At 69.7% G+C, this 56,435-nt stretch carries 50 protein-coding genes, 1 pseudogene and 1 riboswitch (2 of these 52 only partly in view); of the genes and pseudogenes, 24 read left to right on the top strand and 27 right to left on the bottom strand.

Features of this window, described 5'->3' with window-relative positions; genetic code table 11:
- Window positions 1–532, bottom strand: the 5' portion of a protein-coding gene (locus tag ACWEOO_RS16100; RefSeq protein WP_452143769.1) for an aldo/keto reductase. Its footprint begins 290 nt before the window's first position; the window shows 532 of its 822 coding nt (coding positions 1–532); its start codon is at window positions 530–532; its stop codon lies off the left edge, out of view.
- A complete protein-coding gene (locus ACWEOO_RS16105; RefSeq protein WP_452143615.1) occupies window positions 529–1,704 on the bottom strand; it encodes an MFS transporter in 1,176 nt (391 codons plus the stop codon). Before ACWEOO_RS16105 ends, ACWEOO_RS16100 begins: the two co-directional genes overlap by 4 nt.
- A 125-nt stretch (window positions 1,705–1,829) precedes the next feature.
- On the opposite strand from ACWEOO_RS16105, the gene ACWEOO_RS16110 reads away from it, so the two are divergent.
- Window positions 1,830–2,279: a MarR family winged helix-turn-helix transcriptional regulator gene (locus ACWEOO_RS16110; RefSeq protein WP_452143616.1), complete on the top strand. Its 450-nt coding sequence runs from the start codon at window positions 1,830–1,832 to the stop codon at window positions 2,277–2,279.
- Between the two features lies 1 nt (window position 2,280).
- Window positions 2,281–2,469 carry a DUF3099 domain-containing protein gene (locus tag ACWEOO_RS16115; RefSeq protein WP_359931615.1) on the top strand — a complete coding sequence of 63 codons (189 nt, stop codon included), beginning with the start codon at window positions 2,281–2,283 and terminating at the stop codon, window positions 2,467–2,469.
- On the opposite strand, the gene ACWEOO_RS16120 is transcribed toward ACWEOO_RS16115, so the two are convergent.
- Complete coding sequence (locus ACWEOO_RS16120) at window positions 2,454–3,386, bottom strand: cation diffusion facilitator family transporter (RefSeq protein ID WP_452143617.1); 933 nt, start codon at window positions 3,384–3,386, stop codon at window positions 2,454–2,456. The two genes, ACWEOO_RS16115 and ACWEOO_RS16120, sit on opposite strands and share 16 nt — an antisense overlap.
- The gene (locus ACWEOO_RS16125; protein ID WP_452143618.1) at window positions 3,379–4,272 is read right to left on the bottom strand and encodes a LysR family transcriptional regulator; all 894 of its coding nucleotides are present in this window, start codon (window positions 4,270–4,272) and stop codon (window positions 3,379–3,381) included. The genes ACWEOO_RS16120 and ACWEOO_RS16125 overlap by 8 nt, the downstream gene beginning before the upstream one ends.
- 71 nt (window positions 4,273–4,343) lie before the next feature.
- Here ACWEOO_RS16125 and ACWEOO_RS16130 point away from each other — a divergent pair, with 71 nt between their 5' ends.
- From ACWEOO_RS16130 to ACWEOO_RS16160, 7 genes and pseudogenes are all read left to right on the top strand, one after another.
- On the top strand, window positions 4,344–5,396 hold the full coding sequence (locus tag ACWEOO_RS16130; RefSeq protein ID WP_452143619.1) for an SDR family oxidoreductase: 1,053 nt from the start codon (window positions 4,344–4,346) through the stop codon (window positions 5,394–5,396).
- A gap of 58 nt (window positions 5,397–5,454) precedes the next feature.
- Window positions 5,455–6,060, top strand: a complete 606-nt coding sequence (locus tag ACWEOO_RS16135; protein ID WP_359931627.1) for a helix-turn-helix domain-containing protein — start codon at window positions 5,455–5,457, stop codon at window positions 6,058–6,060.
- Between the two features lie 122 nt (window positions 6,061–6,182).
- On the top strand, window positions 6,183–7,343 hold the full coding sequence (locus ACWEOO_RS16140) for an NAD(P)/FAD-dependent oxidoreductase (RefSeq protein WP_452143620.1): 1,161 nt from the start codon (window positions 6,183–6,185) through the stop codon (window positions 7,341–7,343).
- Between the two features lie 193 nt (window positions 7,344–7,536).
- Window positions 7,537–7,821: pseudogene (locus ACWEOO_RS16145) on the top strand ((2Fe-2S)-binding protein); the annotation flags it as partial.
- 135 nt (window positions 7,822–7,956) lie between these two features.
- Entirely contained in the window at window positions 7,957–9,378 is a 1,422-nt protein-coding gene (locus ACWEOO_RS16150) for an FAD-dependent oxidoreductase (RefSeq protein ID WP_452143770.1), read from the top strand.
- The gene (locus tag ACWEOO_RS16155) at window positions 9,375–10,277 is read left to right on the top strand and encodes a dihydrodipicolinate synthase family protein (protein ID WP_363717459.1); all 903 of its coding nucleotides are present in this window, start codon (window positions 9,375–9,377) and stop codon (window positions 10,275–10,277) included. The genes ACWEOO_RS16150 and ACWEOO_RS16155 overlap by 4 nt, the downstream gene beginning before the upstream one ends.
- Window positions 10,274–11,275 carry a proline racemase family protein gene (locus tag ACWEOO_RS16160; RefSeq protein WP_452143621.1) on the top strand — a complete coding sequence of 334 codons (1,002 nt, stop codon included), beginning with the start codon at window positions 10,274–10,276 and terminating at the stop codon, window positions 11,273–11,275. The genes ACWEOO_RS16155 and ACWEOO_RS16160 overlap by 4 nt, the downstream gene beginning before the upstream one ends.
- A gap of 29 nt (window positions 11,276–11,304) precedes the next feature.
- Here the strand turns inward: ACWEOO_RS16160 and ACWEOO_RS16165 are convergent, their stop codons facing one another.
- Window positions 11,305–11,934 carry a TetR/AcrR family transcriptional regulator gene (locus ACWEOO_RS16165; RefSeq protein ID WP_452143622.1) on the bottom strand — a complete coding sequence of 210 codons (630 nt, stop codon included), beginning with the start codon at window positions 11,932–11,934 and terminating at the stop codon, window positions 11,305–11,307.
- Between the two features lie 94 nt (window positions 11,935–12,028).
- Between ACWEOO_RS16165 and ACWEOO_RS16170 the strand changes: the two genes are divergently transcribed.
- Both ACWEOO_RS16170 and ACWEOO_RS16175 read left to right on the top strand, forming a co-directional pair.
- A complete protein-coding gene (locus ACWEOO_RS16170) occupies window positions 12,029–12,508 on the top strand; it encodes a peroxiredoxin family protein (RefSeq protein WP_452143623.1) in 480 nt (159 codons plus the stop codon).
- A gap of 1 nt (window position 12,509) precedes the next feature.
- Window positions 12,510–13,715: an MFS transporter gene (locus ACWEOO_RS16175; protein WP_452143624.1), complete on the top strand. Its 1,206-nt coding sequence runs from the start codon at window positions 12,510–12,512 to the stop codon at window positions 13,713–13,715.
- 13 nt (window positions 13,716–13,728) lie between these two features.
- Here ACWEOO_RS16175 and ACWEOO_RS16180 read toward each other — a convergent pair whose 3' ends face one another.
- Together ACWEOO_RS16180 and ACWEOO_RS16185 are read right to left on the bottom strand one after the other, a co-directional pair.
- Complete coding sequence (locus ACWEOO_RS16180) at window positions 13,729–14,082, bottom strand: UBP-type zinc finger domain-containing protein (RefSeq protein WP_359931651.1); 354 nt, start codon at window positions 14,080–14,082, stop codon at window positions 13,729–13,731.
- A 49-nt stretch (window positions 14,083–14,131) separates the two neighbouring features.
- A complete protein-coding gene (locus ACWEOO_RS16185; protein ID WP_452143625.1) occupies window positions 14,132–14,770 on the bottom strand; it encodes an HD domain-containing protein in 639 nt (212 codons plus the stop codon).
- Window positions 14,771–14,805: 35 nt separating this feature from the next.
- Here ACWEOO_RS16185 and ACWEOO_RS16190 point away from each other — a divergent pair, with 35 nt between their 5' ends.
- Window positions 14,806–15,873, top strand: a complete 1,068-nt coding sequence (locus tag ACWEOO_RS16190) for a GlxA family transcriptional regulator (RefSeq protein ID WP_452143626.1) — start codon at window positions 14,806–14,808, stop codon at window positions 15,871–15,873.
- Window positions 15,854–16,345: a VOC family protein gene (locus tag ACWEOO_RS16195; protein ID WP_452143627.1), complete on the top strand. Its 492-nt coding sequence runs from the start codon at window positions 15,854–15,856 to the stop codon at window positions 16,343–16,345. The genes ACWEOO_RS16190 and ACWEOO_RS16195 overlap by 20 nt, the downstream gene beginning before the upstream one ends.
- A gap of 24 nt (window positions 16,346–16,369) precedes the next feature.
- On the opposite strand, the gene ACWEOO_RS16200 is transcribed toward ACWEOO_RS16195, so the two are convergent.
- The gene (locus tag ACWEOO_RS16200) at window positions 16,370–19,963 is read right to left on the bottom strand and encodes a hydantoinase B/oxoprolinase family protein (protein WP_452143628.1); all 3,594 of its coding nucleotides are present in this window, start codon (window positions 19,961–19,963) and stop codon (window positions 16,370–16,372) included.
- A 119-nt stretch (window positions 19,964–20,082) separates the two neighbouring features.
- On the opposite strand from ACWEOO_RS16200, the gene ACWEOO_RS16205 reads away from it, so the two are divergent.
- The 3 genes from ACWEOO_RS16205 (at window position 20,083) to ACWEOO_RS16215 (ending at window position 22,716) form a co-directional block, all read left to right on the top strand.
- Window positions 20,083–20,832 carry a GntR family transcriptional regulator gene (locus ACWEOO_RS16205; protein WP_452143629.1) on the top strand — a complete coding sequence of 250 codons (750 nt, stop codon included), beginning with the start codon at window positions 20,083–20,085 and terminating at the stop codon, window positions 20,830–20,832.
- A gap of 43 nt (window positions 20,833–20,875) precedes the next feature.
- Window positions 20,876–22,306 (top strand): aminopeptidase P family protein, encoded by a 1,431-nt coding sequence (locus ACWEOO_RS16210; RefSeq protein ID WP_363712392.1) that lies wholly within the window; start codon window positions 20,876–20,878, stop codon window positions 22,304–22,306.
- 182 nt (window positions 22,307–22,488) lie between these two features.
- The gene (locus ACWEOO_RS16215) at window positions 22,489–22,716 is read left to right on the top strand and encodes a hypothetical protein (protein WP_452143630.1); all 228 of its coding nucleotides are present in this window, start codon (window positions 22,489–22,491) and stop codon (window positions 22,714–22,716) included.
- Between the two features lie 4 nt (window positions 22,717–22,720).
- Here the strand turns inward: ACWEOO_RS16215 and ACWEOO_RS16220 are convergent, their stop codons facing one another.
- Complete coding sequence (locus tag ACWEOO_RS16220; RefSeq protein WP_452143631.1) at window positions 22,721–24,127, bottom strand: alpha/beta fold hydrolase; 1,407 nt, start codon at window positions 24,125–24,127, stop codon at window positions 22,721–22,723.
- A gap of 97 nt (window positions 24,128–24,224) precedes the next feature.
- On the opposite strand from ACWEOO_RS16220, the gene ACWEOO_RS16225 reads away from it, so the two are divergent.
- Together ACWEOO_RS16225 and ACWEOO_RS16230 are read left to right on the top strand one after the other, a co-directional pair.
- Window positions 24,225–24,578 (top strand): DUF3817 domain-containing protein, encoded by a 354-nt coding sequence (locus tag ACWEOO_RS16225; RefSeq protein WP_452143632.1) that lies wholly within the window; start codon window positions 24,225–24,227, stop codon window positions 24,576–24,578.
- A riboswitch (glycine riboswitch) is annotated at window positions 24,576–24,668 on the top strand. It overlaps the preceding gene by 3 nt.
- A gap of 79 nt (window positions 24,669–24,747) precedes the next feature.
- Window positions 24,748–26,121 (top strand): L-serine ammonia-lyase, encoded by a 1,374-nt coding sequence (locus ACWEOO_RS16230; RefSeq protein ID WP_359931679.1) that lies wholly within the window; start codon window positions 24,748–24,750, stop codon window positions 26,119–26,121.
- Window positions 26,122–26,140: 19 nt separating this feature from the next.
- Here ACWEOO_RS16230 and ACWEOO_RS16235 read toward each other — a convergent pair whose 3' ends face one another.
- Window positions 26,141–26,833: an SDR family NAD(P)-dependent oxidoreductase gene (locus ACWEOO_RS16235; protein ID WP_452143633.1), complete on the bottom strand. Its 693-nt coding sequence runs from the start codon at window positions 26,831–26,833 to the stop codon at window positions 26,141–26,143.
- 103 nt (window positions 26,834–26,936) lie between these two features.
- On the opposite strand from ACWEOO_RS16235, the gene ACWEOO_RS16240 reads away from it, so the two are divergent.
- On the top strand, window positions 26,937–27,767 hold the full coding sequence (locus tag ACWEOO_RS16240; RefSeq protein ID WP_452143634.1) for a helix-turn-helix transcriptional regulator: 831 nt from the start codon (window positions 26,937–26,939) through the stop codon (window positions 27,765–27,767).
- On the opposite strand, the gene ACWEOO_RS16245 is transcribed toward ACWEOO_RS16240, so the two are convergent.
- Window positions 27,760–28,437 (bottom strand): alpha/beta fold hydrolase, encoded by a 678-nt coding sequence (locus tag ACWEOO_RS16245; RefSeq protein ID WP_452143635.1) that lies wholly within the window; start codon window positions 28,435–28,437, stop codon window positions 27,760–27,762. The genes ACWEOO_RS16240 and ACWEOO_RS16245 overlap by 8 nt on opposite strands.
- A 179-nt stretch (window positions 28,438–28,616) precedes the next feature.
- Between ACWEOO_RS16245 and ACWEOO_RS16250 the strand changes: the two genes are divergently transcribed.
- Complete coding sequence (locus tag ACWEOO_RS16250; protein ID WP_452143636.1) at window positions 28,617–29,264, top strand: hypothetical protein; 648 nt, start codon at window positions 28,617–28,619, stop codon at window positions 29,262–29,264.
- On the opposite strand, the gene ACWEOO_RS16255 is transcribed toward ACWEOO_RS16250, so the two are convergent.
- On the bottom strand, window positions 29,261–30,034 hold the full coding sequence (locus ACWEOO_RS16255) for a hypothetical protein (protein WP_452143637.1): 774 nt from the start codon (window positions 30,032–30,034) through the stop codon (window positions 29,261–29,263). The two genes, ACWEOO_RS16250 and ACWEOO_RS16255, sit on opposite strands and share 4 nt — an antisense overlap.
- 192 nt (window positions 30,035–30,226) lie before the next feature.
- Complete coding sequence (gene lysX / locus ACWEOO_RS16260) at window positions 30,227–33,583, bottom strand: bifunctional lysylphosphatidylglycerol synthetase/lysine--tRNA ligase LysX (protein ID WP_452143638.1); 3,357 nt, start codon at window positions 33,581–33,583, stop codon at window positions 30,227–30,229.
- Between the two features lie 108 nt (window positions 33,584–33,691).
- Here lysX and ACWEOO_RS16265 point away from each other — a divergent pair, with 108 nt between their 5' ends.
- Window positions 33,692–34,366: a DUF998 domain-containing protein gene (locus ACWEOO_RS16265; RefSeq protein WP_452143639.1), complete on the top strand. Its 675-nt coding sequence runs from the start codon at window positions 33,692–33,694 to the stop codon at window positions 34,364–34,366.
- Window positions 34,363–35,133, top strand: coding sequence for an alpha/beta fold hydrolase (locus tag ACWEOO_RS16270; RefSeq protein WP_452143640.1), 771 nt, complete (start codon window positions 34,363–34,365; stop codon window positions 35,131–35,133). The genes ACWEOO_RS16265 and ACWEOO_RS16270 overlap by 4 nt, the downstream gene beginning before the upstream one ends.
- Here the strand turns inward: ACWEOO_RS16270 and ACWEOO_RS16275 are convergent.
- The 4 genes from ACWEOO_RS16275 to ACWEOO_RS16290 form a co-directional block, all read right to left on the bottom strand.
- Complete coding sequence (locus tag ACWEOO_RS16275; protein ID WP_452143641.1) at window positions 35,130–35,714, bottom strand: hypothetical protein; 585 nt, start codon at window positions 35,712–35,714, stop codon at window positions 35,130–35,132. The genes ACWEOO_RS16270 and ACWEOO_RS16275 overlap by 4 nt on opposite strands.
- Window positions 35,715–36,098: 384 nt before the next feature.
- Window positions 36,099–37,328, bottom strand: coding sequence for an ROK family transcriptional regulator (locus ACWEOO_RS16280; protein ID WP_452143642.1), 1,230 nt, complete (start codon window positions 37,326–37,328; stop codon window positions 36,099–36,101).
- Window positions 37,329–37,492: 164 nt separating this feature from the next.
- Window positions 37,493–40,414, bottom strand: a complete 2,922-nt coding sequence (locus ACWEOO_RS16285; protein ID WP_452143643.1) for an ATP-binding protein — start codon at window positions 40,412–40,414, stop codon at window positions 37,493–37,495.
- A gap of 50 nt (window positions 40,415–40,464) precedes the next feature.
- Window positions 40,465–40,743 (bottom strand): helix-turn-helix domain-containing protein, encoded by a 279-nt coding sequence (locus ACWEOO_RS16290; protein ID WP_359931713.1) that lies wholly within the window; start codon window positions 40,741–40,743, stop codon window positions 40,465–40,467.
- A 195-nt stretch (window positions 40,744–40,938) separates the two neighbouring features.
- On the opposite strand from ACWEOO_RS16290, the gene ACWEOO_RS16295 reads away from it, so the two are divergent.
- Entirely contained in the window at window positions 40,939–42,399 is a 1,461-nt protein-coding gene (locus tag ACWEOO_RS16295) for an NAD-dependent succinate-semialdehyde dehydrogenase (RefSeq protein WP_452143644.1), read from the top strand.
- Window positions 42,400–42,915: 516 nt separating this feature from the next.
- Here the strand turns inward: ACWEOO_RS16295 and ACWEOO_RS16300 are convergent.
- The 7 genes from ACWEOO_RS16300 to ACWEOO_RS16330 all read right to left on the bottom strand — a co-directional run bounded on the left by ACWEOO_RS16300 (window position 42,916) and on the right by ACWEOO_RS16330 (window position 51,840).
- Window positions 42,916–44,553: a DUF222 domain-containing protein gene (locus ACWEOO_RS16300; protein ID WP_452143645.1), complete on the bottom strand. Its 1,638-nt coding sequence runs from the start codon at window positions 44,551–44,553 to the stop codon at window positions 42,916–42,918.
- A 516-nt stretch (window positions 44,554–45,069) separates the two neighbouring features.
- On the bottom strand, window positions 45,070–45,807 hold the full coding sequence (locus tag ACWEOO_RS16305; RefSeq protein ID WP_452143646.1) for a polysaccharide deacetylase family protein: 738 nt from the start codon (window positions 45,805–45,807) through the stop codon (window positions 45,070–45,072).
- A gap of 129 nt (window positions 45,808–45,936) precedes the next feature.
- On the bottom strand, window positions 45,937–46,674 hold the full coding sequence (locus ACWEOO_RS16310) for a 3D domain-containing protein (RefSeq protein WP_452143647.1): 738 nt from the start codon (window positions 46,672–46,674) through the stop codon (window positions 45,937–45,939).
- A 91-nt stretch (window positions 46,675–46,765) separates the two neighbouring features.
- On the bottom strand, window positions 46,766–49,243 hold the full coding sequence (locus ACWEOO_RS16315; protein WP_452143648.1) for a glycoside hydrolase family 2 protein: 2,478 nt from the start codon (window positions 49,241–49,243) through the stop codon (window positions 46,766–46,768).
- 71 nt (window positions 49,244–49,314) lie between these two features.
- Window positions 49,315–49,920, bottom strand: coding sequence for an SGNH/GDSL hydrolase family protein (locus tag ACWEOO_RS16320; RefSeq protein ID WP_452143649.1), 606 nt, complete (start codon window positions 49,918–49,920; stop codon window positions 49,315–49,317).
- Complete coding sequence (locus ACWEOO_RS16325; protein ID WP_452143650.1) at window positions 49,917–51,014, bottom strand: Gfo/Idh/MocA family protein; 1,098 nt, start codon at window positions 51,012–51,014, stop codon at window positions 49,917–49,919. The genes ACWEOO_RS16320 and ACWEOO_RS16325 overlap by 4 nt, the downstream gene beginning before the upstream one ends.
- A 76-nt stretch (window positions 51,015–51,090) precedes the next feature.
- Window positions 51,091–51,840, bottom strand: a complete 750-nt coding sequence (locus ACWEOO_RS16330) for a sugar phosphate isomerase/epimerase family protein (RefSeq protein WP_452143651.1) — start codon at window positions 51,838–51,840, stop codon at window positions 51,091–51,093.
- Between the two features lie 279 nt (window positions 51,841–52,119).
- Here ACWEOO_RS16330 and ACWEOO_RS16335 point away from each other — a divergent pair, with 279 nt between their 5' ends.
- On the top strand, window positions 52,120–53,142 hold the full coding sequence (locus tag ACWEOO_RS16335; protein WP_452143652.1) for a LacI family DNA-binding transcriptional regulator: 1,023 nt from the start codon (window positions 52,120–52,122) through the stop codon (window positions 53,140–53,142).
- A gap of 83 nt (window positions 53,143–53,225) precedes the next feature.
- Here the strand turns inward: ACWEOO_RS16335 and ACWEOO_RS16340 are convergent, their stop codons facing one another.
- The 3 genes from ACWEOO_RS16340 to ACWEOO_RS16350 all read right to left on the bottom strand — a co-directional run.
- Window positions 53,226–55,313: a molybdopterin-dependent oxidoreductase gene (locus ACWEOO_RS16340; protein WP_452143653.1), complete on the bottom strand. Its 2,088-nt coding sequence runs from the start codon at window positions 55,311–55,313 to the stop codon at window positions 53,226–53,228.
- 34 nt (window positions 55,314–55,347) lie between these two features.
- Window positions 55,348–55,860: an AAA family ATPase gene (locus ACWEOO_RS16345; RefSeq protein ID WP_359931742.1), complete on the bottom strand. Its 513-nt coding sequence runs from the start codon at window positions 55,858–55,860 to the stop codon at window positions 55,348–55,350.
- A gap of 78 nt (window positions 55,861–55,938) precedes the next feature.
- Window positions 55,939–56,435, bottom strand: partial view of a TetR/AcrR family transcriptional regulator gene (locus ACWEOO_RS16350; RefSeq protein WP_452143654.1) — the 3' portion only. 109 nt of this gene lie beyond the right edge of the window; only the last 497 of its 606 coding nucleotides appear in the window; the start codon falls outside the window, past its right edge — the gene reads right to left on this strand; its stop codon occupies window positions 55,939–55,941.

Consider the following 56,435-nt stretch of genomic DNA (forward strand, 5'->3'; position numbering starts at 1 on the left):
CGAAGTCCCGGCCGTAGGCGCGTACGTCGGTCTGCTGCAGGTACGGGTGCAACTCGACCTGATTCACCGCCGGTGTGATCCCAGCCAGCCGGTCCAGGTGGTCAGGCTGAAAGTTGGAGACGCCGATCGCGCGGACGCGGCCGTCGGCGTACAGCTTCTCCAGCGCGCGCCAGGTGTCGGCGTACAGGTCACGGGCCGGCGTGGGCCAGTGGATGAGGTACAGGTCCAGGTACTCCAGGCCGAGCAGCGACAGGCTCTGGTCGAACGCCTTCAGCGTCGAGTCGTAGCCCTGGTCCGCATTCCACAGCTTGGTGGTGATGAACAGGTCGCCGCGGTCGATCCCGGACGCACTGATCGCCTGACCGACACCCGCCTCGTTCTGGTACGCCGCCGCGGTGTCGATGCTGCGGTACCCGGCGTCGAGCGCGTGCGTCACGGCGGTTGCTGTTTCGTCGTTCGGGACCTGGAAGACGCCGTACCCGAGCTGGGGCATCTCGACGCCGTTGTTGAGCTTCACGGTGGGGATCATCAGTGGCTTCCTTCAAGGGCTGGTGCGGAGACCCGGGTGCGGTCGAGCAGGCCCGAGATGAGTGCGACGAGCAGACCGGTGACGGCCAGCGCGGCGCCGACCCAGTTGGGCGCCGTGTAGCCGAGTCCGTGCTCGATGGTGAGTCCGCCGAGGTAAGCGCCGGCGGCGTTGCCGAGGTTGAACGCAGCGATGTTGGCCGCGGAGGCCAGCGCCGGAGCACCCGTTGCCTTGTCCATGACGCGCTTTTGCAGCGGTGCGACAGTGGCGAAGCCGGCAGCGCCGAAGAGCGCGATCGTCACGGCAGAAGGGAGCTTGGCGTGCGCAGTGAAGACGAAGACGACCAGTACGGTGGCCAGTAGCGTCAGGATGAGGTACAGACTCGGCATCAGCGACCGGTCCGCTGCCTTACCTCCCAGCAGGTTGCCGACGACGAGCCCACCGCCGAACAGCACCAGCAGCCAGGTCACAGCACCGGCAGAGAAGCCCGCGACCTCGGTCATCATCGGTGCGATGTAGGTGAACGACGCGAACACCCCGGCGAAGCCCAGTGCGGTCATGGCCAGTGCCAGCCACACCTGCAGGCTCTTGAACACGGCCAGCTCGCTACGCAGCCCCGGACCTTCCGCTGTGTCCTGCCGCGGCACCAGGACGACAATGCCGAGCAGTCCGATCACCCCGAGCGCAGTCACGGCCCAGAACGTCGACCGCCACCCGAACTGCTGCCCCAGCGCCGTCCCGCCCGGCACGCCGAGCACGTTGGCCACGGTCAGCCCGGTGAACATCAGGGCGATCGCACTTGCCTGCTTCGCCTTCGGGACGAGCGACGCAGCGACCACGGAGCCGACGCCGAAGAACGCTCCGTGTGACAGCGCCGCCACGATCCGGCCGGTCATCAGGACGCCGTACGACGGGGCGAGCGCGGACAGCAGGTTTCCGGCGATGAAGACGCCCATCAGCGCGATCAGCACGGTCTTGCGGGAGACCTTGGAGCCGATCGCGGTGAGCAGCGGGGCGCCGACCACGACGCCCAGCGCGTAGCCGGAGATGAGCAGTCCGGCGGACGGGATGCTGACGCCGAAGTCGGTGGCGACCTCGGGCAGCAGCCCCATGATGACGAACTCGGTCGTCCCGATCCCGAAGGCGCCGATGGCGAGCGCGAGCAAGGCCGCGGGCATGGGTTCTTCTCTCCCTCGAATGTAGTCTTATGACTGTTACCGGCGTGCGCGATAGTTGCACACGCGGGCTATTGCACAAGCGCTATGATTGCGCATGCAAGAACGAAGTTCAAGTGGAGGTTGTCGTGGGACTACCGGATGACGCCGCGGAGGCGCGGGCGCAGGGGTGGCGGACCCTGGCGGCGCTGCATGCCCGGATCGAGGACGAGCTGGAGCGCGCGCTGCAGAAGCAGCACGGGCTGTCGGTGAGTGAGTACAGCGTGCTGGATGTGCTGGCGCGGCAGGACGACTACTACCTGCGCATGAACCAGCTGTCGAACGCCGTCGTGCTGAGTCAGTCCGCCACAACCCGGCTGGTGAACCGGTTGGAGGACCGCAAGCTCCTGCAGCGCTACCTGTGCCCGACCGACCGCCGTGGCATCTACACCGAGGTCACCGAGGCCGGCCGCGACCTGCTGGACCAGGCCCAGCCCACCCATGACGCCGTCCTGACGTCGGCGCTGCAGCAGGCCTCTGAGCTACCCGAGCTCTCCCCGCTGGTCGAGGCGCTGGGGAAACTCCCGCTGACGGTGTGACATGGCTCGCCGCTACGACAACCGCAAGCTGTACGTCCTGCTGATGGGCAGCTGCCTGACGCTGATCATCCTGGCCTGGTTCGTGGTGCGGCTGTTCTCGATCCCGGTGGCGATCGGGATGAGCGCGGTCGCCGCCGTCCTGCCCCCGACCGCCGCGATCATCGCGAACTCGGGTCACGACAAACGCTGACGGGCGTCCGCCGGGGTCGGGTCGAGGTAGAGGTGCCGCACCATCGGGAACGCGTCGCGGACCTTCTTGTCGATCCGTTCCGCGAGCTGCTCGACGGCGGCCCCGGTGGTCTCGGAATCGTCCAGGTCGACGGTCGCGACCACCAGCACCTGCTCCGGCGCCAGCCGCAGGCTGAGCAGCTCGGGCACTTCGTCGATCCCGGGCTCGCCCGCGATGATCGCGCGGATCTCGCGCTGGGTGTCGGTCGGCAGCGCACGCCCGATCAGCATCGCCTTGTTGTCGCGACCGAGGACGAACGCGACGACGATCAGCAGCAGCCCGATCGCGATCGACGCGGCGCCGTCCCAGAGATGCTCGCCGGTGACGACCGCCAGCGTCACCCCGATCGCGGCGATCAGCAGGCCGACCAGCGCGGCGGAGTCCTCGAGCGCCACGGTCTTGACCGCGGGCTCGGCAGCACGGAGCTGGTGCAGCAGCGGTACACCGGCCGCCCGCGCCTCCTGCCGGAGCTGGAGCATCGCGCGCAGCCAGGAAGCGCCTTCGAACACGAACGAGATCCCGAGCACCGGATAGATGACCGCGAGCGCGGCGATCGGCTCGGGCGCGAGGATCGACCGCAGCCCCTCGGTGATCGAGAAGCCGGCGCCGAGCACCAGGATGCCGACGGCGGCGAGGAGCGCCCAGAAGTACCGCTCCATCCCGTAACCGAAGGGATGGCGCGCGTCGGCGGGCTTGCGGCTGCGGTGCAGCGCGGTCAGCAGGAACACCTGGTTCAGCGTGTCGGCGACGGAGTGCGCCGCCTCGGCGAGCAGGGCCGTGGATCCCGAGAGCAGGCCGGCGACGATCTTCGCGATCGCGATCGCGAGATTCGCCGTACCGGCCAAGAGGACTGTCGCGTCCGACTCTTCGTCAGGCATCACCTTCGCGTGCCCGCAGCCCGGCCGATCGAAACAGCACGTCGACGAACGCGGCCGCGAGCGGATCCGGTTCGCCGCGGGTGTACGCCGTCAGCGTCCGGCGTACGGCGGGCTCCAGGTGCAGCACGCGACCGTCGAAGTCCTTCGGGAGGATGTTGTCCGGAACGAGGGCGGGGCCCAGGCCGGCCGCGGCCAGCGCGGGCGCGGCAGCGGTCTGCTCGGTGCGTACGGCGATGCGCGGCTCGAAGCCCGCCTGTGCGCAGACGTTGTCGAGCACGTCCGCGAGGCCGTGCCCCGGTGCGTAGTGGACCCAGGCGCGGTCGGCCAGGTCGTGCAGCTTGACGGTGTCGCTGGACGCGACGGGATCGTCGGCGGCCACCACGACGACGAGTTCCTCGGTGCCGAGGACGCGGGTGACACCTGGCCAGTCCGCCGGTTCGGGGCCGACGGCGAGGTCGGCCTGCCCGGAGTGCATCGCGTCGACGAGCTCGTCGGTATGGCGGTGCTCGAACAGGCGGATGCCGACGTTCGGGCGGGTCTGCCGCCAGGCTCGGAGCGCGGCCGGCAGCACGCCGAGCGTGATCGAGTAGAGCGTCGCGATCTGCAGTTCGCCGACCTCGAGTCCGGCGGCCTGCCGCGCGGCGCAGCGCGCCCGCTCCGCGTCGGCCAGGGTCGCGCGGGCGTGCGGAAGCATCGCGCGCCCGGTCGGGGTCAGACGGATGCTGCGGGGGAGCCGCTCCAGTAACGGTCCGCCGGCGGAGCGCTCGAGGGTGCGGATCTGGTGGGAGAGGGCGGGCTGGGTGACGTGCAGCAGCTCGGCGGCCTTGGTGAACGAGCCCTGATCGACCACGGTGACGAGGTATTCGAGCTGCCGGAGCGTTGCCATGTCTTCAGTTTATGGGTTCGGTGAAAACTATGCCTTGGATTTATCCGCGCAGGTCGGCAAGGCTGTTCGGTATGGAGAACGTCGCGTTGGTGGTGGGTGCCCGAGGAGTCATCGGGACGAATCTGGTCGAGCATCTGGCGTCGCTGGCCGAGTGGCGGGTGATCGGGCTGTCGCGCCGCGGCGGTATCGACGTACCCGGCCGGGTGCGGCACGTCGCCGTCGACCTGCTGGACCCGGACGACACCCGGGACAAGCTGTCCGGGCTGACCGACGTGACGCACGTGTTCTACGTCGCGTACCAGGACCGCCCGACCTGGGCGGAGCTCGTGCCCCCGAACCTCGCGATGCTGGTGAACGTCGTCGACGCGATCGAACCGGTCGCCCGACAACTACAGCACGTCAGCCTGATGCAGGGCTACAAGGTGTACGGCGCGCATCTCGGGCCGTTCAAGACGCCGGCGCGGGAGGACGACCCGCCGCACCTGCCGCCGGAGTTCAACGTCGACCAGCAGCGCTTCCTCGAGGAACGCCAGCAGGGCAAGGCGTGGACCTGGTCGGCGCTGCGCCCGTCCGTGGTGGGCGGGTCCGCGCTCGGCAATCCGATGAACCTCGCGGTCGCGATCGCCGTGTACGCGTCGCTGTCCAAGGAACTCGGCGTACCGCTGCGGTTCCCGGGCAAGCCGGGCGCGTACCACTCGCTGCTGGAGCTGACCGACGCCGGATTGTTGGCCAAGGCAACGGTCTGGGCGGCGACCGCGCCGGCCGCGGCGAATCAGGCGTTCAACATCACGAACGGCGACCTGTTCCGCTGGAGCGAGCTGTGGCCCAAACTCGGCGCGTGGTTCGGGCTCGAGGTCGCGCCGCCGCTGCAACTGTCCCTGCAGGACGTGATGGCGGACAAGGAACCGGCCTGGAAACAGCTGCAGGCCGCCCACGGGCTGGAGGCCACGTCGTTCGCCGAGGTGTCGTCCTGGCCGTTCGCCGACTTCGTGTTCGGCTGGGACTACGACTTCTTCGCCGACGCGTCGAAGTCGCGGCGGGCCGGGTTCCACGAGTACGTCGACACCGAGCAGATGTTCTACGGCATCTTCGCGGATTTGCGGCGGCGCCGGATCATTCCGTGACGGTTCCCGGCCCGGCTCCTGGTAGCGCGACGGATCCGCGGTTGCCGCCGGATGTGGCATGCTCCGGGCTGTGACGGCGATGGGTGCGGGAAAGCTGCTCGGGACGAACCTGCGGGCGCGGCGGGACGAGCAAGGCATCTCGCTGTCCGAACTCGCCCGGCGGTCCGGGATCGCGAAAGGTACGTTGTCGCAACTGGAGTCCGGGGCGGGCAACCCGACGATCGAGACAGTGTTCAGTTTGTCGAACGCTCTCGGTGTTCCGGTCTCGGCCCTGCTGGCCGACTCGCCGGCCTCCGACGTGGTGCTCGTGCGGTCCGCCGACGTCGACGTCCTGTCCGGCGACGCGATCGACCTGCGGATGCTGCGGCGGCTCGAGCACCCGGGCGGGCTGTTCGAGATCTACAACCAGGAGATCCGGCCGGACGCGGTCCAGCACTCCGACGGGCATCCGGGGACCGAGCATCACATCGTCCTGACGGGATGCTTACGAATCAATGCTCACGGGCAGAGCGCGGACCTGGGGCCGGGCGACTACCTGGCGTTCCGGGCCGCCGGGCCGCACTCGTACGAGGCGGTGGACGGGCCGGTGCGGTCGGTGCTGCTGCTCGAGTACCCGCCGGACGTGTACCCGACGGCGGCCGGCGGACCGCATCTGCCGGTCTAGTTGCCGGCTGGGTTCCGGGAAAGGTCCGGGAGAGGTCCGGTTGGGTGCATTGACCGGTCGACGGAGGCGCGCGTAGTCTCGGTATCGTTCATTTTAGCGAACGCCTGCCGAGGAGGTCCGTCATGCACCGGTCCGCGACACCCGATGTGGTGGTGGTCGGCGCGGGCATGGTCGGGGCGGCGTGCGCGGAGGCGTTGTCGGCGGCCGGGGTGCGGGTCCTGGTCATCGACCGCGACGGCCCCGCGGCCGGGACTACGGCGTCCGGTGAGGGCAACGTGCTGGTCTCGGACAAGGAGCCGGGGCCGGAGCTGGAGCTCGCCGTCGCGTCACGCGCCGAGTGGGACGTGGTCCGCGCGCGGCTGCTCGAGCGGGTCGCCGACGTGGAGTGGGAGGCGAAGGGCGGCGTCGTGGTGGCGACCGGAGACCCGGAGCCGCTGACCGCGTTCGCGGCGAAGCAGCGTGAGGCCGGGGTCGCCGCGCAGGTGATCACGCCCGCGGAGGTCTTCGAGCTCGAGCCGCTGATCACGCCGCGGGTCACCGTCGGTGTGCACTATCCGGACGACGCCCAGGTGCAGCCGGTGCTGGCGGCGACGGCGTTACTGGCAACGGTTCGCGAGCGCGGCGGCGAGGTCAGATCGGGGGTCACCGCGCTCGGGATCCGGCAGTCACGAGGCCGGGTCGTCGGCGTCGACACGTCCGACGGCGACATCGCCTGCGGTGCGGTGCTCAACGCGTGCGGGCCGTGGGCCGGTGCGTTCGCCGCGGCGGCCGGCACGCCGATCGAGGTGCTGCCGCGGCGCGGGATGATCCTCGTGACGGCACCGCTCCCGGAGTGCGTGCGCCACAAGGTGTACGACGCGGACTACGTCGGCGCGGTCGGCAGCGGCGACGCCGAGCTGCAGACCTCCACCGTGGTCGAGTCGACGCGAGCCGGCACCGTGCTGATCGGGTCGAGCCGCGAGCGGATCGGATTCGACGACGCGATCCGGGTGCTGGTGCTGCGAGAGCTTGCGCGCAAGGCGATGCGACTGTTCCCGTTCCTCGGCGACGTCCCGGTGATGCGGACGTACGGCGGCTTCCGGCCGTACGCTCCGGATCACCTGCCGGTCATCGGCCCCGACCCCCGCGTCCACGGCCTGTGGCACGCGACCGGCCACGAGGGCGCCGGCATCGGACTCGCCCCCGCCACCGGCCGCCTCGTCACCGAACAGTTCCTCGGCCTGGCCCCCCACCTCGACCCGTCCCCGTTCCGCGTCGACCGCCCGGCGGTGATCGCCGCATGACCACGATCAAGCCGAGCCCGCGCTACGACGGTGCGCGGTACGACGGTGCGCGGTACGACGGTGCGCGGTGCGACGGTGCGCGGTGCGACGGTGCGCGCGGCACCGTCCCGCCTTCATCCGCTCCGCCACACCTCCACCGCACCCCACCCGGAGCCGACCGCAAGCCTTCCTCAGTCCGTCGCGTCGGTGCGTCATGACCGCCTACCTGCGCCCACAATCCGGCGACCCGGCCGAGGTCGGCACCCCACCGGCACTGGACGTCACCATCGACGGCAAGCCGGTCGAGGCGCGCGCCGGCCAAACGGTCGCCGCCGTACTCCTCGCCAACGGCCAGGACACCTGGCGAACCACCCGCCTCCACGACCGCCCTCGAGGAATCTTCTGCGGAATCGGCGCCTGCCAAGACTGCCTGATCACCATCAACGGCCTCCCCGACATCCGAGCCTGCCAACGCACAGTCGCCCCCGGCGACACCATCACCACCCAACAAGGCGCAGCACTTCCAGCGACAACACCATCGGGAACGGCGCCCTCGAACACACCGCCTTCCGGCACAAGGCCTTCGGGTGCCGCGTCTTCGGGGGTGGTGGGTTCTGGTGGTGGTGTGGCCCGGGTGGCTGAGGTTGTGGTGGTGGGGGCGGGGCCGGCTGGGGTCGCGGCTGCGCTTGCGGCGGGGGATGCCGGGGCTGAGGTGTTGCTGGTCGACAGCGGGCGAGCCGTCGGCGGACAGTACAACCGGCAGCTCCCGGCCGAGTTCGCAGCGCAGCGACCGGATCGCCTGCAGCACGAATGGAAGGCGTTCGCGCGCCAGCGGGACAGGCTGCAGGGACATCCACGGATCACCTACCTTCCGGAGACTTCGGTATGGGCGGTGGAAGGTCTCCGACTCTGGGCACAGACCGGACCGGCCGACGCGAGCGGCCGGCAGCCGTTCCCCATCGACGCCAAGTCCGTCGTGCTGGCAGCCGGTGCCTTCGATCGCGTGCTGCCCTTCCCCGGCTGGGATCTACCGGGCGTGTACACGGCCGGCGCCGCCCAAGCCCTGGCGAAGGGACAGCGGATCGCCGTCGGCCGTCGCGTCCTGGTCGCCGGCACAGGTCCATTCCTGCTGCCGGTCGCCGAGTCCTTGATCGGCGTCGGTGCCCACGTCGTCGAGCTCCTCGAAGCCAACACGCTGACGACGGTCCGCAAGGGCTGGTCCACCGACCCATTGGTTGCCCGCAGCAAGCTTCGCGAGGCCGTCGGGTACGGCGCCCTGCTCGCCCGTCACCGGATTCCGCTCCGCCACGGCTGGACGGTGATCGCCGCCCACGGCACGAACCGCGTTGACTCCGCGACGATCGCCCGCCTCAGCAGCGATTGGCGCCCGATCCGCGGCACCGAACGCCGGGTGGACGTCGACGCGATCTGCGTAGGCTTCGGCTTCACCGCGAACCTGGAGCTAGCGGTCTCCGCCGGCTGCACCATCACCACGGCCCCCGACGGCGGCCCAGCCGTAGCCGTCGACGCTGGTCAGCAAACGAGCACCCCTGGCGTCTTCGCAGCCGGCGAACTCACCGGCATCGGCGGCGCCGCCCTCTCCACCGCAGAAGGCACCCTCGCCGGCACCGCAGCGGCCCACTACACCCAAACCCTCGCCACCCCACCCCCCGCCACCGAGGCGTCCGCGGCTGTTGTGAAGGGGCGGCGGTTCGCGGCTGCCCTGGCCAAGGCTTATCCCGTGCGGGACGGGTGGAAGAGCTGGAGTGACGCGGACACGCTCGTCTGCCGGTGTGAGGAAGTGACCCGGGGACAGCTCGAAACCGCCGCCGGCGAGCGGGGGCTCGACGATGGGCGGGCGATGAAGCTGAGCAGTCGCGCGGGGCTCGGGATGTGTCAGGGGCGGGTGTGCTCGCGCACCGTCGCCGCCCTGCTGGCCAAGCCGGGCGACGCACCGCAACCAAGCATGAAAAGACCGATCGCCGTACCAGTGAGGCTGCGGGATCTGGCGGCGGCCGAGGTCGCGCCATCACCGGAAACCAGGGAGGAACCATGAGCGAGAAGTTGGACGGCGTGATCGTCGCGACCGCGTTGCCGTATGCCGAGGACGCGTCGGCGCCGGCGGGGCTGCGCCCCGACCTCGACAAGTACGCCGAGCACTGCCGCTGGCTGGTCGACAACGGCTGCCGCGGCGTCGGGCCGAACGGGTCGCTCGGTGAGTACTCGTCGCTCACCGACGACGAGCGCCGGGCCGTGGCGAAGACCGCGATCGAGGCTGTCGGCAATGACGGTGTCGTGGTCGTCGGCGTCCACGGCGTCGGTTCGCACCAGGCCCGCGCCTGGGCGGAGAAGGCGGCCGAGGACGGTGCGGACGGCGTGCTCTGCCTGCCGCCGACCATGTACCGCGCGAACCGCGGCGAGGTGATCGCGCACTTCACCGAGGTCGCGAAGGCCGGACTGCCGGTGATGGTCTACAACAACCCGCTGGACACCAAGGTCGACCTGACGCCGGACCTGCTCGCCGAGATCGCGCAGATCGAGAACATCGTCGCGGTCAAGGAGTTCTCCGGTGACGTCCGGCGGATCCTCGAGATCCGCGAGCTGGCCCCCGACCTGGCTGTGATCGCCGGTGCCGACGACCTCACCCTCGAGGCGCTGCTGATGGGCGCGACCGGCTGGTTCGCCGGTTTCCCGAACGTGTTCCCGAAGGAATCGGTCCGGTTGTTCGAGCTCGCCACGCAAGGCAAGCTGGAGGAGGCCCGCGCGTTGTACGAGCCGCTGGTCGCGGCGTTCCGGTGGGATTCGCGCACCGAGTTCGTCCAGGCGATCAAGTACGGCATGGACTACGTCGGGCGGTTCGGCGGTCCGTGCCGGCCGCCGCGCGGACCGCTCGTCCCCGAGCACATCGCGCAACTGGAGCAGGACATGAAGAAAGCAGTGGAGTCACTCGTATGAGGTCCGTCCGGACGATCACCGCCATCGACTCGCACACCGAGGGCATGCCGACCCGCGTCGTCACCGGCGGGGTCGGCGTGGTGCCGGGTGCGACGATGGCGGAGCGCCGCGAGTACTTCATCAAGCACCTCGACGACCTGCGGTTGTTCCTGATGAACGAGCCGCGAGGCCACGCCGCGATGAGCGGGGCGATCCTGCAGCCGCCGACCCGGTCCGACGCGGACTGGGGCGTGCTGTACATCGAGGTCTCCGGTCTGCTCCCGATGTGCGGTCACGGGACGATCGGCGTGGCCACGGTGCTGGTCGAGTCCGGCATGGTCGAGGTGACGGAACCACAGACGTTGGTCCGGCTGGACACGCCGGCCGGGCTGGTCGTCGTCGACGTTGCCGTGAGCAACGGCCGCGCGGAGCACGTGACGTTGCGCAACGTCGCGTCGTATGCGCATGCCCTCGACGCCTCGGTGGACGTGCCCGGGCTGGGCAAGGTCACGTACGACCTGGCGTACGGCGGGAACTTCTACGCGGTCCTGCCGATCGAGCAGCTCGGCATCCCGTTCGACCGGGCGGAGAAGGACCGCATCCTGAAGGCCGGGCTGGACATCATGGACGCGATCAACGCCACCGACCGTCCGGTGCATCCGCTCGACCCCGGCATCAACGGGTGCAAGCATGTGCAGTTCACGGCGCCGGGGCTCGACGGCGCCGACTCGCGGAACGCGATGGCGATCCACCCCGGCTGGTTCGACCGTTCGCCGTGTGGGACGGGGACCTCGGCGCGGATGGCCCAGCTCCACGCCCGCGGCGAGCTCGCCCTGGACACCGACTTCGTCAACGAGTCCTTCATCGGCACGCGCTTCACCGGCCGTCTCGTCGAGGAGACGACCGTCGGGCCGCGTCCTGCCGTCGTCCCCACGGTCACCGGCCGAGCCTGGATCACCGGCACCGCCAACTACCTCCTCGACCCCGACGACCCTTTCCCTACAGGCTTCGTGCTGTAGTCGGCGCGGCGAACGCACAGCCGCCGCTGTCAATCCTCGGGGCGACACTGGCCGACGTGGCCCAGTGCCATGTCGAGCGCCAGTTCCAGCGGTTGGACATCATGTGTGGCCTGAGACAGCAGCAGGCCACCTTGTAGCGCGGCCATCACCGCGGTCGCGAGCGCTTGCGGGTCGGCGTCCTGGGACAGTTGGCCGTCGTCGCGCATCGCGCGGAATCCGTCGAGCAGGTACTCCTCCCACTCGGCGAAGCATGCCGCCAGGACTCGACGGGCCGACTCCGAGCGGTCGGCGAGCTCGCTCGACAGCGAGCCCAGCGGGCAGCCCCCCACTCCGCCGGTGGCGCGAGTGGTCTCGACGACGTGATCGCGCCACCGCTGCAGACCGTCCCACGACCGCGCTGCACGCAACTCTGTTCCCTGCCCGGCGATGATCTTGGCGAGCTGGTTGCGGATGACCTCCAGGATGAGCGCGTCCTTGTCGGCGAAGTAGTGGTACAGCTGCGACTTGCTGGTGCCGGTCGCCGCCATGATGTCGTCGAGGCTGGTGCCTGCCACGCCTTGGTCGTACACGAGGTCGGTGGCGCCCGCGATGATCCGTGCGCGCGTCACGGAGCCGCGCGCGGTCAGACGCGCCGTGCCCCGATGGATCTTCGTTGCCATGATCGCAGCGTACGGCGGATTGGACTTGAGAGTCCAATTCTGTGGTACCAACATGGACCATTCAGTCCAATGTTGGGCATCAGAGAGGAATATCGTGTCTCGTCTGCGCAATGGCCAGCACTTCCCGTCCCTGTCGCTCCCCGCCGTCGGCGGTGGAACCGTCTCCCTGCCGGACGATCTCGCCGTCTCGTTCGGCGTCGTCCTGATCTACCGCGGCTCGTGGTGCCCGTACTGCAACGCGCAGCTCGCCGCGTTCTCACGTGCGTCCGAGACGCTCGCGGAGCTGAACGCCAAGGTTGTCGCGTTGTCGGTGGACGACGGGCCGACCAGCGCCGCCCTGGTCGAGAAGCACAAGTTGAAGTTCCCAGTGGCACACAGCGCGGACCCCGACACGGTGTCGAAGGCGACGGGTGCGTACGTCAGCGCCGATCACCGCTACCTGCAGTCGTCCGGCTTCGTCCTCGATCCCCAGGGGAACGTCATCACGGCCGTGTATTCGAGCGAGGCCATCGGTCGCCTGGTCGCGGACGATGTCATCGGCTTCCTCCGCTATCTGAAGGCCCACGAGGGCTGAGATGACGACCAAAGAGCAACGCCGTGCCCTCGGTCTCGTGGCTCTGGCAGCAGTACTGGCCAACGCCTCGTGGTTCAGTGCGACCGCGATCGTGCCGGCGCTCGAGGACCAGTGGCACCTGACCGCAGACGGTGCCGCCTGGCTGGTGGTCGTCGTTCAGATCGGTTTCGTGACCGGCAGCGTGGGCGCGGCGATGCTCAACCTTCCCGACCGCTTGCAGCCGCATTGGCTGATCGCCGGTTCGTCGGTTGCCGCCGGACTGTGCAACCTGGCATTGCTGCTGACACATGGGCTGGCTCTCGCCCTGCCGATCCGTCTGCTGGTCGGCATCGCGCTGGCAGGGGTCTATGCCCCTGCCGTGCGGCTGGTAGCTACCCATTTCGAGCGCGGGCGTGGCGTGGCGACCGGCGTGGTTGTCGGCGGGCTCACCCTGGGGTCGGGGACTCCGCACCTGGTGCGGGGCCTTGGTCACGTTCCCTGGCAGGTGACGATCGCCGTCACCTCCGTTCTCGCCGGCCTGGGCGCAGTAGCGATCTCGACGGTGCGCTCCGGGTCGGCGGCCGTATCGTCGCCTCCGCTCGATGTCGGCGCCGCGGTCCGGGCTCTCGCCAGTGAGCGACCGCTGCGGCTGGCCACGATGGGTTATCTCGGGCACATGTGGGAGCTCTATGCCTTGTGGAGCTGGCTGGCCGCGTTCTTCGTTGCCGCAAGGGCGGACTCACGACCTGGTCCTGCTCAGACCGGAGTCGTGACCTTCCTTGCGATCGGGGTGGCCGGGCTGCTCGGAGCTGTGGTGGCGGGACGGCTCGCCGACCGACTGGGGCGCACCACGATCACCAGCGCGGCGATGCTTCTCAGCGCCGCGTGCTGCCTCGCGAGCCCACTGATCTACGGCGCGGCGCTACCGGTGCTCGTGGTGGTTCTGCTCATCTGGGGTGCGGCTGTGATCGCCGACTCCGCACAGTTCTCTGCAGCCGTGACGGAGCTGGCTGAGCCGCGTTACGCGGGTTCGGTGCTCGCGCTGCAGCTCGCCCTCGGCTTCACGCTCACCATCGTGAGCATCCGGCTCGTGCCCCTCGCCGTCAGCCTTGCCGGCTGGCGTTACGCGTTGCTGCCATTGGCGATCGGGCCGCTGCTCGGAACGGTTGCCATGCTGCGGTTGCGTCGGCTGCCGGCGGCGCTGGCTCTCGCCAACGGACGACGCTGACTGGGTGCAGGCGTTACCGGTGGAGTTGGGACTGCCAGTTGGTGGGCACCTTGCCGCCGGGGACCGGCTGGTTTTCGGGGCGGGCGGCCGGTGGGGCGAGGTCTGGGCCGTCGTAGTACTGGGACTCGCCGTAGTGCCAGAACCAGTCCTCGCCGGGCTCGAAGCTGCGGACGATCGGGTGGCCGCTCTCGGCGGCGTGGGCGGAAGCGTGCTGGGCGGGGGAGGAGTCGCAGCAGCCGATGTGACCGCACTGCGCGCACCGGCGGAGGTGGAACCACCAGCCGCCGGCCTGCAGACACTCGACGCATCCGGTGCCGCTCGGGGGAACTGTGCTGTCGATGCCTGGCGTTCCAGAACTGTCCGTCATACCGGACATCCTCACCTGTCCCCGGCTCCCGGACAAGCAACGTCCGCGGTCACTCGGGCCAGGACGAGTTCTTGATGACGTCCACGAAATCGCCGCGGTGGAAGCCCGGTACGAAGTGCTCCAGTACGTCGGCCTTCACATTGCCGAAGGTGGTCGACGGGCGGTCCTGGATACCTTCGGTGAACGCGGCGAGGATGCGGTTCTTGAAGTCGGGACGCGGGTGCGCGGCGGTCACGGCGTCGCGCTCGGCGTCGGTGACCGCGTCGTATCCGATGCCGAGGACATCGAGTTCGACGCCGCGGGTGACGAGGGCGATCTCGGCGGACAGGTGCAGCGGGATCTCCGGTGTGGTGTGCAGCGCGATCGCCGTCCACACGCGGTCGGCGGCGTCGTCGCTGATGCCGCGCCGCCGCAGGAAGCTCCGGGCCTCGTCGGCGCCGTCGATCTCGAAGCGCTGGTCCGTCCGGCGGTAGCGCTCGGTCAGGCCGAGGTCGTGGAACATCGCGCCGACGTACAGCAGTTCCGGGTCGAATGAGAGGCCCTGCGCCCGGCCGCGGAGGGAGCCGAACAGGTACACGCGGCGGGAGTGGTCGAAGAGCAGGGGTGACGCGGCGTCGCGGACGAGGTCGGTCGCTTCGCGGGCGAGGGCGCTGTCAGGGATCTGGATGCCGGCGATGGTTTCGGTCATGCCTTCAGGGTCTTGGTCCGGAGTACGCTGACGCCATGTCCAAATCGCCAGGTGAACCACAGATTCGGACACACCGGGTCGCGTTCGTCGTGTACGACGGGGTGACGCTGCTCGACGTGACCGGACCGCTCGAAGTCCTCCACCAGGCCAACCTGGTCACGGCCGATCGGTGGGGTGGGCGGGTGCGGTACGAGTCGGTGCTTGTGTCTGCGGGTGGTGGGGAGGTGACTGCTGCCTCGGGTGTGGTGCTGGCGGGGGTGGTCCGGGCTGCTGACGTCGGCGTGGTCGACACCGTGGTGGTGGCTGGGGCAGATGACCTTGTACGCGGGGTGCCGGACGAGGTGCTTCAGGTGACGGCGATGTTGGCGGACGGGGCCGGGCGGGTGGCGTCGGTGTGCAGTGGGGCGTTTGTGTTGGCGGCGCTCGGGATGCTGGACGGGCGGCGGGCGACGACGCACTGGCGGCATGCGGCGGCGATGGCGCGGCAGTATCCGATGGTGGAGGTGCTGCCGGACGCGCTCCACGTCACCGACGGGCGGTACCTGACCTCGGCGGGGATCAGCGCCGGCATCGACCTCACACTCGCCCTGGTCGAGGCAGACCACGGCTCCGAGACGGCCCGAGCCGTGGCGCGTGAACTCGTCGTCTTCATGCAGCGCCCCGGCGGTCAGTCGCAGTTCTCGACCGCGATGGCGACCCGGCCGCCGCGCACCGATCTGCTGCGGGCGCTCGCCGACATCGTCGTCGCGGACCCGGCTGCTGACCACAGCCTGCCGAACCTGGCCGCCGCGGCCGCGGTCAGTCCGAGGCATCTGACCCGGTTGTTCCAGAGCGAGTTCAACACGACGCCCGGCCGGTGGGTCGAGCGGGTACGGCTGGACCGGGCGCAACAGCTCCTGCTCGACGGGCACAGCATCACCACGGCAGCACGCCTCAGCGGACTCGGCAGCGACGAGACGTTGCGCCGGGCGTTCGCACGTCATCTCGGTACGACGCCGACGGAGTACCGCCGCCGCTTCCAGGCCGCACAATCCGACGAGGAAGAGGACAGAACCCGTCCCCTACTGTCGTCAGACTCGAGGTATGAACAAGCCAAACGGTAAGTCGACGATCACGCCCTACATCGTGGCGAAGGGCGCGGACGCCTTCCTCGAGTTCGTGGAGCGCACCTTCGAGGTCAAGACGAGCGGACGGTTCCCGAACCAGGACGGCACGGTCGGCCACGCCGAGATCACCGTCGGCGAATCGGTGCTGATGACCTTCGACGCGGCGGAGGACTGGCCGGACACCCCGAGCTTCCTGAGCGTGTACGTCGAGGATGTCGAGCGCACCTATCAGCGGGCCCTCGACGCCGGCGCCACCGTGGTGACCGAGCTGATGTACTCCGGCATCACGGGCGACCGCGGTGGCCGGGTGAAGGACCCGGTCGGCAACATCTGGTGGCTCCAGACCCACGTCGAGGACGTCCCCGAGAGCAAGGCCCGCGAGCTCTTCGCGGACCCCGACGAACTCGCCGTCATGCGCATCGCCCAGGACACCTTCGCCGCCGAGATGCACAGCCGCGTCAAGAACTGAGCAACCGCAAGACTGCCGGCGAGTTCAGCTGGACGGCGGGCCGTAGCCGCCACCGCCCGGGGTCTCGATGACGAAGATGTCGCCGGTGGACAACTGCACGGAGTCGCAGCCGTCCATCTCGGTCACGGTGCCGTCCGTGCGTTCGATCCACTGGTGGCCGAGGCTTCCCGGGCGGCCGCCGGCCATTCCGTACGGCGGTACGCGGCGGTGGCTGGCGAGTGTGGTCACGGTCATCGGCTCCAGGAAGCGGAGCATGCGGCGACCGCCGTTACCGCCGCGCCACCGGCCGTCGCCGCCGCTGCCCTCGCGGATCTCGAAGCTCTCCAGCCGTACCGGATACCGCCACTCCAGCACCTCGGGATCGGTGAGCCGTGAGTTCGTCATGTGGGTCTGCACCACGTCGGCGCCGTCGAAGCCGGCGCCGGCGCCGGAGCCACTGGCCACCGTCTCGTAGTACTGGTAGCGCTCGTTGCCGAACGTTACGTTGTTCATCGTCCCGGACCCCTCCGCCTGGACACCGAGTGCGGCATACAACGCGCCGGTGACCGCCTGCGAGACCTCGACGTTGCCGGCGGCAACCGCCGCGGGGTACTCCGGCGACAGCATCGAGCCCGGTGGGATGATCACCCGCAGCGGCTCCAGGCAACCCGAATTCAAGGGGATCTCGTCGTCTACCAGCGTGCGGAACACATACAGCACTGCAGCCATCACGACCGACGACGGCGCGTTGCCGTTGTTCGGCTGCTGTGCGGAGGTGCCGGTGAAGTCGATCTCGGCGGTGCGCGCGCCGGCATCCACGCGGACCGACACCTCGATCCGCGCGCCCGAGTCGAGCTCGTAGCTGTACCGGCCGTCGCGGAGCGTCGGAATGACCCGCTGGACTGCTTCGGTGGCGTTGCGGCGGACGTGTTCCATGTACGCCGACACGACGTCGAGTCCGAAGTGGTCGACCATTGCGAGGAGCTCTTCGACGCCCTTCTCGTTGGCCGCGACCTGAGCGCGCAGATCGGCGATGTTCGTGGTGGGATTGCGTGAGGGGTACGCCGCGGAGCCGAGCAGTTCGATGGTTTCGGGCTCTCGCAGTACACCGCCGGAGACGAGCAGCCAGTTGTCGATCAGCACCCCTTCCTCCTCGATGTGCGTGCTGTCCGCGGGCATCGATCCCGGTGTGATCCCGCCGATCTCCGCATGATGGCCGCGGGAGGCGACGTAGAACAGGATCTCCCGTCCGGCCCGGTCGAAGACCGGCGTCACCACCGTGACGTCGGGAAGGTGGGTGCCGCCGCGGTAGGGGTTGTTGAGCACGTAGGTGTCGCCCGGCGCCATCCGTCCGGCGTTGCCGGCGATGACCATCCTGATGCTTTCGCCCATCGAGCCGAGATGGACGGGGATGTGCGGGGCGTTCGCGATCAGGTTGCCCTCGGCATCGAACAGTGCGCAGGAGAAGTCCAGGCGCTCCTTGATGTTCACCGACTGCGAAGTGCTCTGCAGCCGCACACCCATCTGCTCGGCGATCGACATGAACAGGTTGTTGAAGATCTCCAGCATCACGGGGTCGGCCTCGGTCCCGATCGCTCGCTGGACAGGCCGGGCGGTCACCCGGCTCAACAGCAGGTGGCCGAGGTCGTTCACTACGGCACGCCAGCCAGGCTCGACCACGGTCGTCGCGTTGTCCTCGGCGATGATGGCCGGCCCGTCCACGGCATCGCCGGGAACGATATCGGCGCGTCGGTAGAGGTTCACGTCCGTCCATGAGCCGGCTGAGAACATCGGCACGCTCGCTACCGCCTGCAGAGCGCTGTCCTCGCGGGTCCGCTGGTCCCAGGTCGCCGCACTGTCTCCGGCCGCGCCCAGCAGCTCGAGTGACACCGCTTCGACGACAATCTGCTTGCCGGGCATCAAGAACGAGAACCGTCGGCGATAGGCCGCCTCGAACTCCGTCACCATCGCATGCACGGTGCCGGTCGACACGGCCACTGCCGTGTCCGTGCCGTCGTAGCGCAGCAAGGCCCGGCGGATCGCGGTGATCCGTTCGGCCGGGACGCCTTCGCGCTCGAGCTCGGCGGCGGCGTCGGCCTGGAGTTCGTCGAGGACCTTCGAGAGCTCCGGGAGTACGGCGTCGTTCAGGGGCGCCTCGACCGCCCGCTCGCGGAGGGCTGCGACGTCGGCGAGCCCCATGCCGTAGGCCGACAGGACCCCGGCGAGCGGGTGGATCAGTACTTCGGTCATGCCCAGCGCATCGGCGACGGCGCACGCGTGCTGGCCGCCCGCGCCGCCGAACGTCGCCAGCACGTACCGGGTGACGTCGTACCCGCGCTGGACCGAGATCTTCTTGATCGCGTTCGCCATGTTCGCGACCGCGATGTCGGCGAACCCGGCCGCAACCTGCTCGGGGCTCCGTCCGTCGGCGATCGCCTCGGCCAGCTCGGCGAACTTCCGGCGTACGACGTCCGCGTCGAGGGGCTGATCGCCGTGGTCGCCGAAGACCGCGGGGAAGAAGTCCGGCTGGACCCTGCCGAGCATGACGTTCGCGTCGGTGACCGTGAGCGGACCGCCCTTGCGGTACGACGCCGGGCCGGGATCCGCGCCTGCCGAGTCCGGTCCCACCCGGTACCGGCTGCCGTCGAAGCTGAGGATCGATCCGCCGCCGGCCGCCACCGTGTGAATGCTCATCATCGGCGCCCGCATCCGGACTCCGGCGACAAGGGTCTCCAGTTCGCGCTCGAACTCACCCGCGTAGTGCGACACGTCGGTGGACGTGCCGCCCATGTCGAATCCGATCACCCGGTCGAACCCGGCGGCCGTGGTGGTGCGCGCCATCCCCACGACGCCGCCGGCGGGGCCGGACAGGATCGCGTCCTTGCCACGGAACAGATGTGCTTCGGTCAGGCCGCCGTTGGACTGCATGAACATCACCCGTACGCCGTCCAGCTCGGCCGCCACCTGATCCACGTATCGGCGCAGGATCGGCGAGAGGTAGGCGTCGACGACCGTGGTGTCACCTCGCGACACGAGCTTCATCAACGGGCTGCACTCATGAGACAGCGAGACCTGGGTGAAGCCGATCCGTCGCGCGATCTCACCGATCGCCACCTCGTGCCGGGTGTGGCGGTACCCGTGGACGCAAACCACGGCGACTGATCGCAAGCCGTCGTCGTACGCCTGCTGCAGGTCCCGTGCCACTGCTTGCTCGTCGAGCGTGACGACGACCTCGCCGTCCGCCGCGACGCGCTCGTCCGCTTCGATCACCCGGGAGTAGACCAGCTCGGGCAGCACGATCTCGCGGGCGAAGATCCGCGGGCGGTTCTGGTAGGCGATCCTGGGTGCGTCCCGGAATCCCTTGGTGATGACCAGCGCCGTCGGCTCACCCTTGCGCTCGAGCAAGGCGTTGGTGGCGACGGTCGTACCCATTTTGACGACTTCGATCCGGTCGGTCGGCAGGGGCTCGCCGGCGGACACACCGAGGAGCTGCCTTATGCCCTCGACGGCTGCGTCCCGGTAGCGGCCGGGGTTCTCGGACAGCAGCTTGTGGGCGACCACCGCGCCGTCGGGCCGCCGGGCGACGACGTCGGTGAACGTGCCGCCACGATCGATCCAGAACTCCCACTTCGCTGCCACGCGATCCCGCCTTTCGCCTGCGTTCCGTGCCACCGAGAGTAGGGATTGTTCAACAATCCTGCAAGAGGTTCGTTCCACCAGATTTCCCCGCTGCGCGCGGCGTGGGCGATGATGCAGGGGTGGGTACGGGTGAGACGGACGACGACGGCCGGCAGGCCTGGCTGCGAGGGGTCGCGGCCGACGTGGCGCGGCTGGACCGCAGCAGCTCGGCCGAGCGTGCGGCCGACATTCTCCGTCGCAGTATCACGGAGGGTGCCCTGCCGCCCGGTGCGCAGCTGTCCGAGGTCGAGCTGACCGAGGTCCTGGAGGTCAGCCGGAACACACTGCGGGAGGCTTTCCGGCTGCTCACTCACGAGGGTCTGCTGGTCTACAAGCTGCACCGCGGGGTGTTCGTCCCAGAATTGGACGAGCATGACGTGGTCGATCTGTACAGGCTCCGCCGGGTGCTCGAGGTGGACGTCGTCCGGGCGTTGGGTGAGCGCGATCCAGAGGTGCCTGCGAGTCGGCTCGAGCCGTTGCTGGACGATGTCGAGGCGGCCGAGGCGGCCGCGCTGGCGGATCGCTGGCCGGCAGTCGGCACCGCGAACATGCGGTTCCACGAGCACCTGATCGGGCTCGCCAACAGCGCCAGGCTGAACGCGATCACCAGTCAGTTGCAGGCCGAGTTGCGGCTGGTCTTCCACGTGATCGCGACGCCGCGGGAGCTGCACGAGCCCTATATCGCGCGAAACCGCAGCCTGTTCGAGCTGTTGGAGGCCCGCAAGTACGAGCAGGCCGCCGCAGACCTGCACCAGTACCTGCTCGACTCCGAGGCCGGCATCCTCACCGCGTTCCGGGATAAGGGCTTGCGCGGGCCCGCGCAGACCTGAGTTGATGAGCTGACACTGACAGCTGTAAAGGGGAGCTCAGCTCATGACCGATGACGCCCGGACCGACCAGACGCCGAAGTCCTACCGCCCGATCGACGCCAAGGGGTTCCGGGAGTTCATCTCTCGCGGCTGGGGGCCGGTGGACCGCTCGGTGACGGTGCCGGAGGGGCTCGCCGAGGCGGCCGCGGAGCATCGGCGCAAGCTCGCCGCCGCGCTACCGGGACGCCGGATCGCGCTCGCGGCCGGCCGGGCGCCGGTCCGGTCGAACGACACCGACTACCAGTTCCGCGCCGACAGCGACTTCGTCTGGCTGACCGGCTGCCAGGCCGAAGGCGCCGTCCTGGTCATCTCCGGGGACGGCGACGCGACGCTCTACCTGCGCGAGACGGCCGGCCCGGACGAGGCGGACTTCTTCGCGAACGCGCGTGACGGTGAGCTGTGGATCGGCCCGGTGCCGGGCCTGAAGGACTGGTCGGACGCACTGCAGATCGCCTGCCGCCCACTCGAGGAACTGCCCGCGGCGGTGCGCGGCGCGGTTCCGTTCATGCTGTCGGTGCCGGGTGTCGAGCCGATGCTGGACGCCTTGGTGCGGACCTCGCCGACCGACGGCAACGCGTTGCGCCAGACGCTCGCCGAGCTGCGCCGGATCAAGGACGACTGGGAGCTGGACCAGCTGCGCGAAGCGGTCGCCGCGAGCGTGCTCGCGTTCGGTGACGTGGCGCGGGAGCTGCCGGAGGCGATCCGCGGCGGCGGCGAGCGCTGGCTGCAGGGCACCTTCGACCGCCGCGCGCGGACCGCGGGCAACGGCGTCGGCTACGCGTCGATCGTTGCCGCTGGCAAGCACGCTCCGGTGCTGCACTGGGTCCGCAACGACGGCCCGGTCAACGAGGGCGACGTGATCCTGCTGGACGCCGGCGTCGAGACCCGCACCCTCTACACCGCGGACGTGACCCGGACCTTCCCCGCCACCGGTGAGTTCACGGCGGCCCAGCGGCAGGTGCACGACCTGGTGCACAAGGCGCAGCTCGCGTCGCTCGAGGCCGTCAAGGTCGGTGCGCCGTACCGCGCCTTCCAGTACGAGGCCCTGCGGGTGCTGGCCGAAGGCCTGCGTGACTGGGGCCTGCTGGACGCGTCGATCGATGAGTTGCTCGGCCCGGACGGGCAGCAGCACCGGCGGTACATCGTCTGCGGGACCGGGCACTACATCGGCCTCGACGTGCACGACTGCGACGCGTCCCGGCCGGAGGCGTACTTCGCCGGCACCATCGAAGCCGGGATGGCGCTCGCGGTCGAGCCCGGCCTGTACTTCCACCCGAACGACGAGACCGTCCCGCCGGAGCTGCGCGGTATCGGCATCCGGATCGAGGACAACGTCGTGGTCCACTCCGACCGCCTGGAGATCCTCACCGAGGACCTGCCGATCACCACGGACGGTCTCGAGCAGTGGACCCGGTCGCACCTCGCGGCGAAGTAATCAAAATTACTCGTTACGGCCAGTAACGTTTGCCGCGGGAGCCCCGATGTAGAAGGCGGGGGAGGGTCGAACTCGGCCGGCGTGTGGGAGTGGGGGGCCTCTGATCACACGCCAGGCCGAGTCGGCCCTGGACTGGGGCCAAAGGGGGAACCCGGGATCCCTGGGTACGGGGGAGTTACACCATGAACCTGCGTGTGCGAGTAGTGAACTGCGGCAGCCGGCACTGGTACGCCGACATCGACGACGCCGACGATCCGCAACCGGACGACCCGTTCTGGTACGTCGACAACTGCCGGACCCAGGCGCAGGCGCTGGAGAGCGCCTGCGCCGAGCTCCGGCTGATGGCGGGGCGACTGGTCCGCGGCGATCACCTGGACCGGGTCCTCGAAGTCACCGGCGTGCCGGTCTGACCCGCTACCCCGCCGGTGGTACGGCGGCGCAGCTGCTGCCGCGCTCGGGTACGTCCTTCGCGATCAGGTAGTCGTCGACTGCGCTCTGCATGCACGAGCTCTTCGTGTAGCTGCCGTGCCCCCAGCCCTGGTAGGTCAGCAGTACGCCGTTCCGCCCGAGCTGGCGCTCCACGCTCTGTGCGAACGAGTAGCCGGTCGCCGGGTCGTGGATCGCGTTGGCGAGCAGTACCGGTGTCTTGAGCCCACGTACCTTCAGCTGGTGCTGCGGGTTGTTCGCCGGCGGAGAGCCGAGACAGATCGACACTGCCATCAGCTGACCGGGATAGCGCAGGTCCTGGTTGTTGCGGGCGAGCCGCTGCAGGTGTGCGGCGTACTCGCGGTAGTCGCGGACCGGCAGGTTCCAGTCCTGGCAGAAAACGGCCAGGGGATACGCGCCGGTCTGCGTGGGCTTCGGGGGAGTCACACCGGCCTTCAGCAGCTCGGCCAGTGCAGCCCACTTCGGTTCGTAGAGCGCACGGAACACCGAGTAGCTCAAGGTGAACGGATCCGGCGACGTGGCCAGCAGGTCCGCCCAGCGCGCGTGGATGTCGGTGCCGTGCAGTGCACAGTTCGTCGTCGCGTCGCACCATTTCACGAACTCGTCGAACGAGTCCTGTCCCGCGGACGCCTGCTCGTCCAGGAAGTCACGCGTCGGGGCGGAGCTGTGGTCGATGACGCTCTCCAGCACCATCGCGCGGACGCGGTGCGGGTACGTCTCGGCGTACTGCGCTCCGAGCAGGGTCCCGTACGAGCTGCCGTGGAACGAGATCGTGGACTCGCCGAGCGCCCGCCGTACGGCGTCGATGTCGCGCACCGTCTGCCAGGTGTCGATGTGGTCGTACAGCGGGCCGGTGTGTTCACGGCAGTCCGTGGCGAGCTGCCGGTTGTAGTTGATGGTGGCGGTGAACTCGGCCGCGCTCCTGATGACCGGCGACGGCTGCTTGTTCAGCAGGTCGGCGGAGCACTTCACCGGGTTGCTGCGTGCCACACCGCGCGGGTCGAAGCTGACGATGTCGAAGCGGTCCTGCAGGTCCGTGCTGAACCGGTTGATCCCCGTCTTGATCCGGTCGACCCCGGAATCACCCGGGCCGCCCGGGCCGAACACGAGCACCCCGACCCGCTCGCTCGGCTCCGATGCCTTTCTCCGGGCCAGTGCGAGGCCGAAGGTGGGCCCGCCCGGGTTCCGCCAGTCGACAGGCAGTTGCAGGGTCGCGCACTGCGAGCCCTCCACCACCGCGGGATCGTCCTTGCCCTCAGGTTTGCAGTCGGCCCAGTGCAGCGGCGGGCTGGTCGCGGAGGCGGTGGCCGTCAGCCCGGCGCCTGCGACGCCGAGTACTACTGCGCCGGCCAGGGCGCGTCGGATGAACGTCATGCCGACGATCCTTCGGGCAATCGCTTGCTGGCGGCATCGGGGACGAGCCCCGGATGACCCCGATCACGGCTTGGGGGCCTTGTTAGGGTCGGTCGTGATGAGTACCAAACATGCGGCGTGGTTCCGGACGGTGGCGATCGCCGAGGCGATCTCGTGGACCGGACTGCTGATCGGGATGCTGTTCAAGTACGTGCTGTCCGACAACGAGATCGGGGTGAAGATCTTCGGGCCGATCCACGGCGGCATCTTCGTCGTCTACGTGGTCACCGTGCTCGCCGTACGCGGTCCGTTGCGCTGGTCCTGGCCGGTGACGCTGGCCGCGCTGGCGGCAAGCGTTCCCCCGTTGTTCACCTGGTTCTTCGAGATCTGGGCGGTCCGCACCGGCCGGATTGACGCGGCCCCGCGGACCCCCGTACCGTCCACAGCATCAGCAAACTCAACAGCCGCATGAACCCGTGCGGGAGAGACCCGGACACGAACCGGGCGCCGTAGGAGCAACTCTCCCCAAGAATCTCTCAGGCACCTTCACCGCGCGGGCGAGGCACCTCTGGAAGGCATCCGCCTGACAGAGCGGGGAGGACACCAAACGGTCAACGGCGACCGGAAGGAACCTCCACACGATGGCGATCAGCGTCTTCGACCTGTTCAGTGTCGGGATCGGCCCGTCGAGCTCCCACACCGTGGGACCGATGCGCGCCGCCCGGACCTTCGCGCTCGGCCTCGCCGACGACGGCCTGCTCGCCGCGACGGCGACCGTCGAGGCCCAGCTCTTCGGCTCGCTCGGCGCCACCGGGCACGGCCACGGCAGCAACAAGGCCGTCCTGCTCGGGCTCGAGGGAGCCGACCCGGAGACCGTGGTCACGCACTCGGTCGACGCCCGCGTCGAGACGATCCACGAACGCGGCCGGATCCTGCTGGCCGGCACTCACGAGATCGCGTTCGACGAGAACACCGACCTGCTGATGCACCGCCGCAAGGCCCTCCCGTACCACCCGAACGGGATGATCTTCGTGGCCCGCGACGCGGCCGGCGCGGTGCTGCGGGAGCGCACCTACTACTCGGTCGGCGGCGGGTTCGTCGTCGACGAGAACGCCGCCGCGGGGGACCGGATCGTACCGGACACCACCCCGCTGAAGTACCCGTTCACGACCGGTGCGGAGCTGCTCGACCGGTGCCGGGAATCGCAGCTGTCGATCAGCGAGGTGATGCTCGCGAACGAGCTCGCCTGGCGGACCGAGGACGAGGTCCGCGACGGCCTGCTGCACATCTGGCAGGTGATGCAGGACTGCGTCCGCGAGGGCTGCGAGACCGAGGGCATCCTGCCCGGCGGGCTCAAGGTGCCGCGCCGGGCGCACGCGCTGCACAAGAAGCTCAGCCAGGACCCGTGGTCGGTCGACCCGCTCAAGGTGATGGACTGGGTGAACCTGTTCGCGCTCGCCGTCAACGAGCAGAACGCCTCCGGCGGCCGGATCGTCACCGCGCCGACCAACGGCGCCGCCGGCATCATCCCGGCCGTCCTGCACTACTACCGGCGCTTCGTGCCCGGGGCGACCGAGGACGGCGCGGTCCGGTTCCTGCTGACGGCCGGCGCGATCGGCGTGCTCTACAAGGAGAACGCGTCGATCTCCGGCGCCGAGGTCGGCTGCCAGGGCGAGGTCGGGTCCGCCTGCTCGATGGCCGCGGCCGGTCTCTGCGAGGTCCTGGGCGGCACGCCGCAGCAGGTCGAGAACGCGGCCGAGATCGCGATGGAGCACAACCTCGGCCTGACCTGCGACCCGGTCGGCGGGCTGGTGCAGATCCCGTGCATCGAGCGGAACGCGATGGCCTCGGTGAAGGCGATCAACGCGGCCCGGATGGCGATGCACGGCGACGGCGTGCACGTGGTCACCCTCGACAAGGTCATCAAGACCATGCGCGAGACCGGCGCGGACATGAAGATCAAGTACAAGGAGACCTCCCGCGGCGGCCTTGCCGTCAACGTCATCGAGTGCTGACCCCCTGATCACCCCGTGATCACCAGGGGATGGTTCCGTGCAGGCTCAGGTACTCCGCGGTCGGCCCGTCCTTGTCGATCATGGCGAGCCGGACGATGATGTCCGCGCCCTCCTCGACGGTCTGGTAGCCGGTGCGGCCGTTGAAGTCGGTCGCGGTGTAGCCCGGGTCGACGGTGTTGATCCGCAGGTTCGGCAGCTGCTTCGCGTACTGCACCGTCAGCATGTTGAGCGCCGCCTTCGAGGCGCCGTACGCCGGGGCCGGCACCCACACCGGCACCGTGTCGATCGCGTCCGCCTGCACCGCGGCGGCGATCGAGCCGAGCCCGCTGGACACGTTCACGATCACCGGGTCGGCGCTGCGCTCGAGCAGCGGCAGGAACCGGTGGATCATCCGCACCGGCCCGTAGACGTTCAGGTCGAACACCTGATGGAACTCGTCGGCCGTCAGATCCCGGGCCTCCTTGAACGGACCGGGGATGCCGGCGTTGTTGATCAGTACGTCGAGCTCGGTGAGCTGTTCCGCGGCGGCGTCGACCGATTCGTCGCTGGTGACGTCCAGCGGGAGGTAGTGCGCGCCGAGTTCGTCCGCGGCCTGCTTGCCGCGCTGGGGATCCCGGGCGCCGACGTACACGGTGTGTCCGGCCTCGACCAGCCGGCGGGCGGTTTCGTATCCGAGGCCCCGGTTGGCCCCGGTGATGAGTGTCGTGGTCATGGCTCCACCCTCGCGCCGGGGTTCCGGACCAGGTAGTACCCGCGGTGTCCTAGGGAATGGCAGTACCAGGCTGATCAGCCGCCGGGCCGGGATACTGGAGGACATGGGCGAGCTCGGCAGGACGTTGCACGCGTGGCGTGATCGCGTGACGCCGTCGGAGGTCGGCCTGCCGTCGGGTGGGAAGCGCCGGGCGCCGGGGCTGCGGCGCGAGGAGCTGGCGCAGCTCGCCGGGTTGTCGGTCGACTACGTCGTGCGGCTGGAGCAGGGCCGGTCGGAGTCGCCGTCCGTCCAGGTGCTGACCGCGCTGGCCCGCGCGCTCCGGCTGTCCGATGCCGAGCGCAACCATCTGTTCGTGCTCGCGGGCGAGGTCGAGCCGTCGCCGGGACGCATCTCGGCGTACATCCCGCCGGGGGTGCAGCGGATCGTCGACCAGTTGGAAGGCGCGCCGTTGTGCGTCTGCGACGCCGCCTGGACAATCATCACCTGGAACCCGCTGTTCGCGGCGATGATCGGCGATCCGTCGACGTGGCAAGGCCGGTGGCGGAACATCATCTACCTGCATTTCGCCGGCTCGGGCGACCGCGTCGTGCAGACCGCCGACCAGCAGCGGGACTTCCGGGTCGCAATGGTCACCGACCTGCGCGCCTCCCTCGCCCGCTACCCGCACGACCCGGACCTGACGGCGTTGATCGAGGAGCTCCGGACCGGGTACGACGAGTTTGCGCAGCTGTGGGACCAGCCCGTCGTCGGTTTCCACCAGACCGAGCGCAAGACCATCCGGCATCCCGACGTCGGCACCTTCGACATCGACTGCGACGTGCTCGCCGTCCCGGGCAGCGACCTGCGCATCGTCGTCTACACGGCCGCGCCCAACAGCGAAGCCGCCGAGAAGCTCCGCCTGCTGTCGGTGATCGGCCTGCAGGCCCTTACCTGAGCAGCGCCGCCACCGCCGTCGGGTCCTCGACCTGCGCGTTGTGCCCGAGGCCGGGTAGCGTGACGACCTGGTCGTGCAGGGCGTGCAGTTCGGCGTCGCTGTTCATCGGGTCCCGCTCGCCGCGCGCGAGCACCACCTCGGCCTGACTCGCCGCGATCAGCGTGGGCATGTCCGGCGCGCCGACACCGAAGGTCCCGGGATCCAGGGCGAGACGCCAGCGGCCGTTGTCTTCCAGCAGACCGTGGTCCACGACGGCGTCGGCCAGGTCCACGAGCCCTTGGAGGCCGGAGACCCTGAGGAATCGCGCGGCTGCCTCGTCGCGGCTCTCGAACCACGCGACCGGCTTCTGCGCCAGCGCGTTCGCCCGCCCGAGGTCGTCGGCCGTCCAGCTCACTCTCACTCCGAGCGCGACGACCCGGCTCACCGTGACGTCGTACCGTCCGCTCGCCAGCTCGAGTGCGATCACGCCGCCGAGCGAATGACCGAGCACGACGACGTCCCGGCGTACCGGAAGATCTGCGGCGATCGCCGCGGCCATGGCGGCGAAGGTGTACGACGGGAGCGCGGCCGCCGAGCCGTGGCCGGGGAGGTCGGGAGCGTACGCGGCATCCGGCCAGGCGTCCCAGACCCGGCCGTTGGCTCCCAGACCGTGCAGCAGCACCAGATTCATGAGAGCAGGTTGGCAGAGGAAAACGGCTGGTGTGATGCAGATCGGCGCGTTGTCAGCTAACGCACCGCATTCCTACGAATGCGTAAGTGGTTCAGAATTACTAGACTATTGAGTTTCTCCGTGGAATTTCTTCCACCTACTGTTTGAAACTACTCGTCAACCGATACCCTCCGGGACTTGTGAATCCAATTTCTGCCACGGCTTCCCGCCGTCCGCCCTGGCAGAACCCGCGACGTCGCCGCCAGGTCGCAGCCGGCGCCGGCCTGCTGCTGTCCTGCTACCTCGCGCTGGTTCTCGTCGCCCTGCTCGGCGGCCCGCGGATCGGTGCGGGCTTCCTGCCGTTGCCCGGCGGCGGACCCGAGCCGGCCGCGCCGATCGCCGGCCCGCAGCCGGGCGAGCCGACGCAGAACGTCGCCGTGCTCCCGCCCCACACCAGCACGACCCCGGCGGCCACGCCCGGCGTCACGCCGACGACGGTGCCGACGCCGTTGCCGAGCGCAACCAAGACGGGCGAGGTCCAGGTGCCGGTCGGTCTCAGCACGCCGTACCCCACGCCCGCCGAGGGCACGCCGACGCCGCAGATCGTGCAGACCACCGAGCCGACCATCCCGGTCGCGACGAAACGGCCGCCGACAGTACCGACCGCGCCGCCGTCCACCGACCCGACCACGACGCCGACCAGCCGTCCGAGCACGTCGACGAGCCCGACGGCATCCCCGACCAGCACCACGCCGAGCACTCCGCCATCGACACCTGACAACCCCGATCAGCCCTCCGGGGGCCTCGGCGGCATCCTCGGCCACCTGCTCGACAAGCTCGGCCTCTAGTAGGCCTCGACCTCGGTGGTGTCGGCGTTGCCGCCCGGCCGGGGCTGGAGATTGACCTGCCAGGCCTGGTTCTTGCCGAAGGTCTGGTCGAACTTCTTGAACGTGCAGTCCGCGAGGAACCTGCGGTGGTCGGCGTCCCAGTCCGTGCCGCTCTTGAAGTACAGGCGGTACGCGCCGGAGATCCGGTTCACGGTCGCCGACTGGGTCGCCCGGAGGTAGACCATCACCTGTGGACTCCCGGGTGGCTGCCCGTCGCCGACGATCGAGATCGCCACGTCCTTGGACGTACCGTTGGTGATCTTGAGCCGGCCGATTCCGTTCGCACCCCGCCGTACCAGCACGTCGCCGTTGTCGGGCCGTGTCTGTTCCGGCGCCGGACCCGGATCAGGGAGCGTCTTGCCGAACGTCAGCCGGAGTCGCTGCAGCTGCGCGAGCGCGGTGCCGAGGTCGGTGCGCAGCTGTCGCTGCACCTTCTGAGAGGTGTACGCGGTGCCGCCGCAGCGTGCGTCCTCCTCGGTCTTCTGCACCGAACTCGTCAGCCGCGTCGCCGCGACGCCGATGCGTTCCTGGAGCAGGGCGTGGGCCCCGGTCAGCCGCGACGCCACCGTCAGCGCGGCGAGCCGGACCCCGACCGTGTTGAGCGACACCGCAAGGCTGCTCATCGCCTCGCTCAAGCCTTCGGCCGTCCGGACCCGGGTCAGCGCTCGCGCCGGACCGGCCAGCACCTGGTCGATGCGGGTCAGCTCGGCCTGGTAAGCCGCCGTATCCAACGGACCGGCGGTCGGTACCGATGACGCCGGCGCAGGCACGGCGCTGTTGGAAGCCGACGTGCCAGGGCTCGGCGCGGCCTCCGGCTTCCCGCCGCAGCCCGCAACCAGACACACCCCGATACTGAGCGCAAGCCAGCGCTTCATCCCCACCCCCAGGGTCTCCCCAACCCGTGAGCTGTCCAGGGTAAGGCATCAGTCCCGTGGTGCGGGACGGACGAACGGAAACGCCAGCGTGCTGCGGATGTTCTGGCCGGTCAGCATCATCATCACCCGGTCGACGCCGATGCCCAGACCGCCGGTCGGCGGCATCGCGTACTCCAGTGCCGACAGGAAATCCTCGTCCAGCGACATCGCCTCGGGATCGCCCGCGGCCGCCTTCAGGGACTGCTCGGTGAGGCGGCGCCGCTGCTCGACCGGGTCGACGAGTTCGGAGTACGCCGTCCCGATCTCGGCGCCGAACGCGACCAGGTCCCAGCGTTCGGCGAGGCGCGGATTCGTGCGGTGGTTACGGGTCAGCGGCGACGTCTCGAGCGGGAAGTCGGTGTAGAACGTCGGCAGCGTCGTGGCCGGCTCGACGAGTTCGTCGTACAGTTCGAGCACGAGCTCGCCGGCCGACATCTCGAAGGTCGTGTGGACGTTGTGCTCCGCACACAGCTCGCGGAGCCGCTCGACCGGCGTCTCCGAGTCGATCGCCGTACCCGCCGCCCGGCCGACCGCGTCGTGGACCGTGACGACCGGCCACTCCCCGGAGATGTCGATCTCCTCGCCGTCGCGGCGGACGACGGGCTTGCCGTACACCGCGGTGGCGGCCTCGATCAGCAGCTCGCGGGTGAGCTCGCGCATCACGTGATAGTCGGCGTACGGCTGGTAGGCCTCGACCGAGGTGAACTCCGGGTTGTGGGTCGCGTCCGCGCCCTCGTTGCGGAAGTTCCGGTTCAGCTCGAAGACCTTGCCCATCCCGCCGACGATCAGCCGCTTCAGGAACAGCTCCGGCGCGATCCGCAGGAACAGTTCGGTGTCGTAGGCGTTGATGTGCGTGACGAACGGCCGCGCGTTCGCGCCGCCGTGCACCGCCTGCAGCATCGGCGTCTCCACCTCGATGAACCCGCGGTTCTCGAACCCGTTGCGCAGCGCGCGGACGGCGGCGCTGCGCTGCTGCATCATCCGCAGCGAGTCCGGGTTCATCACCAGGTCGAGGTGCCGCTGCCGGACCCGCGCCTCGGGATCGGTGAACCCCTTCCGCTTGTCCGGCAACGGGTGCAGGCACTTCGCCGCCATCACCCAGTCCGTCGCCGCGACCGACAGCTCGCCGCGGCGGCTGGTCACGACCTCGCCGGTCACGCTCACGTGGTCACCGATGTCGACGAGCCGCCGCCACCGGTCCAGCGGTACGTCGCCGCAGGACGCGGCGGTGAGCATCACCTGCAGCTGGGCGAGCCCGTCCTGCAACTGGGCGAACGCGAGGCCGCCGTGGTTCCGCATCCGCAGCACGCGGCCGGTCACGGACACGGTGTGGCCGGTGTGGTGGTCCGGCGGCAGGTTCGGGTACCGCTCCCGGACGTGCTCCAGCGTCTCCGTCCGCGGTACCTCGACCGGGTACGGGTCGATGCCCGCGGCAACGAGCTCGGCGAGCTTCGTCCGGCGGATCTGCTCCTGTTCGGTGAGCTTGCGGGTCGGCAGCGCCGGCCGCAGCAACTCCTCTTCCTGTTCGTGGACGGCGGTCGCGAACGCGCGGCCGTCCGCGGCCATGATCGCGTGCCGCTCGGCCGTCTCGACGCTGTCGACGCGGGTCCACGGCCGCGGCGCGGGCAGGAAGCCCTCCGCGGTACCGGCCGCGAACACGACCTGCGCGAGCGACGCACCGCGCGAGTAACACATCAGCCGCGGCGACCAGCGCGGCAGGTACTTCTCGTTCGACTGGTACAGGCTCTCCAGCTGCCAGAAGCGTGAACCCGCGGTCAGCAACGCGCTCGTGAGCCGCAGCACCGGCCCGGCGCCGACTCGCTCGGCATCGCTGAAGATCTCCCGGAACATCGCGAAATTCAGCGAGATCCGGTGCACGCCGAGGTCCACGCAGGCGTCGACCAGCGACGTCACCATGAACTCCATCAAGCCGTTCACGGACTCGGGATCGCGCCGCATCAGGTCCAGCGACACGCCCCGGACACCCCACGGAGCGAACGAGAGCAGCCCGCGGACGGCGCCTTCGGCGTCCCGTGCGATCACCATCACGCAGCGCGCGTCGGCCGGATCGCCGAGCCTGCCGAGCGCCATCGAGAACCCGCGCTCGGTCCGGGCCCCGCGCCACTGCTCGGCGAGCTGGACGTACTGCGTCAAGGCCTCGGGCGACAGGTCCCCGTGCCGCACGACCTCGGCGTGGTACCCGGCCCGCTGGACCCGCGTCACCGCCTGCCGCACCGGCCGCATCGTCCGGCCTTCGAGCGTGAAGTCCGCGACGTCGATGATCGCCTCGTCGCCCATCGACAACGCGCGCAGCCCGGCGTCGACGTACGCCTGGGCGGCCTCCTCGCTCGCCGACAGGACGGCTGGCGACCAGCCGTACCGCCGGGCCTCGGTCAGCCAGCTCTGGATCGCCGCGGGCCAGGCGACCGGGTCGCCCAGCGGATCCCCGCTGGCCAGGCTGACGCCGTTCACCACCCGGTACGCGATCGCGGCGTCGTTGCCCGGTGCGAACACGACGGCCTTGTCGCGGCGCGTCGCGAAGTACCCGAGCGAGTCCCGCTCGCCGTGCAGCAGGAGCAGGCGCCGTACCTCGAGCTCCTCGGACTGGGTCAGGTACCGGACGCGCTGGACCGAGCGGAGGAAGATCCAGAACGCGATCACCAGCGAGGCCGCCGAGATCGCGCCGACGGTCAGGCCGATCCAGCCGTGGCCCTCGTGCCCGCCCATCTTGCTGCGGGACTGACCGAGCGCGGCGATCACGGCCCAGCCGATCTTCTGCCGCTGCCCGACGAGCGTGCGCGGGAAGAGCTGCGTGAGCGTGATGCTGACCGCGATCGAGATCAGCATGCCGAACACCAGCGCGCCGATCGCGAGCCGCCGGCTACCGGGCGCCAGCCGGGCCGGGAAGGCGCCCCGGATCTTCCACAGCAGGACGACGATCGCGGCCACCACGATCGCCTGGACGATGCCCCATTCCAGATCCTGGACACTGGCCGGACCGAAGTCGCGCAGCAGCTCCGCGTCGGTCGGGTTGGCGAGCCGGACGCTGGTGAACGCGATCCCGGCGACCTGGGCGAGGAACCAGAGCGCCTCGAAGACCCACAGCACCCAGAGCAGTGCGGCTCGCTTCCCGCGCAGCAACGCGCTGCCGACCACCGCGAGGTAGACCGCGGAGAAGATCGTGTGCCCGGCCGGGATCCCGACGAAGTCGAACGCGAAGTCGACGTGCTTGACGAGCTTCGGGGCGGCGACGTGCAACGGGATGGCGATGAACGACCACACCGAGGCAAGCACGACGACGCGGCCCACCCAGACCGCGGCCCGGTGCTGCCACGCCGGGATCACTGCTGCTTGTTCCGACCGCACCAGCCGATCATCCCACTAGTTCGCTGTGACTTCGGTCGACCTAGCACTACCTCGACAGTACAGCTGACGCCACAGTCAATACTTAGGTTGACATGACACGGTGTAGCCATGGCCGCCCTTCCCTACCGCCTCATTCGCAACCTGATGCTCGCTGCCGGTGTGCTGTACTGCAGCCTGCTGCTGGAGGCGGCGGCCGGCTTTCCGCTCGACGTCCAGCACTCGTTCCTCAGTGAGCTGGGCGCGCGGGACCAGCCCACGAGTTTGTACGCACGGGTTATGGACTTGGCGACGGGCGTGTTGCTGCTGGTCGCCGTACTGCTGGCCAGACCGGCAGCACGGTTCCGGCGGGAAGTGACCGGTCTGCTGACCAGTACGGCGGTCTTCGGCCTCGGCACACTGTTCGACTCGTTCTCGCCGATGGACTGCGCACCATCCGCCAGTGCCGCGTGCCGGGCGGCTGAGGCGAACGGCCAGGTCGGGGTGGCGCTGGTCCTCCACGAGGTGACCTCGACGCTCGCAGGCCTCGGCAGCATCGCCATGGGCGTCTTCGCGGTCCTGGTCCTCCGCCGGTCCGGCTGGGTCGGAGCCCGAGGCAAGGCGGTCGGCGTACTCGCTCTTGGGGTCGTAGTGACGCAGACCTGGCTCGGCCTGCAGACCGGCTACGACGTCGTCACCGGCAACGACCTGCACGCTCCAGGCATCCTCCAACGCGTAGCGGTACTGCTCGTCTGCGTAATGCTGGGGACATTGCTACCAGGTCTGAGGCACGCTTTACCTCGATGACCGTGACGTGGATCGTGGTGCCTGGCCTGGCTGAGACTCCGGAGGAGTTCGGTCGGGTGGTGGAGTTGTTGCCGGGGGAGGACGTGCGCGTCATCGATCCGTGGCGGACGCCGATCTCGTCCGGCGTGGACGCGTTGCGCGCGGCCGCCGGCGTACAGCCTGACGCGGAGATCGGGCTGGTCGGCCACTCCATCGGTGGACTGGCCGTCCTGCGGTGGGCGCTGACGCGGCCGTACGAGGTGACCAGGTTGGTGCTGGTCGACACCAGTCTCACCTCGGAGACGGGGCTGCGCGCGTTCTACCCCGGGAAGCGCGGGGACCGGGCCGTGCGGGCGGCGGCGCGGTTCCTCGGGCGGGTCGGCGTACCGCGGTTGCTCGGTCCCGCGGTCCGGCGGCTGATCGTGCGGCTCGGCAGCATGTCCAACCACGACCTGTTGTCAAAGGCAACAGCCAGGGCGAGGTACGGCGGGGACAGTTCGTGGCTGCTGTTCTGGGACGAACTGGCCGGCAGCTGGGAGCTTGCCGCCGAGGTCGCCAAACTGGTCGCTGATCCGGTGGACCCCATAGCTCCCACGACCGTGCTGGTGGCAACCGGCGGCACCTCCCGCTTCACCGCCAAGCGCTGGCTGGCAGGCCAGCAACGCCTGGCCGCCCGCCTGGGCGGAACAGTAGAGGTCCTCCCCAACTCAGCCCACCTCGTCCACCTGGACCGCCCCGACGCCATCGCCACCGCGGTCTCCGGACGATCGACTCCAGGCTTGGGCTAAAGTCTCGGGCGCCTTGACTCGATGCCGCCGGGTGTCGGCAGGTAGGTCTCGACCGTGATTCGGTCGTCGTTCAGCGCACTCACTCGCTCGATCCATGCCTGGCTCTCGTCGTGCGGAACCTCGAGCACCACTCGGTTCTTCTCCGCGTCCCAGCCTCCACCGAGGCCCGTGCGGGTGCCGGTCCGGCTGGAGTACGTCGTCAGGCCCGGCGCCCACTCCTCCACGGTGGCGAACAGCCGGATCGCCAGCTGTTCCAGTTCGGCCCGCGAATAGCGGACCGATTGGAACTCAACGGTGAAGCCTCTGGCCATCAAGCTCTGCGCTGTGGTCAGAACCGACGCTTTCACAACTTCGACGATTGACGATGTCTCGTCGAGAGCGCCGACCAGCCTGACGGTCACCCGCTTGCTGTTCGCGTCCCACTCCAGGCCGCCATCCGCCGCTGGGACCTTCGACAACCGGCTGGAGAGTGCGTCGATCTCCGCTTGCACATCTGCGGTGCCAGTGACGTCCAGTGGCTGGGGGCGGCGTGGTAGTGCCTTCCTGGCCATGTACTCAATTGCAGCACGTCCAGCCAACACTCGGCCGGGCGGGCGTCCTCCTGATCGGCTCGTGTAGCGGGCCCGGCTACTTCCACTCCGCCGGCGACTGTCGTACGCTCAATCTACTGAAACAGTCGTGGCAGTGACGTTCTGCAGTGAGGTGAGCGGATGGTGCGATGGAAGTGGTGGGTCGACGATGTTCAGGCGCACTGGCGGCGGATTCACCGCTTGTACGTGAACCGCGCCTACGGCTGGCGAGCGCGATGATCGTCATCACCTGTGCGGCGTGTGACCGGCGCATGTTGCTGCCGATGAGTATGGTGACGGGCCTGGACCGCCGGGTGGATCGGGCGGGGCAGGTGTTGTACGAGCTCGCTTACACCTGCTGGTGCGGCGCGCCCGGTACCAAGCTGGTGAAGGGGCCTAAGTAGTGCTGGTCATTGCTGGTGTCGGGAGTTTGCGCTGCCAGACCTCGTCGAGGGCCATGCGCATCGCGCCGGTCACCACCGCGTCTTCGGCCAGTGCGGAGAGCTCCAGCTTCGGGTGGTTGAGAGTCAGTAGGCGCAGCTGGTCCGAGATGGCGTCCAGCAGTACGGCGCCGGCGCGGGCGACACCGCCGCCGATCACGACGGCCGTCGGGTCCAGCACGAGGACAGACGGGGCCAACGCCCGCGCGAACGCCCGAGCGACCTGCTGTACGACGGCCTGCGCCACCGGGTCACGCTCCGCCGCCGCGGCGAACACGTCCGCGGTGTCCAGCTGCTCGCCGCCGAGCTCGGCCAGCCGCGACTGCGGGTTGTCCAGCGCGGCCTGACGACCCAGCGCCGCGATCGCCTCGGAGCCGACCGCGCGTTCCAGCGGGCCGCGGCTGTCGTCGGGGTTGATCACGTCGTCGGGGTCGGTGGCGATGAAGCCGATCTCGCCGGCCGCGCCGGTGCCGCGGTGCAGCCGGCCGTCGATCACGATGCCGGCGCCGAGGCGCTCACCCCACTGGACCGCCAGCAGGGTGCCGGTCCCGCCGCGCGCGGCCGCGATCGCCAGCGCGGCCAGGTTGGCGTCGTTGTCCAGCATGACCGGGCAGTCGAGCAGGCCGCGGACGTGCTTGATCAGGTCGATCGCCGACCATCCCGGTACGCTCGGGACCAGCTGGACCCGGCCGGTGTGCTCGTCCACGATGCCCGGGCTCGCCGCCACCGCGGCGGCGATGTCCTCGGCCGGTACGTCGGCCTCCGCGAGCGCCTCGTTGATCACCTCGCTGATGACCCCGAGGAGTTCCTGCGCGGTCCAGCCGGGCCCGGAGCGCCGTACCAGCGACAGCTTGCGGCCGGCCAGGTCGGAGACGCCGACGGTGACCCGGTGCGGGCCGACGTCGAGCCCGAGCACGGGAGCGGCGCGCCCGCGCAGCGAGACCCGGATGGCCGGGCGGCCGAGCGAGCGGTCCGCGGAGTCGGGGCCGTGCTGCTGCAGCCAGCCGGCGTCGAGCAGTTCGTCGACGGCCTGGGCGACCGTCGGCCTCGCCAGTCCGGTGCGCTCGACCAGTTCGGCGACGCGCAGCGGCGCGGGCGCGGATCGGCGGACCGCATCCAGGACCGAGGCGACGTTGATCCGCCGCAGCATCGTCGTGCCGCCGCCGCCGACCGTTCCCTTGCTCATGTCCGACCCCTTGCCTGCCACTCGCACAGTATAGATAGCGAGCGTTCGTAAATACTGTCCATTGCGCGCGCCGACTGGCGGACACCGGTGCGTGAGTCGACAACTATCACCCGAGAGGTCCCGGAGCGTTCTGCACACGCATCCGTGCCCGGAATCGGCACTGCTCAGTTCCGAAGAACGCTCCGGACGAAACTGCTCAGCGCGTCGCGGTCCGGTTGCTGTGTCTTCGTCAGCAGCCCGGCCACGTGCTTCTCGACGGTTCGCGGCGAGATGTGCAGCCGGGCTGCGATCGCCTTGTTACCGATCCGGTCCAGGAGCAATCGGCACACCTCGTACTCCCGCGCGGTGACGCCCAGTTGGCGCAGCGACGCCGGTACGTGTTCGGAACCGCTCCGCCGCTGCGGCACCGTCGCACCGAACTGCCGCAGCAGACCGCGGCAGGCGCTGGCCACCGCCGGAATGCCGGCGTTGTGGAAGTACTCCTCGGCCTGCCGCAACCACCCGACCGGTTCACCCCACCCGTCGGCGTGGGCGGGCTCCGCGACCAGCCGCAGACCCAGCTGACTCGCCATCGGGTACAGCGAGGCGGTGTCGACCGCGGCGAGCACAGCGGCGTTGGCCGCCTCGACCTGTCCGTCCCGTCCGAGCAATACGGCGTGCGCCAGCTGCACGTACTGCTTGTTCCACCGCATCCCGCTCGCGGCGGTCGCGGTCACCGTCTTGAACTGCGCCCAGCCGCTCCGGCCGGACAGTACGTCCAGCAGCAGCCCCAGACCGTTCTTACCCACCATGTGCAGCGTGGTCGGGTTCTGCGCGTCGTACTCGAGCGCCTGTGCCATATCGGCTTCAGCCAGCTCACGGTCCTCCTCCAGGAGTGCGCAGAACGTCCTCGCCAGACCGTAGGAGTACGGCAGCTCGTACGACGCCCGCTCGCCGCCCCAGTTCGCGGCCTCGGCCAGGGCCGCCTCCATCGCGGACCGTCGGCCCTGGTGGGCTTCCAGCATCGCCTTGGTGGCCAGGAAGTACGTCGCCGAGCGGCCGACCCGCAGCCGCCGGGTGATCTCGAGACACTCGTCGATCAGCTCGGCGGCCAGCGTGTACTCGGACCGCAGGACCGCCTGCTGCCCGAGGATGCCGTCGATTTCGTACGCCAGCGGCATCGCCCCGACCCGCAGGGCCTGCTGCCGGGCGCGCCCCAGCTCGCGGACACTGCCGTCGGCCAGGCAGATCGTGCCCGCCTGGAAGATGTGCGAGCAGACGCGCTGGAACGCCAGCGAGTGGTCCTCGGCCACCTGGCGTGCGCGGTGGAAATAGGCGATCGACTGGTCCAGGTCGTGCTCCCGGGCCAGGATCCCCAGCAGGTCCAGGGCCTCGCAGGCCACCTCGGGCAGCTTGGCACGCTCGGCGGCCGCGACGGCCCGGGTGGCCAGTGCGGCGGCGGTCTCGATCCGATCGGGGCTCGTCCGGGACAGTTCGAGGTTCGCCGCGACGACGTCGACCGGCGCGAGATCGGCATCGTCTGCCTCGGGGCCGAGCAGCGAGCGGGCGGTCGCCACGTGGGTCAGCGCGTCCGCCCAGCGGCCCGCGATCATCTCGGCGTTCGCCAGCTGGACGTGCAGGGCGGCCACCTTGCGGCTGTCGAGGTTACGGTCCGCGAGCTCGTCGACTGTCTCCGCGTGTGTGGCGAGGTACTCCAGCCGGCCGGTCGCGCTGAGGGCGAGCAGCAGCGAGCTGAGGGCGTCGGCCCGGTCGACGACGTCGGAATCCGCGAGCAGCACGTTCGCGCGGTCGAGCAGATTGACCGCCGAGCCGGCCGACCCGTCGTCGAACGACCGACGCCCCGCGAGCGCGAACAGTCGCCCGGCGCGGCCGCGGTCCCCGCCCGTCTCGGCGAGCTCCGCGACCATCGGACACCACTCGCCGGGCAGTCCGGGGTACAGCTCCTCGACCGCGTCCGCACAGCGCCGGGCCAGCGCCGACCGTTCCGTCGGCGTCAGACCGGTCACCAACGCGTCGGCGGTGAGCGGATGCCGGAACGCGTACCAGTCCGGCGCCGGCTCGTCCGGCTCGACCAGCTGCGCCGCCGTACCGGCCCGGAGCGTTGTCAGGAGCAAGCGCTCGTCCACCCTGGCGGCCTTGCGTACCACGCTCAACGGGAACCGGTGCCCGATGACAGCGGCCAGCAGCAGGATGTCCTGCGACTGCGGCCCGAGCTGCGCCGTCCTGCCGTTGACGCTGCGCACTACCGCGTCCGGCACGTTCCCGCGCAGGTCATCGGCCACCTGCACGCGGCCGTCCGGGCTTGTCACGAGCTGGCCGGAGCGGGCCGCCTCCTGCAGCAGTTCCTCAACAACAAAAGGGCTTCCGGCGCTGTCCTGCCACAACTGATGGACAAGTCGCTCCGGTACGTCGTCAACCGGAACCTCTAGGCAGCCTGCGGCAAGCTCAGCCACGTCATGGCGCTGGAGAGGCGGTAACGCGACCAGTCCGGCCGCGCCCCGCTGTGCCGACGAGCTGGCCAGTTCGTACGCCGGACAGACCTCGTCCCGCGTCGTCGCGACCAGCGCGATCGGCTGCCCGTCCAGGTTGTCGAGCAGGTACTCGACGACGGCCAGCGTCTCCGGGTCTGCACCGTGCAGGTCCTCCAGGACCAGCAGGCAGCCGCGGTCCTTCCCGACGAGCGTGAGCAGCCGCAGTACGGCCTCGCCGAGCAGGACCGGCGAAGCCGAGGTGTTGTGCGACGTACCGTCGTCCCAGTCCGGGACCAGACGCCCCAGCACGCGCCGGTACGGTCCGAGAGCTTCGGTCGCGGGCATCTCGCCGCGTCGCACCAACGACAGCAGCGCCTCCGTGAACGGCCGGAACGCGACCATCGTGCCGATCGCGCCGACCCGGCCACGCAGAACCGCCATACCGTCGTCGAGTGCGCGGGAGGTGGCCGTAGCGGCCAGCCGGCTCTTGCCGATCCCGGGCTCGCCGGCCAGGAAGACCGCGCCGCCACGCCCGCCGCGAGCGTCGGCCAGCAGCCGGTGAAGACCTTCGATCTCCCGGTGTCTGCCGACCACCGCGGGCGAACGGGGCTGCATGGCAGCCAACTGTAACGACGGCGCCTCGGCGCCGCAGGTCAGGACATGGCTCAGCCGTAGCGGCGGGTCAGCAAACAGCCGGCCTGGAAGCGGGACCTGGCGCCGAGCGCGGCCACCATCGCGCTGATCTCGGCCCGCACGGTCCGCAGCGACAGACCGAGCTCGCGGGCCACCGCGGCATCCTTCAGACCGGTGGACATCAGCCGGCCGATCGCGATCTGACGGCTGGTCAGCTCCTCGGCCTGGTCCGGGCGGTGCGCGTCGAGCTCGTACACCTCGCAGTCGGACTCCGCCGCGAGGCTGTCCCGGCGCACCGCTGAGTTGAGCACGCTGACAGGTTGCCAGCCAGGGCGACGGCGCGCATGGGGGATCGGCACCCACATTTGTGCGGGAGCCGGGAGCCAGGCCGTGGCCGCTGCTACTCGGCCACGGAGTGAGCTCTCGGCTGTGGCGAGCGTACCTCTCGGGGCGCTCATCCGGACCGCCTAATCTGGGTACTGCCCGACTAGGCGAAAGGCAGGCTCATGTCACGAGAGCGGGAAGTCGTCGAGGCTTGTCCGACCGAGCTGTTCATCGGCGGCAAGTGGGTGGCGGCCGAGAGCGGCAAGACCCTGACCGTCGAGGACCCCTCCACGGGGACGGCGCTCTGCGACGTGGCCGACGCGAGTCCGGCCGACGGCAAGGCCGCGCTGGACGCCGCCGTGGCCGCGCAGGCCGACTGGGCCGCGACGCCGCCACGGGAGCGCGGCGAGATCCTCCGCCGTACCTATGAGCTGATGACCGAGCGGGCCGACGACCTCGCGTTGCTGATGACGCTCGAGATGGGCAAACCGGTCGCCGAGTCCAAGGGCGAGATCGCCTACGCGGCCGAGTTCTTCCGCTGGTTCGCCGAGGAGGCGGTCCGGATCGACGGCGGCTACCAGATCGCGCCGAACGGCTCCGGCCGGTTCCTGGTGATGCGCCAGCCGGTCGGTCCGTGCTTGCTGATCACGCCGTGGAACTTCCCGGCGGCGATGGGCGCCCGCAAGATCGGCCCGGCGGTCGCGGCGGGCTGCACGATGGTGATCAAGCCGGCCGCGCAGACGCCGCTGTCGATGCTCAAGCTGGCCGAGCTGATGACCGAGGCCGGGCTCCCGGCCGGCGTGCTCAACGTGGTGACCACCCACGACGCAGGTGGTGTGATGGAGCCGCTGATCCGCGACGGCCGCGCCCGCAAGCTCTCGTTCACAGGGTCGACGGCGGTCGGGCGTGCGCTGCTCGAGCAGGCGTCCGAGCAGGTGCTGCGGACCAGCATGGAGCTCGGCGGGAACGCTCCGCTGCTGGTGTTCGAGGATGCCGACCTCGACAAGGCCGTCGACGGCGCGATGCTGGCCAAGATGCGCAACGGCGGCGAGGCCTGTACGGCGGCCAACCGGATCTACGTGCAGTCGTCGGTGATGGACGAGTTCGCGACCCGGATGACCGAGCGGATGTCCCGGCTGAAGGTCGGCCGCGGCACCGAGGACGGCGTCGACGTCGGCCCGCTGATCGACGGCAAGCAGCGCGACAAGGTGGCCGACCTGGTCGCCGACGCGATCGCGCAGGGCGCCCGCGCGCTCACCGGCGGGGCGGTTGCTGACGGCAACGGGTACTTCTTCCAGCCGACGGTGCTGGCCGACGTACCGCGGAGTGCCCGGCTGCAGCAGGAGGAGATCTTCGGGCCGGTCGCGCCGCTGACCGCGTTCGAGACCGAGGACGAGGCCGTGCGGATGGCGAACGACACGGAGTTCGGCCTGGTGTCCTACCTGTTCACCAAGGACCTGAGCCGCGCCCTCCGCGTCTCCGAGCGCCTCGAGGCCGGGATGATCGGCCTCAACCAGGGCATCGTCTCCAACCCCGCCGCCCCCTTCGGCGGCGTCAAACAATCCGGCCTCGGCCGCGAAGGCGGATCGGTCGGCATCGACGAGTACCTGGAAACCAAGTACGTCGCAGTCAACATCGACTGAGCGGAAAGCGCAGACGATCAGGAAGAAAAGAAGGCTCTTCAGAAGGCTCGAGTTGGCCTTTCAGACAAGGGATTGAGAGGGGTGGCCTGCTTCGGCGGTCAGCCGTTGGTTTGTCTGCGCGGTCTGAGTGCCGTCTTGCTCGTCCGCCGCCCCATCATCACGAGCCTGCGGGCAGCCCGGTTCTGCCCCTCGTCGACAGCCGAGGTCCGCGTTCGCGGCGGCCGGCAAGGCATGACGTGTAAGGCGGATCCGTGCGCGAGCGGGTGGGTGTCCTCATCGGTTCGGTGTGGGCGACAGGACGAGCCGCCCGCTGCCGGAGGCGGCTGGAAGGATTCCGCCGTCTCCCGACTTGCCGCAGCACAGCGGCCTCCTACCCGCAGGTCTGCGGCAGGAGGTGTTGTGTTGTCCGGCCTCAGCCGGTGGCGGCTGGAGGATTCGGCCGTCTCCTGACTTGCCGCAGCACAGCGGCCTCCTACCCGCAGGTCTGCGGGTAGGAGGTTGTTGGGTTGTCCGGCTTCAACCGGTGGCTGCGAAGGCGGCCGCTTGCCGGAGCGCAGCCTCGTCGGCCCGCCATCGCGAGCGGTCGGCGACGGTCTCCACCGCGACGCCCTCGGACGCCCGCAGGCCGGCCTCAGCGGCCTCAGCGGGCTCGGACTCGCGCGGGCCCGTCTCGCCGCCGGGTGGGTGGGCGCGCGGGGGTGCGGGGCGTCGGGCTGCGGTGAGGGTGGGTGAGGGTTCGGCCCAGGTGGGGTGGGTGACGTGGACGACGCCGTTGGTGATGGTGATGCGCCAGTGGCCGTTGTGGAGGTCGACGTGGTGACGACGGCACAGCAAAGCCAGGTTCGAGACTTTGGTGTCGCCGCCGTCGAGCCAGGAGATCAGGTGGTGGGCGTCGCACATGATCGGCGGGGCCCCACACACCACGCAGCCCCGGTCGCGGGCGTCCAGGGCGCGGCGCATCGCCTTGGTGACCAGGCGTTCGCGGCGGCCGACGTCGAGCGGTTCGGAGTTCGAGCCGAGCACCAACGGGATGATGTTCGCGTCGCAGGCCAGCCGCCGGATTGTCGCCGCGGACAGCCCGCCGCTGTACACGGTCCGCCCGATCGCGTCCGCGGTCGCGGCCTTCAGGTCGTCCAGGTCGATCGTGATCGTGATGTTCGCCTTTGCGCCATACCTGGCCACCCGACCACCTGCGCCCGCGGCGCCGGCAGTGCCCGCGGCGCCGGCTGTGTCGACGCCCTCAGCGCCCTCAGCCGCCGAAGCCGCGGTGCCTGCCATGTCCCCGGTACCCGGCGTGCTCGCGGCGCCCTCGGTGCCCGTGGCAGGGCCGACTGGGGGGCCGGCTGTGGGGCCGACTGTGGGGCCGGTGGTGTCCCATACGGCGGCGGCGATACTCAAGGCATCCGACAGCGCGTCGGCCTGGCGCTTGTCACGTGGGCGGGGGTCGTGTTCGCCGTCGACGGTCTTGTGTGGGCGGGCCCCGGCGTGGACGACCGCGCGGAGGAGTTCGGCGTTCTCGTTGGCCAGGAACCCTTTGAACTTCACGCCGTTGTCCGCGGCCGACAGCGTCAGCGACTCCCGTTCATACGCCTTCAGTTCTTCGGGCTCGGGGCCGTCGGAGTCCAGCAGGTCGGCGATCTCCTTGGCGGCGGTGCGCAGCTCGCCGGGCGACAGGTGACCGGCCAGCCCGACCAGCTGCTCCGCCGCCGCGTCCAGGTGCGCCACCGGCACCCGCGACCGGACCCGGTCGAGCCCGAACACGATCGCGGCCGCCTGCTCCGGCCGCAGCAACCACCCAACACCACCACCGTCCCCGGATCCACCCTCCCCGGATCCGCTGTCGTCGGGGGTGTCGGTGGGTGCGGAGGAGGCCGTGCGGTCCAGGGCGGCCGATACGGCCGGGTAGTGCGGGGCGGCCTGGGCGAGCCGGAGGGTGCGGCGGGCGGCCGGTGCGTCCAGCCGGTAGCGGAACCGCAGCAGTTCGGCGGTGTCGCGGGCGCCGAGTTCTTCGGCGTACCCGGTGGATTCGATCGCGGCGATCACGCTCAGCCGGTAGGCCTCCAGGCGGGCGAGCTCGGCCTCCACCGCGTCGAGAGTGGACAGCAGTTCGCCGCCACCCATCGACCACGCCGGCCGCTCGCCCAGAAGTTCCATGCCACCGACTCTAGACGGTCCCACCGACAGTTTCCGAGCCGGAATCCGCTTATTTTGTGGACTTTTCGTGGGCCCACACCAGCAAACACCCCAGCTAAACCCCCGCACCCGCTCCGCCCACACACCAACGCAGCCACGCTCGGCACTCCGAAATGGTCCGGCGGGCCGGTGACAGTCGGTCTGTAGGAACAGACACCGACCTGGTACGGGAGGAGGCTGCATGCGCCGGCCTCGCTGAGCTCTTGCTGGAGCAGTTCCGCGGCTGTCCGCGCGACCGGTCAGCAACAGCCTCCTCACGTTCTCCCGGAGGACCGGCCCGGGCCTGCTCGGCCCGGGCCCGCTCGGCCCGGGGTAGCGATGCAAACCGCACCTGCATGCCGAGGCGACCAAGCACCCAGCCACTCTGTCTCTCTTGTCTCTGTCGGCAGCCTGAGTGGGAGTGGGATGCTGGGGCGAGTGGGCACTCAGCCCTTTCTATTTCTGTTCTTCTTGTTCTTGAGGCGTCAGTTCGCTGGGTCAGCCTCTAGTCAGTTGGGTGACGGTGACCAGCTCGTAGCCTCGTGCTCGAAGCTCGTGGACTATCGGGCCGACAGCCTGGGCGGTGTAGGGCGCGTTGTCGCCGCCGTGCATGTGGAGTACTACGATCGAGCCGTTCTGGGCGTGGTCGAGGACCTGTTTGATGATCGGCTGGGGTGACTTGGCGAACCCGTCCGCGCCCGGCACGTCCAAGCCAACGGCTGTCACGCCGGCTGGGCCCAGTTCGCGTAGGGCGGCGGCGTCGTAGCAGCCGCCGGGGAAGCGGAACCACCTTGTGGCGTGGGGATCCAGCTGGTCCAGCTGCACGACGGCCCGCCGTACGTCGGCCAGCATCTGTGCGCGTGGCACCGTCCCCAGCGTGTAGCAATGCTTCGTGAAACCGCGGTGGTCGTATGTATGCGTCCCCAGCTCGAACAGCGGGTCGGTGGCGAGCTCCTTCACCACCTGCGGATACTGCTCCATCCACATCCCTGTCAGGAACATGGTTGCCGGCACGTGCAGCGCCCGCAGCTCGTCGATCAGAGCCTTGTTGTAGTACGACTCGACCTGCCCTGACACCAGCCGCTTCCGCATCAGCGCGGTCAGATCGGCGTCGAATGTCAACGCGATCCGCTTCTGGTCGCGCGGCCCGTGGTCGAGCACTGGCATCAGCTTGACGTTGCCAGAGGCACCCGGCTTCGCCTGCACCGGCACGAGCGTCGGACGAACCGTAGGCACCGGTGCAGCGGGAGCACGCGTCTGTGGTGTCTCAGTGACGACTCCGGCGGTCGGTGTGGTGTCGCTGCATCCGGCAACAGTCATCAGCAACGCACCGACCGCAACGCGTTTCCCCCAGGTCACAAAGGATCATTCTACGGTCAGCGTGAGGCGCTGGATGCCCCAGTTGTCCGCGTCAGGCCCCGGCGGGAACCAGACGTCGACGATGTCGCCCTTGATCCAGCTGCCGATGTCCGCCGCGTAGCAGTGCCCGTAGCCGGGGACGTACAGCCGTGTACCCCACGGGATGATCCGCGCGTCCACTGCGCAGATCCCGGTGCCGGCGTTGTAGCCGAGCGCGGTCTGCGCGACGTCGTTGTACGCCGACACGCGATAGTTCAGCGTGGTCCCGACCGGCACCCGGTACGCCGCCAAGCGGTTCGAGGAGTCCAGCCGGTACGACGTGCTGATCTGGCCGATCGACGACGCGGCTGTGTCCTCGGCCGTCATCGCGTACACCTGGTAGTGCGCGCCGTCGCACGGGCTCGTGTCAGTGACCTGCAGCGTCGGCTGACCCCAGTCGCTGATCCACTGCAGCGCCTGCCCGTTCCGGAACGCCCGGTACGCCTTCGCGCCGGCCACCCGGTTGAACGTGAACGTCACCTTTCCGTCCGCGCCGAGGCCGCCGTTGATCCCGCTCGGTGCGGGCAGCCGGCCGCTGACGTCGTACGGCGGCGCCGTCGTACCGTTGCCGTGCCCGCCGGAGACCGGCCGGTCGGGGATCGGCCCGGTGTAGAAGTGCTGACAGGCCGGCAGGGCCGCGGACGCGGTGGCCGGAGCAACCAGCAGGGAAGCGAAACTCAGCAGGACGACGGCGAGAGCGCGCATGACGGCAAGACCTCCGAGGTGGGGCGGGACCAAGGGGTTTCACCCCCAAGTAGCGGTCCCGCCACACCATTAGTCAAGGTCTCGACGTAAGTCAGTTCAGCAGGTCGTTCACCGATCGCAGTACCGGCACGGCGATCTCGGCCGGAGTGTCGGCGCCGGTGACGTGGAACGTGTGGCTCTCGCCCGTGGACAGCGTGACGAGGCACGAGTCCACCCGCGCTGCCGCGTCCAGCCGGTCCGGGAACAGCGCCAGGTCCTTCGCCAGAGCGGTCGCGCTGACCGTCACGTCGTACCCGTCCTCGGTCGGCGTGACCGTGGCCGTGTACGCGTCACCCGCGAGCTGCAGCTCGGTGTCCTCGACGAAGTACCAGTACGCCGTGACGCCGTCCGCGCCGCGCACCTCGAGGTACTCGGCGGCAGGCTTCCCGGCGACCGCGACGGATGACGGCAGCTCGTTAACCACCGCGGAGCGGGCCGCGATCTCCACCGCGAACGTCTCCCGGGCGAGCACCTCGTCGCCGAGCGTCGACCGCCGCGTGACGGTGACCTCGGTCGACCATACCGCGTCGGTGTCGTTGTGTGCGGCAACGACCAGGCCGTCCTCCCGGGGCTGAACGGTCAGCAGCCGGTCGGCGTACACGCGCTTCAACGCGTACCACAACGGCTTGCGGATCCCGTGCCCGTCGACGGCTGCCCACGAGACCACCGGCCAGTTGTCGTTGAGCTGCCAGACAACCGCTCCCGTGTTCAACGGGAACAGCGAGCGGAAGTGCTCGATGCCATAGGCAACAGCGCGCGCCTGGTTCAGCTGCGTCGTCCAGTGCCAGTCGGCCATGTTTGCTGCATTTCCCGCCCCACCGCCCCGGTCGTCCTTCCAGGCCGGCAGGTGCTCACCCAGGCCGCGCTCCAGCTTCAGGTTGCCCTCGAACGCCTTCTGGTGCACCAGCATCTGCGAGCCGTAGGGATCCAGCGGCACGTCGTGCACCACCGACGTCAGCGTCGACCAGGCCGGCGGCCCCTGGAACCCGAACTCCGACACGAACCGCGGCTTGTACTTGCGGTACGTCGTGTAGTCCACCTGGTTCCAGACGTCCCAGATGTGCATGGTGCCGTGCCGGTCGTCGTTCGGGTGGATGAACTGGTCGAACGAGTACGGGCTGCCGGCCGAGTACGGCGTCCGCGGGTCGAGTTCCGCGACCACGCGGGGCAGCAGGTCGAGGTAGTACCCCGCGCCCCACGGCCGGCCGGCCAGGGGGGCCCGCCAGCCCCACTCGACGTACCCCCAGATGTTCTCGTTGTTGCCGTTCCAGACCGCGAGGCTGGCGTGCCGGCTCAGTCGCGTGACGGCCTCGCGAGCCTCGGCTTCGACCTCGCTGCGCAGCGGCTCGTCCTCCGAGTACGCCGCGCACGCGAACAGGAAGTCCTGCCAGACCAGGATGCCGAGCTCGTCGCAGACGTCGTAGAACAGCTCGCTCTCGTAGATCCCACCGCCCCAGACGCGCAGCAGGTTCATGCCCGCGTCGACCGCGTCCTCGACGCTGGTCCGGTACGTGTCGGCGTTCAGACGGGTGACGAACGCGTCGTCGGGGATCCAGTTCGCGCCGCGCACATAGATCGGCTTGCCGTTCACCGACAGCACGAACGGCGTACCGTCGTTGTCCGGGGCAACGTTCACGGTGACGTTCCGGAAGCCGATCCGAGCGTGCCAGTCGTCGTCGTTCAGCGTCACGGTCACGTCGTACAGCGGCTGTTCGCCGTACCCGCGCGGCCACCAGACGTCCACGTCGGCGACCGAGCTGACCAGCTCCACGGTGTCGGTGCCGGGCTTGACGGTCGCCGACTGGCGAGTGCCGCCGACCTCGACCGTCACGGTGGCCTCACCGGCTGCGTCGTCGGCCCAGGCCAGTTCGACATGCGTCGTGAGCACGCCGTCCGAACCGTCCACTCGGGCGAGCGGCCGGACCGAGGAGATCCGGACATCGGACCAGGACTCGATCCGGATCGGGCGCCAGATGCCGGCCGTGGCAACGTCGGGTCCCCAGTCCCAGCCGAAGTTCGACGCCATCTTCCGCAGCTCGTTGTACGGGTGCAGGTTGGTGTGCGGCCAGCTGCCGACCTTCGCGCGCTCCGCCTCGGCCGCCGTCACCGGTCCCTCGAACTCGACCGTCAGCTCGTTGTCCCCGGCCACCAGACCGCCGGTGACGTCGAACCGGTACGAGCGGTGCTGGTTCGCGGTCCGGCCGAGCTCCTGGCCGTTCAGCGTCACCGTCGCGACCGTGTCCAGCCCCTCGGCCACCAACTCCTGCCGGTCGTTGCCGTCAGCAACCCAGGAAAACGTTGTCTGGAATGCCCAGCGGGTGCGGCCGATCCAGTGCAGCTGCGACTCGTTGTCGCCGTCGAACGGGTCCGGGATCTCGCCGGCCGCGAGCAGGTCGGTGTGCACCTCGCCCGGCACGGTCGCGGCGACGGCGCGGCCGATCAGGCCGTCGGGCGCCGGCCCCTCGACGGCGTGCACCGTCCAGGCAGCACCGCCCTCGGTGGTCAGGTCGAAGGTCTTGAGTGATGTCACAGTCGGGCTCCAGAGGTGAACCGGTTTAGTAGAACCGCGCTGCTCCCGCCAGGCACGGAAGCAGGGGAACGTCAGGCGTCCAGGACGTACCGTCGCCACAGATCGGCGAGGGCGCGGTGTCCGGCAGCGGTTGGGTGTACGCCGTCGCCGGCGAGCGTCGCCGCACCGGCCGACACGGCCTGCTTGGTCAGCTCGGCGTCGGTGGGGACCAGGATCGCGCCGTACTCGACGGCCAGCTTCCGGACCACCTCGAGCTTCGGGTCGAGGTCCTCGCGCCACTCCTCCTGCCCGTCCTTCACCGGCAGCAGGAACGGCTCCATCAGGACCACGGGGCACGACAGCGGGTCGAGCAGCGACCGGTACGACGCCTCGAAGTCCTCGGGGGTCGTCGGGTCGTTCTCGTCGTACCGCCGCCAGGTGTCGTTGATCCCGATCAGGATCGACACCAGCGACGGGTCGTGGGCCAGCACATCGGCGGTCCACCGGGCAGCCAGGTCGGCCGCCCGGTTGCCGCTGATGCCGGCGTTGACGATCGCCGGCCGGCGCTCGCCGAGCTCGTCGGACAGCTCGCGGACGTAGCCGTCACCGAGTCCGGAAGGATCGGTACGGCGGCCGCAGTCGGTCACCGAGTCCCCGGCGAACACGACGGTCCGCCGGGGATCCAGAAGGATGCTCACAGAGTGGCCGCCGTGACGTCCCAGTCGTCGGGCAGGATCGGCGCGACCTCGACCGTGCTCGCCACGTCCACGAACGCGCCGGTGTCGATCGAGTCGGTGATGGAAGCCATCACGTCGACGATGTGGAACGCCAGCGCGCCGGTCGCCCGGTGCGGCCGGTCGGCACGGATGGCGCGGGCCATCTCGAGGACGCCGGTCCCGCGCTGTGCGACCGCCTTCGTCTCGGCGATCGTCTCCCAGTCCTCCGCGCCGCGCCGGCGGATCTTGATCGCACCGTCGAACCCGTTCGGGTCCGGTACGGCGAGGGTCGCGTCCGAACCGGTGATCTCGACGAACCCGGCCCGCGGCAGCGGCGAGTCGAAGCTGAAGATGCTCTGCGACGACTGCCCCGACTCGAACTTCGCGATCGCGCTGACATGCGTCGGCACGGTGACGTCGAAGTCGGTCCCCGCCAGCGGACCGGAGCCGATCGTGCGCTTGTCCCGCGACTTCGAGCCGATCCCCGCGACGGCGGCGACCGGGCCGAAGAGCTGCACCAGCGTGGTCAGGTAGTACGGGCCGATGTCCCACAGCGGACCCGCGCCGTCGGAGAACAGGAACGCCGGGTTCGGGTGCCAGGACTCCGGGCCGGGGGACTGCATCAGGGTGAGCGCGGTCAGCGGCGTACCGATGTCACCGCGCTCGATGATCCGCCGGGACTCCTGCAGGCCCGGGCCCAGGATGGTGTCCGGGGCGCAGCCCAGCCGCAGGCCCGCGTCCTGGGCCGTCGCCAGCAGCTTCAGGCCGCTCTCCTGGTCCAGCGAGAACGGCTTCTCACTCCAGACGTGCTTGCCGGCAGCCACCGCGGCGAGGGCCACCTCGACGTGGGCGATCGGGATGGTCAGGTTGACCACGATCTCGACGTCGGCGTTGTTCAGCACCGCCTCGGGACCCCCGTGGGTCTCGATGCCGTACTGCTCGGCCTTCTCCTTGGCGGCCTCCGGCCGCAGGTCGCCGATCGCGACGACCTTCAGGTCCGGGAAGCTCTGCATGCTCTTGATGTAGGCGTCGGAGATGACTCCGGCGCCGATCACACCTACACCCACAAAGCTCATCGTCGTCCTCGCTTCGCTGCGGGCGCCGATGAGGCACGAAGGGCGCTGTGCTTGATGGTGAACTCGCTTCGCTCGTTCACGCCGGTGCGCCCTCTCCGGTGAGGAAGGCGTAGCTGCCCTCGACCGCGTCGAAGATCTCGCCGGTGAAGTCGTCCAGCTCGACGACACGGAGCGCCTGCGGCGCCGCGGCCAGGATGTCCCGGACCGCGATGGTGCCGTCGCCGACCGCGACCTGGGCCTTGTTGTTCAGGGTCCCGTCGCCGTCCTTGACGTGGATCGCGGTGACCCGCTCGCCGAACTTCTTCAGCAGCGCCGGTACGTCGGCGCCGCCGACCGCGGCCCAATACGTGTCGACCTCGAGGATCACCTCGTCGGACAGGTTGTCCGCGAGGATCTCCAGCGCGTGCGCGCCGCCGATCGTCGACTCGAGCTCGAACTGGTGGTTGTGGTAGCCGACCGTGATGCCGAGGTCGGCGGCAACCTTCGCGGCCTCGTTCAGGCCCTGGGCGATCGCCTTGACGTCGTCCGCGGCCTGCCAGCGGGCCGGGTCGGTGTGCGGGTCGATCACCGTGGTGATGCCGAGCCGCTGCGCCGCGGCGAGGATCGGGGCGCTGTCCTCGCGGAGCAGGCCGGCGTGCGTGGTCGGGGCCGAGAGTCCGTGCTTGGGCAGCGCGTCGGCCAGACGGTCCGCGAAGGCGGTCACACCGAAGGGTTCGACCTTGGTGTAGCCGATCTCCGCGATGCGGGCCAGGGTGCCGTCGAAGTCCTCTTCGAGCTTGCCCCGGACCGTGTACAGCTGGAGGGACAGGTGGTCCTTTGCGACCATGGTTTCTCCTTGTCGGCGGCACCGCACCCGCTGCCCTGGGGTTGGCGCCGACTGATAAGCCGAACCGGTTAAGTAACGACGCAAACCGTATCCCAATCGGCCCCGTCCACACCACCCTCCGCCCAACGACTGGGCGGTCACCTGACAGGCCGCTCAGCCCCGGTGGTCCCGGGGAGGTCACTTTCTGTGCGGAGATCCTGACATGGTGTGCGTGACGGAGGACACTGTGAGTGTCCGGATCGCTCGTCAGCGGTCCGGTCGCTGGGGAGGAGTCCCATCGTGTCGCACGTAACCATCAAAGAGATCGCACGGCGCTGCGGTGTCTCACAAGGCGCAGTGTCCTACGCCCTGAACAATCGGCCCGGGGTGTCCGAGGCCACCCGGGCGCGAGTGCTGAAAGTCGCCGCGGAAATGCAGTGGGCGCCGAACCGCGCCGCCCGGCAGTTGTCCGCGGCGCGCAGCGAGACGTTCGGGCTCGTCCTGGCCCGGACCGCGCAGACGCTGAGCGAGGAGCCGTACTTCATGGGCTTCGTCGGCGGGATCGAGGCGGTGCTGGCCGAGAAGTCGTACTCGCTCGCGCTCCAGGTCGTCGCGAATCTGGACGACGAGATCGCGACGTACCGGAAGTGGGCCGCGGAGCGCCGGGTCGACGGCGTGATCGTCGTCGACCTGCGGGTTGCCGATCCCCGCATCCCGGTGCTGCGCACGCTCGGTCTGCCGGCCGTCCTGGTCGGCGATCCCGCGCTCGCCGACGGGATGCCGTGCGTCTGGACGGACGCCGCCGCGGCGATGACCGCGGCGCTCGACCACGTGGCGTCGCTCGGCCACCGGGTGATCGCGCGGGTGGCCGGTCCGCCGGAGTTCGGCGACGTCTGGATCCGCGACCAGGCGTACGACCTGGCTGCCTGCCGGCTCGGGCTGACGGCCTCGACCCATCACACCGACTACTCCGCCACGCAGGGCGCCGACGCGACCCGCGAGGTCCTCGCCGCCACCCCGCGCCCGACCGCGATCGTCTACGACAACGACCTGATGGCGGTGGCCGGACTGGCCGTCGTCCAGGCACTCGGCCTTCGCATCCCCGACGACATCACCCTGGTCGCCTGGGACGATTCGCCGCTGTGCCGGATCACCCACCCGACACTCACCGCCCTGAGCCACAACGTGGTCGGCTACGGAACCGAGGTGACCCACCGCCTGCTGGACCTCCTGGCCGGCGCCCAACCCCAGTCGCACCTCTACTCGACGCCCCTCCTGCTCATCCGCGACAGCTCCGGCCCCCCACCTCGCGCGAACGGATAACCCCTCGCCTTGGGGGTTCTTCGTCGGTATGCCGACGAAGAACCCCCATCAGGCAGGGATAACCCCGCGTGTGTCGGCGCTGCTCAGCCGGCGGTGACGGTGACGGGTACGCCGTTGACCGCGGAGGTGCCGGCGACGGCGTCGACGAAGGCCGTGTCGGTGATGTCGTTCGCGCTCGGACCGGGGACCTGACTGGCCACCGAAAGTCGCGCGCCGGGGTGGTTGTGGCCGAAGCCGTGCGGCAGGCTGACCACGCCGGGCATCATGTCGTTGCTAGAGGCAACTTCAACCGAGACGGCGCCGGCCGCCGAGGTGACGGTGACCAGCTGGCCGTCGGTCAGGTCGCGGTCGGCGAGGTCGCCCGGATGCATCAGCAGCTGGTGCCGCGGCTTGCCCTTCACCAGGCGCGCGGAGTTGTGCATCCAGGAGTTGTTGTTGCGCAGGTGCCGGCGGCCGATGAGCAGCAACTCGCCGGGGGCGACGGTCGTCAGCGCATCCAGCCGCGGCAGATCGTCGAGGATCATCGGCTGGGCGAGGTCGATCCGCTTCGACGTCCGGCGCAGCGCTCCGGGCAGCGCCGGCTGCAACGGCCCGAGATCGATCCCGCCCGGTGACCGGCGCAGCGTCCCGACCGACAAGCGGTACGGACCGATCCGCAGCCCGGCGTCGACGATCCGCCGCGGTGACAACCGCAGCCGTGCCGTCGTCTGTACGCGGCGCCGGCTCCACGGGGTACGGCGTACCAGCGCCAGCCCCAGGTCCCGGAAGATCTCCCAGTCGTGCCGCGCCGACGCGGGCTTCGGCAGGACGGCGTCGTTCCACCGCGCGGTGTTCCGGACGGCGAGCTGGTGGAAGATCACGTCGTAGTGGTCCCGCTCCAGCGGCGGCGCCGGTGGCAGGATCACGTCGGCGTGCCGCGTGGTCTCGTTGATGTACGGATCCACCGCGACCATGAACTCGAGCGACCCCAGTGCCTCGTCGAGCCGGCGGCCGTCGGGTGTCGACAGCACCGGGTTCCCCGCGACGGTCACCATCGCCCGGATCTGCCCCTCGCCCGGCGTCAGGATCTCTTCGGCCATCGTCGACACCGGCAGCTCGCCGCCGAACTCCGGCAGGCCGCGAACGCGGCTCTTCCAGGCGCCGACGTGGCCGCGCCCGAGCCCGAGCAACGCGTTCACCGCCGGCCGCGGGAACATCGTCCCGCCGGGGCGGTCCAGGTTTCCGGTGATGATGTTCAGCACCTGGATCGCCCACTGGCAGATCGCGCCGAACTGCTGCGTCGACACCCCGACCCGCCCGTAGCAGGCCGCCCGCTCGGCCGTCGCGAACTCGGACGCGATCCGCCGGATCGCGTCCGCCGGGATTCCGGTGATTTCCGCAGCCCGTTCCGGGGTCCACTTCTCCACCGCGGCCTCCACGGCCGCGAGACCGTCGACGTATGCCGCGACGCGCGCGTGACCGTCGGAGATCACCTGATGGATCAGGGCAAGCAGGAAGGCGGCGTCGGTCCCCGGCCGGACGAAGTGGTGCTCGTCGGAAACCGCTGCCGTCTCGGTCCGCCGCGGATCGACGACGACGACTTTTCCGCCGCGTTTCCGCACTTCCTTGAGGCGTTTTCCGAAACCGGGTGCGGTCATCATGCTCCCGTTCGACGCCAGCGGGTTCGCGCCGAGCATCAACAGGTACGACGTCCGGTCGATGTCCGGCACTGCGATCATCAGCTGGTGCCCGTACAGCAGGTACGACGCGAGCATGTGCGGCAACTGGTCGATCGAGGTCGCGCTGAACCGGTTCCGGGTCCGCAACTGCCGGACCATCGTCGGCAGATGGGTGAGCGCGCCGAGGCTGTGCACGTTCGGGTTCCCGAGGTACACCCCGACCGCGTTCCGTCCGTGCTCACGCTGGATCCCGGCGAGCTTGCCGACGACGAGCTCGTACGCCGCCTCCCAGCCGATCTGCTGCCAGCCGTCGGCCGTGCGCCGGACCGGTGTGGTCAGCCGGTCGGGGTCCTCCTGGAGATCGCGGAGCGCGACCGCCTTCGGGCAGATGTGACCGCGGGACAGCGGGTCGGACTCGTCGCCGCGGATGTCGGTGACCCGGCCGTCCTCGACGGTGACGAGCACGCCGCAGATCGCTTCACAGAGGTTGCAGGACGTCCGCCGTACGGTCATCCACTCAAACTACCCCCGGGTAGCGACGGCCGCATCAGTCGAAGCGCGCCTCGTCGAGCCGGCCGAGGATCGCGTCCACGGTCTCGCCCACCGACAGGTCGGAGTTGTCCAGCCAGAGCCCGCGCCGCGGACTGAACGCATGCAGCTCGTAGTCGAGCTCGTCGACCAGATGGTGCGCGCCGCCGAGCCGGGTCGAGATGACCTCCGGCCGGGGCGTCAGCACGACCAGGTACCGCGGCCGCGTCCGGATGCCGTCCAGGAACTCGCGCAGCAGCTCGCCGATCACCACGTCCTGCAGGACCACGGTGAAGCCGGCTTTCGCGTACTCGTCGGCGGCCTGACAGGCGAGCCGGTAGCGCAGCTGCAGCTGGCGTTGTGCGGCGAGCACGTCGTCGGCCATCGACGCCTGCCCGCTCACGATCATCCGCCGGAAAACGTCCCCCCGCAGATGCACGCCGTACTGGAACCTCTCGGCGAGCATCTGGGACACCGACGACTTCCCCGCCGCCATGATTCCGCTGACGACGATCACCCCCTCGGACTCCATGCGGTGATCGTGCCACGTGCCGCGCGGTTTTAGACCGGTCTCGGCGATTCTTGTCCGAAAACCCAGGTTTGCAAGGGGTTACTGCCGAGCCATCAGCGTCTCGAGGTGGTGGCGCAGCAGCTGCCGGACCCGGGCCGGGCTGGTGCGGTCGGGCTGGATGGCGGCGTGCAGTGCGAGGCCGTCGATCAGGGCGTGCAGGCGCTCGGCCTCCCGGCGTACCTCGAGATCGTCCCGGAGCGCGCCGTCCTCGGCGAGCGCGTTCAGCAGCGACTCGCACAGCTGCCGCAGACCGTCGTGCACGGTGTCGACGTGCGCGCGCAGGCCACCGGCACCGGACTCGGCCTGGGCCTGCGCCATGAACGCCATCCAGACGTCGAACTCTGCGCGCCGCTCGGCGTCCAGCGGCAGGGCCTCCTCGAGGTAGCGCAGCGCGATCGTGGTCGCGGAGCCCTTCGGCTGGATCGCGGCGACCCGCTCGGTCACCCGGCGCGACACCAGATCCATCGCGAAGCTGAGCAACCCGTCCTGGTCGGGGAAGTAGTACCGCACCGCGCCCGCGGACCAGCCCGCCTCGG

The organism is Kribbella sp. NPDC004138 (genome assembly GCF_053603655.1).

Bases quoted from the DNA above. Each gene is read 5' to 3' on its own strand.
- ACWEOO_RS16105 (WP_452143615.1), bottom strand. From the start codon at position 1,704: ATGCCCGCGGCCTTGCTCGCGCTCGCCATCGGCGCCTTCGGGATCGGG.
- ACWEOO_RS16115 (WP_359931615.1), top strand. From the start codon at position 2,281: ATGGCTCGCCGCTACGACAACCGCAAGCTGTACGTCCTGCTGATGGGC.
- ACWEOO_RS16120 (WP_452143617.1), bottom strand. From the start codon at position 3,386: ATGCCTGACGAAGAGTCGGACGCGACAGTCCTCTTGGCCGGTACGGCG.
- ACWEOO_RS16125 (WP_452143618.1), bottom strand. From the start codon at position 4,272: ATGGCAACGCTCCGGCAGCTCGAATACCTCGTCACCGTGGTCGATCAG.
- ACWEOO_RS16130 (WP_452143619.1), top strand. From the start codon at position 4,344: ATGGAGAACGTCGCGTTGGTGGTGGGTGCCCGAGGAGTCATCGGGACG.
- ACWEOO_RS16135 (WP_359931627.1), top strand. From the start codon at position 5,455: ATGCTCCGGGCTGTGACGGCGATGGGTGCGGGAAAGCTGCTCGGGACG.
- ACWEOO_RS16140 (WP_452143620.1), top strand. From the start codon at position 6,183: ATGCACCGGTCCGCGACACCCGATGTGGTGGTGGTCGGCGCGGGCATG.
- ACWEOO_RS16155 (WP_363717459.1), top strand. From the start codon at position 9,375: ATGAGCGAGAAGTTGGACGGCGTGATCGTCGCGACCGCGTTGCCGTAT.
- ACWEOO_RS16160 (WP_452143621.1), top strand. From the start codon at position 10,274: ATGAGGTCCGTCCGGACGATCACCGCCATCGACTCGCACACCGAGGGC.
- ACWEOO_RS16165 (WP_452143622.1), bottom strand. From the start codon at position 11,934: ATGGCAACGAAGATCCATCGGGGCACGGCGCGTCTGACCGCGCGCGGC.
- ACWEOO_RS16175 (WP_452143624.1), top strand. From the start codon at position 12,510: ATGACGACCAAAGAGCAACGCCGTGCCCTCGGTCTCGTGGCTCTGGCA.
- ACWEOO_RS16180 (WP_359931651.1), bottom strand. From the start codon at position 14,082: ATGACGGACAGTTCTGGAACGCCAGGCATCGACAGCACAGTTCCCCCG.
- ACWEOO_RS16185 (WP_452143625.1), bottom strand. From the start codon at position 14,770: ATGACCGAAACCATCGCCGGCATCCAGATCCCTGACAGCGCCCTCGCC.
- ACWEOO_RS16190 (WP_452143626.1), top strand. From the start codon at position 14,806: ATGTCCAAATCGCCAGGTGAACCACAGATTCGGACACACCGGGTCGCG.
- ACWEOO_RS16195 (WP_452143627.1), top strand. From the start codon at position 15,854: ATGAACAAGCCAAACGGTAAGTCGACGATCACGCCCTACATCGTGGCG.
- ACWEOO_RS16210 (WP_363712392.1), top strand. From the start codon at position 20,876: ATGACCGATGACGCCCGGACCGACCAGACGCCGAAGTCCTACCGCCCG.
- ACWEOO_RS16215 (WP_452143630.1), top strand. From the start codon at position 22,489: ATGAACCTGCGTGTGCGAGTAGTGAACTGCGGCAGCCGGCACTGGTAC.
- ACWEOO_RS16220 (WP_452143631.1), bottom strand. From the start codon at position 24,127: ATGACGTTCATCCGACGCGCCCTGGCCGGCGCAGTAGTACTCGGCGTC.
- ACWEOO_RS16225 (WP_452143632.1), top strand. From the start codon at position 24,225: ATGAGTACCAAACATGCGGCGTGGTTCCGGACGGTGGCGATCGCCGAG.
- ACWEOO_RS16230 (WP_359931679.1), top strand. From the start codon at position 24,748: ATGGCGATCAGCGTCTTCGACCTGTTCAGTGTCGGGATCGGCCCGTCG.
- ACWEOO_RS16235 (WP_452143633.1), bottom strand. From the start codon at position 26,833: ATGACCACGACACTCATCACCGGGGCCAACCGGGGCCTCGGATACGAA.
- ACWEOO_RS16240 (WP_452143634.1), top strand. From the start codon at position 26,937: ATGGGCGAGCTCGGCAGGACGTTGCACGCGTGGCGTGATCGCGTGACG.
- ACWEOO_RS16245 (WP_452143635.1), bottom strand. From the start codon at position 28,437: ATGAATCTGGTGCTGCTGCACGGTCTGGGAGCCAACGGCCGGGTCTGG.
- ACWEOO_RS16265 (WP_452143639.1), top strand. From the start codon at position 33,692: ATGGCCGCCCTTCCCTACCGCCTCATTCGCAACCTGATGCTCGCTGCC.
- ACWEOO_RS16270 (WP_452143640.1), top strand. From the start codon at position 34,363: ATGACCGTGACGTGGATCGTGGTGCCTGGCCTGGCTGAGACTCCGGAG.
- ACWEOO_RS16280 (WP_452143642.1), bottom strand. From the start codon at position 37,328: ATGAGCAAGGGAACGGTCGGCGGCGGCGGCACGACGATGCTGCGGCGG.
- ACWEOO_RS16285 (WP_452143643.1), bottom strand. From the start codon at position 40,414: ATGCAGCCCCGTTCGCCCGCGGTGGTCGGCAGACACCGGGAGATCGAA.
- ACWEOO_RS16295 (WP_452143644.1), top strand. From the start codon at position 40,939: ATGTCACGAGAGCGGGAAGTCGTCGAGGCTTGTCCGACCGAGCTGTTC.
- ACWEOO_RS16300 (WP_452143645.1), bottom strand. From the start codon at position 44,553: ATGGAACTTCTGGGCGAGCGGCCGGCGTGGTCGATGGGTGGCGGCGAA.
- ACWEOO_RS16310 (WP_452143647.1), bottom strand. From the start codon at position 46,674: ATGCGCGCTCTCGCCGTCGTCCTGCTGAGTTTCGCTTCCCTGCTGGTT.
- ACWEOO_RS16325 (WP_452143650.1), bottom strand. From the start codon at position 51,014: ATGAGCTTTGTGGGTGTAGGTGTGATCGGCGCCGGAGTCATCTCCGAC.
- ACWEOO_RS16330 (WP_452143651.1), bottom strand. From the start codon at position 51,840: ATGGTCGCAAAGGACCACCTGTCCCTCCAGCTGTACACGGTCCGGGGC.
- ACWEOO_RS16340 (WP_452143653.1), bottom strand. From the start codon at position 55,313: ATGACCGTACGGCGGACGTCCTGCAACCTCTGTGAAGCGATCTGCGGC.
- ACWEOO_RS16345 (WP_359931742.1), bottom strand. From the start codon at position 55,860: ATGGAGTCCGAGGGGGTGATCGTCGTCAGCGGAATCATGGCGGCGGGG.